Origin of the sequence: Burkholderia stagnalis (genome assembly GCF_902830275.1) — a bacterium.
GTDB lineage: Bacteria > Pseudomonadota > Gammaproteobacteria > Burkholderiales > Burkholderiaceae > Burkholderia > Burkholderia stagnalis.
In genome coordinates, this window is record NZ_CADESW010000006.1 from 1 (window position 1) to 55,453 (window position 55,453).

The window sequence follows — 55,453 nt, forward strand, 5'->3', positions numbered from 1 at the left end:
ATCCTCCGGTTGCCGGGAAATGCGTGCATTTTCCACCTGGGCACATCGATGCCGTTGGCCCGTGAGGATCCACCTCTTCCTCCGCACTCACATTCACGGGTGGGACGCGTTCATTTCAATTCTCCGTAACGAATTCGGGGCAACGGTCAGTCGACGCGGTTCAGGCTCGCGAAGGTCTCGCCGCGCTCGACCAGCGACACGATCAGCGGCGACGGCTTCCAGAACAGCGGATCCTCTTTCGCGAACGCGCGCAGGTCGGCGAGCACGTTCGCGAGGCCGACGGTATCCGCGTAGTGCATCGGGCCGCCGCGGTGGCGCGGGAAGCCGTAGCCGTGCAGGAACACCGCGTCGACGTCGAGCGGGCGCAGCGCGATCTTCTCGTGCACCACGTTCGCGCCTTCGTTGATCATCGCGGCGAGGTAGCGGCGCAGGATCTCGTCGTCGGTGAACGCGCGCGGCGCGATGCCCTTCTTCGCGCGTTCCTCCGCGACGATCGCATCGACCTCGGGGTCCGGCGTGCCGGTGCGCGCGCCGTCCGGATACAGGTAATAGCCGCGCCCCGTCTTCTGCCCGAACCAGCCGCGCTCGCACAGCCGGTCGGAAATCCCGACATAGCGCGCGCGCGGATCGCGCGTCGCCGCACGGCGCTTGCGGGTCGCCCAGCCGATGTCGCCGCCCGCGAGGTCGACGACCTGGAACGGCCCCATCGGGAAGCCGAACGCGCGCACCGCGCGGTCGATCTGGTACGGCGACGCGCCGTCTTCCATCAGGTAGTCGGCCGCGGTGCGATAGACCGCGAGGATCCGGTTGCCGATGAAGCCGTCGCAGACGCCCGCGTGCACCGGCGTCTTCTTCAGCAGCTTCGCCAGCGCGAACGCGGTCGCGACGACCTCCGGGCTCACGCGCGCGGGCACGACGATCTCGAGCAGCTTCATGATGTTGGCCGGCGAGAAGAAATGCAGGCCGATCACGTCGCCGGGCCGCTCGATGCTCGCGGCCAGCCGGTCGATGTCGAGATACGACGTGTTGGTCGCGAGCACCGCGCCCGGCTTGCACGCGCGCGCAAGCGCCGCGAACACGGCCTGCTTGACGTCCATGTCCTCGAACACGGCCTCGATCACGACGTCGACCTGCGCGAGCGCGTCGTACGACGTGCTGCCCTTCAGCCGCGCCAGCCGCGCCGCATGCGCGGCGGGCGTCATGCGGCCCTTCGCGACGAGCCCGTCGTAGACCTTCTCGACGTGCGCGCGGCCGCGCGCGAGCGACGCGTCGTCGCGCTCGATCATCGTCACCGGCAGCCCGGCGTCGAGCGCGGCCACCGCGATGCCCGCGCCCATCGTGCCGCCGCCCACCACGCCGATCCGCTCGACCGGCCGCGCGCTCGCGTGGCGCGCCTCGGGCGCCTTCGCGGCCTCGCGCTCCGCGAAGAACGCATGCACGAGGCCCGCGCGCTGCGGGCTGTCGATGCACTGCAGGAACAGGCTGCGTTCGAGCGCCATCCCCGCATCGAACGACTGCGTGAGCGCGGCCTCGACCGCGTCGACGATCTTCGCCGGCGAGAACAGCCCGCGCGACTTCTTCGCGAGTTCGTCGCGCGCCGCGTCGATCGCCGCTTGCGCGGCCGCGCGGTCCGCCAGCCCCTGCGCGTCGCGGCTGCGCCGCGCGGGCGCGCCGAGCGACAGCAATTCCTGCACGTATGCGAGCCCTTCGGCGAGCGTGTCGTCGCTGTGCGCGAGACGGTCGACGAGGCCGAGCGCGAGCGCCTCGTCCGCGCTCGCGTGGCGGCCGGACAGCATCAGGTCGAGCGCGGCCTTCGCGCCGATCAGGCGCGGCGCGCGCTGCGTGCCGCCCGCGCCGGGCAGCAGGCCGAGCGTCACTTCGGGCAGGCCGAGCTTCGCGCCCGGCACCGCGAGCCGGTAATGCGCGGCCAGCGCGACCTCGAGGCCTCCGCCGAGCGTCGCGCCGTGCAGCGCGACCACGACCGGCTTCGCGCTCGACTCGATCCGCTCGCACACGTCCGGCAGCGACGGCGGCACGGGCGGCTTGCCGAACTCGCGGATGTCGGCGCCCGCGATGAAGTTGCGCCCCGCGCCGACGATCAGCACCGCGTGGATCGCGGCGTCGGACTGCGCGGCGTCGAGCGCATCGGCGAGGCCGCGCCGGACGTCGGCGGACAGCGCGTTGACGGGCGGATGGTCTAGTGTGACGACCAGCACCTTGTCGCGCCGTTCGCGCGTGACCGGGCCGGTGTCGGGGGAGGGGGAGAGGTTCATCGGGGCACCTGCGATGCGGGAGAGGTCACCGGCCGGACGCCGGGCGTGACTCGATTCTCGATTGATCGAGATTCATTGACAATTCCCTCGCTCTTTTACAAGCTGTCAAATCCGGCTTGACTCTGAATGCGTGCAAACCGTTAAACGGGACAGATGAGGAGACCTCGGGCATGGACCTGAACGCGCTGACGCTGCTCGTCGAGATTCTCGACGCGGGCAATCTCAGCAAGGCTGCGCAGCGGCTCAAGATGAGCCGCGCGAACGTCAGCTACCGGCTGAACCAGCTCGAGCGCTCGATCGGCCAGCAGCTGGTGCGGCGCACGACGCGCCGCATCGAGCCGACCGAGATCGGGCTGAAGCTGTACGAGCATGGCCGGCGCATCCGCAACGAGCTGCTCGCCGCGCAGGAATCGGTGACGACGCTCGGCCAGGACCTGCAGGGCCGCGTGCGGCTGTCGGTGCCGAGCGGCTACGGGCAGCTCGTGATGTCGGACTGGCTGCTCGCGTTCAAGCGGCTGTATCCGGGCATCGTGCTCGACGTCGTGTTCGAGAACCGCGTCGAGGATCTCGTGCGCGACGAGGTCGACATCGCGATCCGCGTGATGTCCGAGCCGCCGCAGAACCTCGTCGCGCGCGACATGGGCGCGGTGCGCTACGTCGCGTGCGCGTCGCCGGCGTTCGCGGCCGCGCACGGGATGCCGGCCGGGCTCGACGCGCTGTCGGACGCGCCCGTGATCACCGCGACGGTGATGGGCCGCCAGTTGCGGATCGCCGCGTATCTCGGCGACGAGCGCCACGAGGTGCTGCTCGAGCCGACGCTGATCTCGGAGAACTTCCTGTTCCTGCGCCAGGCGATCCTCGCTGGGCTCGGCGTCGGCATCGTGCCGGACTACGTCGTGCACGACGACGTGCGGCGCGGCGCGGTCGTCACGTCGCTCGACGCATACCGGCTGTCGATCTTCGGCACGCACATGTACATGCTCTACATGCCGAACCGCCACCACACGCGTGCGACCGCAACGTTCATAGAGTTCATCCTCGAACAGGCCGGAAAGACCGGCCGGGGCGGGCCGAACGCGCTGCGTCAGGGTTTCCGGTCGGATGACAATGCGCTCGCGGCGCGGCGACAATAGCGCGCGCCGGAGCGCGTCGGCCGATACCGGCGCGCCGCCGCTTCGTTTCAGGTTCCCGCATTCACACCTGCCGAGGGTTCAATGTCCGACCGGATCCGCCTGCGCCCGCGTTCGTGGGCGATGCTCGCCGCCGCTGCCGCGCTCGTCGCGTTCAATGCCGCGTGCACGTCCCCCGCGCCGCCCGCCGGCGCGGCAGCCGCGCCCGCCACGGCCTCCGCCGCATCGGCCGCCGTCGCGCCGGTCGCGCATGCGCCCGAGCTGTCGTCCGGCTGGATCGACAAGCCGGGCTGGACCGCGCAGCGCTACATGGTGGCCGCCGCGAATCCGCTCGCGGCGCAGGCCGGCTACGAGATGCTGAAGGCGGGCGGCACCGCGATCGACGCGGCCATCGCAACGCAGATGGTGCTGGCGCTCGTCGAGCCGCAATCGTCGGGCATCGGCGGCGGCGCGTTCATGCTGTATTTCGACGGCAAGGCCGCGCAGGCGTACGACGGCCGCGAAACCGCGCCGGCCGCCGCGACCGAGCGCCTGTTCTACGGGCCGACCGGCCAGCCGATGAGCTTCTACGAGGGCGTCGTCGGCGGGCGCTCGGTCGGCACGCCCGGCGTGCTGCGCATGCTCGACGCCGCCCACCGCGCGCACGGCAGGCTGCCGTGGCGGCGCCTGTTCCAGCCGGCGATCCGGCTCGCCGAGCACGGCTTCACGATCAGCCCGCGGCTCGCGACGCTGATCGCGAGCGACAGGTACCTGATGAAGGACCCGGCCGCGCGCGCGTATTTCTACAACCCGGACGGCACGCCGAAACCGGCCGGCACGATCCTGAAGAACCCGCCGCTCGCGGCCGTGCTGCGCCAGGTCGCGGACCACGGCGCGAACGCGTTCTACTCGGGCGCGATCGCGCGCGACATCGTCGCGAAGGTGCGCCGGCACCCGACCAACCCGGGCCTGCTGTCGCTGCAGGATCTCGCGCGCTACAAGGCGAAGGTGCGCGAGCCGCTGTGCACCGACTACCGCCGCTCGGTGGTGTGCGGGATGCCGCCGCCGTCGTCGGGCGGCCTCGCGATCGCGCAGATGCTCGGCATCCTCGAGGCGATGCCCGACTGGCAGCAGATCGGCGCGCAGAAGCCGGTGCGCAACGACGTCGGCTTCGAGCCGACGCCGTTCGCCGCGCACCTGTTCAGCGAGGCCGGCCGCCTCGCGTACGCGGACCGCGCGCGCTACGTCGCGGATCCGGATTTCGCGCCGCTGCCGGGCGGCGGCTGGGCGAGCCTCGTCGACAAGCGCTATCTCGCGCAGCGCGCGCGCCTGATCGGCGACGGCAGCATGGGCGCCGCGCAGGCCGGCACGCCGCAGGGCGCGACGCTCGCGCTCGCCGACGACCGCAGCCCCGAGCTGCCGTCGACGTCCGACCTCGCGATCGTCGACCGTTACGGCCAGGCGCTGTCGATGACGACGAGCGTCGAGGACGCGTTCGGCTCACGGATGATGGTGCGCGGCTTCATGCTGAACAACCAGCTCACCGATTTCTCGTTCGTGTCGAGCGAGAACGGCCGGCCGGTCGCGAACCGCGTGCAGCCCGGCAAGCGGCCGCGCTCGGCGATGTCGCCGGAACTCGTGTTCGACAAGAAGACGAAGCAGGTCACGCTGGCGGTCGGCTCCGCGGGCGGGCCGGCGATCATCAATCACGTTTCGAAGGCGCTGGTCGGCGTGCTCGACTGGGGGATGACGATGCAGCAGGCGATCGCGCTGCCGAACTTCGGGTCGATGAACGGGCCGACGCAGCTCGAGCGCGGCCGCGTGTCGGACGCGCTCGTCGACGGGCTGAAGGGGCGCGGGCACGACGTGCAGGTCGTCCAGATGAATTCGGGGCTGCAGGGCATCCAGCGGCTGAACGTCGAGGGGCGCACGGTCTGGTTCGGCGGCGCGGACCCACGGCGCGAAGGGATCGCGATGGGGGATTGAGAACCGGGCGATGCATTCATCGCTGCGTGCGGCGGCCTGCCGACGATCGTGCGCATGCGCATCCGAGCGGCCGCCGGCGCGATGGCGCGCGCGAGCCGCGCACGTCGCGTCGGGCCGCCAAGGTCACACGGCCTATCCCCTTCCCTTCCACGGCACGACCCGCCGCTCGACCCAGCGCATCGCGAGATCGAACAGCCACGCGATCGCGCCGATGATCAGGATTCCCATCACGACGAGATCCGTGCGCAGGAAGCTCGACGCGTTGAGCACCATCTGCCCGAGCCCGGCCGTCGCGGCGACCATCTCGGCCGCGACGAGCGTCGTCCAGCCGAAGCCGATCGCGATCCGCAGCCCGGTGAGGATTTCCGGCAGCGCGGCCGGCAGCACCACGTGCCGCACGATCTGCGCAAAGCTGCCGCCGAGCGAATACGCGGCGTTGATCTGCTCGACCGTCGCGGCCCGCACGCCCGCGCGCGCCGCCATCGCGATCGGCGCGAAGCACGCGAGGAAGATCACGACGAGCTTCGCGGTCTCGTCGATGCCGAACCAGATCACGACGAGCGGCAGGTAGGCAAGCGGCGGCAGTGGCCGGTAGAACTCCAGCAGCGGATCGAGCACGCCGCGCGCGACGCGGCTCACGCCCATCAGGATGCCGGCCGGCACGCCGAGCGCGGTTGCCAGCACGAACGCGCCGAACACGCGCGCGGCGCTCCACAGCAGGTGCTCGGACAGCGGCAGGCCGCCCTGGATGCGCCCGTGCCACGCGTCGACGAACGCGGCCCACACCGCTTCCGGCGCGGGCAGGAACAGCGGCGGCAGCCATTGACGGTGCGTCGCGACCCACCACAGCACGGCCAGCGCAGCCACCGTCGCCACGCTCAGCGCGCCCGTCTTCCCCTGCCCCGGCAACCGGTAGCGGCGCGACGCGCGCGCGGGCCGCGCGGCGGCGGCACGCTGCGGCGCGGCCGTGCGATCCTGCTCGAAACCTGCGGCCGCGCGATCGGCCGCCCACGAATCCTGCGTGCTCATGCTGTCCTGCCTGTGCAAAGTGCTGATCCGGCCGTGTCCGACGGCCGCGCCCTGCCGCGCGAGCTCGCTCGTCACGCAGCCTCTCCGACCGTCTCGTCGCGATGCAGATATGCGATCAGCCGCTCGCGCCACGCGATGAAATCGGGCGACGACTTCACCGCGCGCGCATCGCGCGATTCGACGTAGCGGCGCGCGAACGGCAGCTCGAAGGTCTCGGCGATGCGGCCCGGCCCCGGCGTCATCACGACGAGCCGCGTCGCGAGAAACAGCGCCTCCTCGACGTCGTGCGTGATGAAGAACACCGTCTTGCCGGTGCGTGCCCACACGTCGAGCACGAGCGCCTGCATCGTGCCGCGCGTCATCGCGTCGAGCGCGCCCATCGGCTCGTCCATCAGCAGCACGCGCGGATCGCTGGCCAGCGCGCGCGCGATGCCGACGCGCTGCTGCATGCCGCCCGACAATTCGTACACGCGTGCCTGCGCATGGCGCTCGAGCCCGACGAGCGCCAGCATCTCCTGCGCACGCCGCGTGCGCTCGGCCTTCGGCACGCGCGCGAAGCGCAGCCCGAGCGCGACGTTGTCGAGCACGTCGAGCCACGGCAGCAGCGCGTATTTCTGGAACACGACGCCGCGGTCCGCGCCGGGGCCCGTCACGGTCGCGCCGTCGACGCGGACTTCGCCGGTCGTCGGCGCGACGAAGCCGGCCATGCAGTTCAGCAACGTCGTCTTGCCGCAGCCCGACGCGCCGAGCGCGACGACGAACTCGCCCGACTCGAGCGTCAGGTCGACCTGCGCGAGCGCCTGCGTCGTCGGCCGCCCGCGCTCGCCCGGATAAGCCACCGACACCTGTCGGACTTCCAGCGTGCTCATGTCTGTCGCTCCGCGATGCGTCGCCGCGCGTTCAGCGCGCGGCCTTCTGCACGAACTGCGGATCGACGCCGACCGAGTAATCGGCGAGCACCGTCTGGATCGTGCCCTGCGTCTTCAGGAACGCGGCCGTCGCCGCGAGCGACTTCGCCGCGCCCGATTGCGCGCCGCCGCCGAGCCACGTCGGCGATGCCTGCTCGGCCGGCGTCGGGAACGCATAGAGCGCGAGGCTCGCGGGCACGTCCTGCGCGTTCGCGCCCGACACCTTCGCGACGGCCGCGACCTGCGGCGAGCCGAGCTTCCAGGCGGCGGCATGCGCGCGGTAATCGGCGTCGGCGGACGCGAGCACCTTCACGAAGCGCGCGACGAACTCGGGGTTGTCGCGCGCGAACTTGCGGCTCACGACGAAGCCGTCGAAGGTCGCCTTGCCGCTCTGCTTCGCGACCTGGCCGGACGTCGTCAGCACCGTGCCGGACTGCTTGACCTTCGCGAGCACCGGGTCCCAGATGTAGGTTGCGTCGATGTCGCCGCGCGTCCACGCCGCCGCGACTTCGGGCGGGCGCAGGTTGACGATCTTCACGTCGTTCGGGTTGACGCCCGCGGCCTGCAGCGCGACGAGCGTATGGAAGTGCGACGTCGACACGAACGGCACGCCGATCTTCCTGCCCTTGAGCGCGGCAACGTTGGTCACGCCCGAGCCGTTGCGCGCGACGAGCGCCTCGGCGTCGTTGATGTTGTCGAGGATCCAGAACAGCGAGATGTCGAGCCCCTGCGACAGGCCGGCCGCGATCGGGCTCGAGCCCGCCTCGCCGAGCTGCACCGAGCCCGACGCGAGCGCGCGGATCACGTCCGCGCCGCTGTCGAGCTTGCGGAACGTGACCTTGTAGCCGGTCGCCTTCTCGACTTCGCCGCTCGCCTGCGCGTAGCGCCACGGCACGACCATGTCTTGGTACGCGATCACGACCTCGCGCGATTCGGCGTGCGCCGCGCCGAGCGCGGCAAAGGCGGTCAGCGCGACGACGGCGCGGCGGACGAAGCTGAAACGGGACATGCGGCTCTCCTTCGGAATGCGGGCGTTGCTGCGGGAGAGCCGACTATAGGAGGTTTGCGCGGGGCCGGAGCGAACTTATCCTGCGAAGCTATCGACGCCGTTTCCGCTTTGCTTTCCACGCTGGATTGGATCGCGCGTCCGGTCGGGTGGCGATTGTCGTGCGCGGGCGCGGGCCGCTGCCGGGCGACACAGACAAAAAAGCCCGCATCGCTGCGGGCTTTTCCGGGTTCGCCGTGACGAAGCGAAGGCGCTTGTATCTTTAGACCACGCCCGCCCCATGCGCCTGCAGATCCGCGTGATAGCTCGACCGCACCATCGCGCCGACCGCCGCGTGCGTGAAGCCCATCTTGTACGCCTCTTCCTCGTACATCTTGAAGGTGTCCGGATGCACGTATGCGCGCACCGGCAGGTGGTGCTCGGACGGCTGCAGGTACTGGCCGATCGTCAGCATGTCGACGTCGTGCGCGCGCAGGTCGCGCATCACCTGCAGGATTTCCTCTTCGGTCTCGCCGAGGCCGACCATCAGGCCCGACTTCGTCGCGACGTCCGGATGCAGCGCCTTGAAGTCCTTCAGCAGCTTCAGCGAGTGCGCGTAGTCCGAACCGGGGCGCGCTTCCTTGTACAGGCGCGGCACCGTCTCGAGGTTGTGGTTCATCACGTCAGGCGGCGCGGCGTTCAGGATCGAGATCGCGCGGTCGAGACGGCCGCGGAAATCCGGCGTGAGAATTTCGATGCGCGTGTCCGGCGACTGCGCGCGCGTTTCGCGGATGCACTCGACGAAGTGGGCGGCGCCGCCGTCGCGCAGGTCGTCGCGGTCGACGCTCGTGATCACCACGTACTTGAGCTTCAGCGCGGCGATCGTGCGGGCGAGGTTCTTCGGTTCGTCCGCGTCGAGCGGATCGGGGCGGCCGTGGCCGACGTCGCAGAACGGGCAGCGGCGCGTGCACTTGTCGCCCATGATCATGAACGTCGCGGTGCCCTTGCCGAAGCATTCGCCGATGTTCGGGCAGCTCGCTTCCTCGCACACGGTGTGCAGGTTGTGCTCGCGCAGGATCGTCTTGATCTCGTTGAAGCGCGAGCTGCCGGTGGCCGCCTTCACGCGGATCCACTCGGGCTTCTTCAGCTTCTCGATCGGAATGACCTTGATCGGGATGCGCGCCGTCTTCGCCTGCGCCTTCTGCTTGGCGGTCGGATCGTAGGCAGGGGTCGTCGCGGCCGAATCAGCCGGTGCGGGGGAAGCGGTAACGTCAGTCATTCGAATGTTCCAGTGCCTGCGGCTTGTCGGCGGCCGCGAGTTCGCCGTCGAGGTTGGCGATCAGACGGCGCACCAGCGTGTGCGCGACGTCGTTCCAGTCGGCGGCAACCTCGAGGCTCGCCATGTCGACGGTTTCCAGTCCGGCATAGCCGCACGGGTTGATCGCAAGAAACGGGCGCAGATCCATCTTCACGTTCAGGCACAGCCCGTGATAGCTGCAGCCGTTGCGGATCTTCAGGCCGAGGGCCGCGATCTTCGCGCCTTCGTGCACGCCGGATGCCACGTAGATGCCCGGCGCGCCCGCCTTGCGGACCGAAGCGAGATTATACGCCGCGAGGGTTTCGATCACGGCCTCCTCGATCTTCGTCACGAGCGTGCGCACCATCAGCTTGCGCCGGCGCAGGTCGAGCAGCAGGTAGACGACGATCTGGCCGGGGCCGTGGTAGGTGATCTGCCCGCCGCGGTCGACCTTGACGAGCGGCACGCCGCTGTCGGCCACCAGCAGGTGGGCCGGGTCGCCCGCCTGCCCGAGCGTGTAGACGGGCGGATGCTCGACGACCCAGATCTCGTCGCCGGTGTCGGCCGTGCGCGAATCGGTGAACGCGCGCATCGCGTCGAAGCTCGCCTCGTACGACTCGACGCCGCGCCAGCGAACCGTGACGGCCGGTTGGACGACCGGCTGGGCAGCCGGTAGAACGACCGGCTGGTCCGGCTGATCCGGCTGGGCCGCAGCGGCGGCGGGTGAATCGGAAGCGGCGACAGGCGTGGACACGATGAAAACCGGCGAGACGGACATGGGCGGTAGTTTACCGAAAACCCATGGGTCTCGCCGGCAATGGAAAGGGACGGATCGTCGGCATCCGCCCCGGCAGGAAGGCTGCGCGTCAGACGGTGCGCCAGCCGTCGTTGAGCAGCGCGGCGACGCGCTCGCGCAGCTTTTCGAGGCCCTTGCGCGCGATCTCCTTCGGCGGCCGCGCGACGGAGAACGCGACATGGGCGCTCTGCCCACCCTCGGCGCTCAGCCACAGCCGCTCGCCGCGGCGCAGCTTCAGCGTTTCGCCGTCCGCGAGGAAGTAGTCGTCGACGTCGTTGCTGCGCGTCGCCCACACCGGCCCGCACTGAATCGTCAGCCGCGTGCTGCGCTGCACCTTCAGCGGGACGGTTTCGCCAGGGGGGATTTCGAACGTGATGCTTGAAGAGATTTCTTGCATGATCGGCTCCACCAAAAAATGCTTCGATGGCTACAATCGTAGTCATCTACAGGCGTCCGACCAAACGACCAATTTTCACGTCAATGTGAGGAAAATTATCAAATGGACCTGCGCCAGCTCCCCCCGCTGAACGCGATTCGCGCGTTCGAGGCGGCCGCCCGCCACGAAAACTTCTCGCGCGCCGCCGACGAGCTGTTCGTCACGCACGGCGCGGTCAGCCACCAGGTGCGCGCGCTCGAGGAGGAACTCGGCGTGCAGCTGTTCACCCGCAACGGCAAGCGCCTGTGCCTGACCGACGCGGGCAACCGCTATGCGCAACAGATCCGCACCGCGCTGATGATGCTCGCCGACGCCACCCGCGAAGTGCGCGCGAGCGACCGCGACCGGCGGCTCGTGATCTCGATGCTGTCGTCGTTCGCGGCGCGCTTCGTGACGCCGCGTATCGGCTCGTTCATCGAGCGGCATCCGGAAATCGACGTGGAGTTGCAGTCGACCAACGCCATCACCGATTTCGCGCGCGACGACGTCGATCTCGCGATCCGCTTCGGGTTCGGCAACTATCCGGGGCTGTACGTGGAGCCGCTGCTCGAGGAAGCGTTCTTCCCGGCCTGCGCGCCGACGCTGAACGGCGGCGTGCTGCCGAAGACGCCGGCCGATCTCGTGCGCTACAACCTGCTGCGCTCGGACGACGAGCTGTGGCGGCCGTGGTTCGACGCGGCGGGCCTCGACACGCTGACCGAGCCGAAGCGCGGGATCCTGTACCAGGATTCGTCGAACCTGCTGCAGGCGGCGATCGACGGCCAGGGCATCGCGCTCGTGCGGCGCTCGCTCGCGGTGCACGAACTGCTGCACGGGCGCCTCGTGCGGCTGTTCGACATCGACGGGCCGAGCCCGTGGCATTACTACTTCGTGTGCCCGCCGCCGCTGTTGAGCACGCCGCGCGTGCAGGCGTTCCGGACGTGGATACTGCAGGAAGTCGCCAGCTTCAAGCTGCTGAGCGACGAACTGGACGCGCGTCGCGCGGCGGCGAAATCCGCCGCCGCGTGAGCGCAAGAGGGAGGGTCAGAGCACGACCTTGACCATCGGATGGCCGGTCAGCGCGCGGTAGATGTTGTCGAGCTGCTCCTGGCTCGTCGCGCGCACGGTGATCGTCAGGCCCGTGTAGTTGCCGCCGCTCGACGCGCGCTCCTCGATCTTCTCGAGGTCGATTTCGTTGTCGTGGACACTCACGACCTTGAAGATCGTGTCCTTGAACTCCGGGTGCGCCTTGCCCATGATCTTGATCGGGAAATCGCACGGGAACTCCAGCAGCGATTCCTTCCGGGTATCGATCGCGCCGGTCAGCTCGACGGTTTTGGACGGTTCGCTCATCACTTTCTCCGGGTTAGGTCAAACTGTTCAAACTCGCGCGCCTTCGCGCGCTGGTACGCGTCGTACAACGCCGCGAATACCGGGCCGGGCTTGCCGCCCTGCACCGGCAGATCGTCGAGCGACGTGACGGGCAGCACCTCCTTCGTCGCCGACGTGATCATGATCTCGTCGGCCGCGCGCAGCTCCACTTCGCTGATCTCGCGCGCAACGAACCGGATCCCGCATTCGTCGGCCAATTCCTCGAGCAGCGCGTAGCGGATCCCCTCAAGGATCCTGTTGCTGCGCGGCGGCGCGATCAGCTCGCCGTTCTTCACGATCCACACGTTCGACGACGAGCCTTCGGTCAGGTTGCCGTCGCGCAGCTGCAGCGTCTCGAACGCGTCGTGCTCGGCCGCATGCTGCGCCATCAGCACGTTGCCGAGCAGCGAGGTCGACTTGATGTCGCAATGCAGCCAGCGGCGATCCTCGGCGGTCACGCAGCGCACGCCCTTCTCGCGCTCCGCCGCGGACGGCACGCGCAGCGGGCTCGTCATCACGAACACGGTCGGCACCGCATTCGCCGGGAACGCATGGCCGCGCTTCGCGACGCCGCGCGTCACCTGAATATAGACGAGCGCGTCGCCGGCGCCGAGGCCGTCGGCGTTCGCCGCGACGACGCGTTCGATCAGCGCGCGCCAGCCCGCCTCGTCGTGCGGGTTGTCGATGCCGATCTTCTTCAGGCTGCGTTCGAGCCGCGCGAGATGATGCGCGATCCGGAACGGTACGTGCGCGCCGTCGTGCGCGTAGACGGGCACGACTTCATACACGCCATCGCCGAAGATGAACCCGCGATCGAGCACCGGCACGCGGGCTTGCGACAGCGGCACCAGCTCTTCCTGCGACGAGACGCTCAGGTAGACGATCGATTCGAATTCGGTTTGGCTCATGGCAATACCAGATGGGGATGAAGTCGTCGAAACAAAGGCCGCGATCCGCTTACTTCTTCTTGCTGAACATCAGCAGGATCGAATCCCAGATACGACCGAAGATACCCGCTTCCGGCACCGCCTGCAGCGCCACGACCGGGAACTGCGACAGCGTCTTGCCGTCGGCGACGATCTTCACGGTGCCGACCGGCTGGCCTTCCGCGAGCGGCGCGATCAGCGGCGCGTTCACCTCGACTTCGGTCTTGACCTTGTCGCCGAGGCCGCGCGGCACCGTCACCCACTGGTCGCCCTTCACGCCGACCTGCACGGTATTCTCCTTGCCCTTGTAGAGGCGCGGCGTCGAGATCGCCTGGCCGCCCTTGAACAGGCGCACCGCGTCGAACGCGCTGTAGCCGTAGCTCAGCATCTTCATGCTGTCCTGCGTGCGGTCGCTTTCCTTGCTCTCGCCCATCATCACCGCGACCAGGCGGCGCGACGCATCGGCCGCGCCCGGCATCGGGCGCTTCGCCGACGAGATCAGGCAGAAGCCCGCCGCCTGCGTGTGGCCGGTCTTCAGGCCATCGACCGTCGGGTCGAGCCACAGCAGCCGGTTGCGGTTGCCCTGGCGGATGTTGTTGTACTTGAATTCCTTCTCCGAGAAGATGCCGTAGTACTGCGGAAAATCACGGATCAGGTGGGCGGACAGCGTCGCGAGGTCGCCGGCCGTCGTGTAGTGGTTCGGGTCGGGCATGCCGTTCACGTCGGCGAAGTGCGTGCCCTTCATGCCGAGGCGCTTGACCTCGTCGTTCATCATGTTGATGAACTGCGCCTCGCTGCCGCCGACCAGCTCGGCCAGCGCGATCGCCGCATCGTTGCCGGACTGGATGATCATCCCGTACACGAGATCGTGCACCGACACCGGCTTGTTCGCCTCGATGAACATCCGCGACTCGTCGCGGCCGACGCGGCGCACGGCCTCGCTCGGCGTGACGATCTGCTCCATCGAGATCTTCTTCTTGTCGAGCGCCTCGAACACGAGGTACGCGGTCATCAGCTTCGTCAGCGACGCCGGCTCGACGCGCTCGTCCGCATTGCCCGATGCGAGCACGGTGTTGCTGGTCGCGTCGACGAGCACCCACGAGCGCGCGTTCACGCCCGGCGGCGGCACCGCGCCCGGCATGTAGGTCGCGGGTGCGCCGGTGGCTTCGGGCGCGGCGGCCGGCGCGGCATGCGCAGCCTTGGCCTTGGCGGCCGGCTTTGCCTCGGCGGCGACGATCGTCGACGCGAGCGCGACGGGCAGCATCACGCCGAGCGCGACGTTGCGCACGGCCACGCTGAGGGTGGTGGAGGAAGCGAGGGACTTGAGGCCTTGGGAAGACAAACGCATGATCGATTCAGGCTGATGGCAGAAAGTGCGGCGCGCAACGCGCGCCGGTTGAATGGCATGGCGGCGGGCGTTTCGGCCTGCGCCTGAATCGTCAGGCGATGCGAAACGCGCCGGTTGGACTCGTGCGGGCGCATTCGGTTCGCGGCCGTCGGCGAGCGGGCGCGACGGCGGCGAAACGAGCGCCGCATGGGCCCGGCCGGGCCGCGGGCGACGCGAAATCCGGCCATTATACGTGGCTGCGGCAAGCGTTTTCGCGATTGCGGCGCGGTTCCAACGCATGCCGGCCGCACGGCGAGCACGCCGCCGGGATGCGCAGGACATCTATCGAAGGGAGATGAAAGGCACGCGCAGGCGGCGTGCAAGTCGCCACCGAGCGCGACTGGGAAGCGACTGGGAAGCGACTGGGAAGCGACTGGGAGACGACTGGGAGACGACTGGGAGACGACTGGGAGGCGACCGGGAGACGACCGGAGGACGACCGGGGGACGACCGGGGGACGACCGGGGGACGACCGGGGGACGACCGGAGGACGACCGGGGGACGACCAGGAAGCGAGCGGGAAGCGACCGGGGGACGACCGGGAAGCGACGAGGACCGCGCCCCGAGCCGCCCGCCCCCGTGCCGCGGCGAAGCGCCGCTCAGCGCCACGCGTCGACGACGACGCGCTTCAGCACATGCAGCTTGCGATGGAAGAAATGCTCGGCGCCGGGAATCACGACGACCGGCAGCTCCTGCGGCCGCGCCCAGTCGTAGACGGACGCGATCGGCACCGTGTCGTCGGTCTCGCCGTGGATCACGAGCGTGTTCTCCGGCACGTCGGCGACCTGCCAGCGGCTCGCGGCCGTGCCGACGAACACCATCCGCTCGATCGCCTGGCCCGCGTCGCGCAGCCGCTGTGCGACGTGCGACAGCACGAAGGTGCCGAACGAGAAACCGGCCAGCACCAGCGGCAGCTCCGCGAGGCCCGGCTGCGCACGCATGTGCGCGAGCACCGCGAGCAGGTCGTCGGCTTCGCCCGCGCCGTTGTCGTGCACGCCCTCGGTCGCGCCGACGCCGCGGAAATTCGACCGGTAGACGATGTAGTTGAGCTGGACGAGCGTGCGCGCGAGCGTCTGCGCGACCTTGTTGTCCATCGTGCCGCCGAACAGCGGATGCGGATGCGCGACGAGCGCGATGCCGCGCGGCGCGGCGCTGCCGTCGCGCACCGCGTCCGGCAGGTCGACGGCGATCTCGATCCGGCCGACCGGGCCGGCGATCAGCGATTTCTGCGTATGTACGTTCATGCGTCGGGCCGGCTCGCTCAGATCTTCAGGCGTTCGACGACCTGGCCGTCGCGCAGGTGCGATTCGACGATCTCGTCGATGTCGGCCTGGTCCACGTACGTGTACCAGGTGCCTTCCGGGTAGACGACCATCACGGGCCCCTCCTCGCAGCGGTCGAGGCAGCCCGCCTTGTTGATGCGGACCTTGCCGGGCCCCGCGAGGCCGAGCTCCTTCACGCGCTTTTTCGCGTATTCCTGCATGGCCTGCGCGTCGCACCGCGCGCAGCTCGGACGTTCGGCGCCGGGTTCGCGCTGGTTCAGGCAGAAGAAGACGTGGTGCTGGTAGTAGGAATCCATGATGGGTGAGGGCAAGCGGCCCGACGGCGAGGCCGGGCCGGCGGTGGCGGGTGAATGGTGCGGACGATTATAGCGAGCGGCGCGCGCGGCTGCCCGGCCCGTCAGCGGCGCCGCGCGGCCGGCAGCCACGCGCGCTCGACGCGCTGCCCGAGCCAGATCAGCGCCGCATAGGGCCAGATCCACGCGAGCCAGCGCGCGATGCTGTTGAAGTGCACGTAGCGGCCCTGGCGCCAGCCCGACAGCGTGTAGTCGAAGAACGGGTTGACGGGCAGCAGGTTCACGAGCGCGACGCCCGCGCACAGCGCGGCGGCCGCGAGCGCGGCCCGCCACGCGCCGGGCACGTACAGCGCGACGAGCGCCGCCGCGAAGCCGAGCTCGATGCCGAGCCGCGCGCCCGGCGTCGCCCACACCACGACGAGCCCGGTGGCCGACTGCATGTACGTCGCGGCGGACTTCAGCGCGAGCGTCGCGACGACGAACGCGATCAGCAGCCGCACGCGCGGCGCGCGCGGCCGCATCGCGAGCGACGCGACCGCGAGCGCCGGAAACAGCATCAGCCCGCCGAGCACGGCTTCCCACGCGGAATCGGACAGCCAGCCGTCGACGCGCTGCGGCCAGTCCGTCACCTGCCATGCGGCCGGCAGCCACGCGAGCAGCGCGTCCTGCATCGACACGTCGGCGCGCTCCCACAGCGCGGCCGGCCAGTCGCCGATGCCGAACAGGAACGGCGACGGAAAGAGGATCGCGAACGGCCACAGCGCGGCCAGCAGCAGCGGCGTCGCGCTGTCCGCCTCGAACCACGCGAAGCGCAGCCGCCTGAGCACGCCGCGCTCGAGCAGCGCGCCGGTGGCCGGCGCGACGAGCGCCGCGCCGAGCAGGGCGCCGAGCGCATTGGCCGCGAGATCGAGATTCGACGCGATGCGCGTCGGCAGGTAGGTCTGCAGCGCCTCCATCGACGCCGACAGCAGCGCGCCGAGCGCCGCGGCGATCAGCGTCGCGCTGCACCCGCGCCAGCGCGGGTGCAGCGCGAGCACCGCGAGCGCGCCGAACGGCAGGTAGCCGAGCACGTTCGTGACGACGTCGAACGCGGTCACATAGCGCTGCATCGGCGCGAACAGATAGTCGAACGGCCCGATGCCGAGCGCGAGCCAGCCGTCGAACGGATACAGCGACGCGTAGACGATGAGCACCGCATACGCGGCGCAGGCCTGCCGCGCCAGCGTCGACGCGCGATGCGAGCCGGACACGCTCATCGCGAACGCGGCCCGCGCGTCACGGCGTGCCCGCGTAGGCCCGCATGCCGACCCACGCGGCGATCTGCGCCACCAGGTCGTCGCTCGCCGTCGCGAGCGCCCGCGCGCCGCCGGCGGCGTCGGGCGTGCTCGACGGCGCGCGCGCGACGAACGTGCGCTGGCCGAGCACCTTGCCGTCCAGCGTGAGCGTCGCGCGCGCGGTGACCGCGCCGTGGCTCTGCGACTCGCCGTCGAACACCTGCTCGAACTCGTTCAGGTCGATCTTGAGGGTCGGCGCGCGCACGCCGTCGGAGCCTTCGAGCACCGCGCCGCGCGACGACAGCGCGCTGCGCAGCCGCTGCGTGAGCAGTTGCGCGGGCGGCGCGGTCCAGCGGCTGTCGCGGTACACGGCGGTGCGCTGCGCATCCGCGTACGCGAGCCGGTACACGAACTTGTCGGAATCGAGCGCGTCGGGCGCGGCGACGTCGAGCACCTTCAGCGCGGGGCCCGTGCCTGCGGTCGCGGTCGATGCGGCCGGGCCGAGGTCGTAGCGGATGTTCGACTGCGCCGCGCGTTCGCTCGCGCAGCCGGCGGCAAGCGTGAGCGCCAGCGCCGCCAGCGCGGCCGCGGCCGGGCGCAGCGCGCGGGCAAGGGTTCGGGACATGGCGTGTTCCTGCATGAAGGTTCTCGGTTCGATGTCAGTGGCCGGCCGTGGCGCCCGGCCAGGCGAAGCCCGCCTCGCCCGGCCCGGGCGCGGCGCCCGGGGCGCCGAACAGCAGGCTGCGCGGATTGCGGCCGAGCTCGCCCGCGACGTCCTTCAGCTGCCGCGACGCATCGCCGACGCTCGCCGCCAGCGCGTTGAAGCGCGGCAGCGTGTCGTACTGCACGCGCGCGTTCAGCTCGTTCAGCGCGACGCCGATCTGCTCGGCCGCCGTGCCGGCCTTGTTCAGGTTCGCGACGAGCGGGCCGTTCGGCTGCAGCATCGTGCTCGCCGACGCCATCGCGCGGTTCACCTCGCGCATCGTCGCCGGCAGCTCGGCCACCGCCGGCGCGAGCTGCTTCGACAGCGTCGTCGCGCCGTCCGCCGCGTGCTGCAGGCTTTCCGCCGTCGCGCGCAGCTGCTCGCGCATCTCGGGCGACATCAGCTCGTTCGCGCTCTGCGCCGCCAGTTCGAGCTGCCGCAGCAGCACGTCGCCGCGCTGCTGGATCTGGTCGAACAGGCTCGGGTGCATCGGGATCTGCGCGACCGCCTTCGACGACGACGGCAGCGGCGACAGGTCGCTGCCCGTGTCGTCGAGCTGCACGAACGCGATGCCCGTCACGCCCTGGAAGCCGAGGCTGCCGAACGTCGACTGCGTGATCGGCGCGGTCTTGTCGACCAGGATGCGGATCCGGATCTGCCCCGGATGCGTGCGGTCGAAGCCGATCGACTGCACCTTGCCGACGTCGAGGCCGCGAAAGCGCACCGCCGCGTCCGGGAACAGCCCGGTGACGTTGGTGCGCGCGATCAGGTCGTACGGGATGCGCACGGTGCGGTCGACGTTGAACCAGAACACGGCGCCCGCGATCGCGAGCGTCAGCGCGATCGTGAACAGGCCGGCCCAGAACGCATGTGATTTGTTTTCCATTCGCGGGTTCCGTTAGGGTCTGTTTACATATGGAACGCACATGCGTTGCCACGAGAACGGCCGCTCGCGAGGCGCGCGACGCAGCGAATACCGGGCGTATTCGCAAGGAGCGCAACGCGGCGTGCGGCCGTTCTCGTGGCAACCCCAAATCTGAAAATTATTCCACGGGAATGCCCGAAATCGCCCGCATGGCGGCGTCGCTCGTCGCTTGTCTGGCTCGGCCAAACGGCGCTCCTCCCTTCTTGCCCTGCGCGCGATTTCGGGCATTCGCATGTGCGTTCCATATGTCAACAGACCCTAAAGCTCGACGCTCGACGGCGCCGGTTCGAGGGCCGCCTTCGGCAGCTTCGCGCGCCGCTCGGGCGGCAGCGCCTGCAGCGCGCGGCGGCCGCGCAGCCCCAGAAAATATTCGTGGATGAACGGGTGATCGACGTTCGCGGCCTCCTCGACCGGCGCGGCGACCAGCACCTTGCGATCGGCGAGCACCGCGACGCGCGTCGACAACGCGACCATCGTGTCGAGATCGTGCGTGACCATCACGACCGTCAGCCCGAGCGTGCGGTGCAGCGTCGCGATCAGCTCGACGAATTCCTCCGACGCCTGCGGGTCGAGCCCGGCCGTCGGCTCGTCGAGGAACAGCAGCTCCGGCTCGAGCGCGATCGCGCGCGCGATGCCGACCCGCTTCACCATCCCGCCCGACAGCGCGGCCGGCATCTTCGACGCGTGCTTGCACGGCAGCCCGACCATCTCCAGCTTCAGCATCACGATGTCGTTCAGCAGGTCGGGCGGCACGCGGCCCAGCTCGCGCAGCGGCTGCGCGACGTTGTCGAACACCGTCATCGACGAGAACAGCGCGCCCTGCTGGAACAGCATCCCCGAGCGGGTGCGCATCGTGCGCGCGGTGGCCGCGTCGATCGTCGAGGTATCCGCGCCGAACACCTTGATCGTGCCGGACGTCGGCCGCTCGAGGCCGAGGATCTGCCGCACCAGCGTGGTCTTGCCCGAGCCCGAGCCGCCGACGATCGACACGATCTCGCCGCGCTTCACGTCGAAATCGAGCTTCTGGTGAACGATGTTGCGCCCGTAGCGCTTGGTCAGGTTGCGCACCTCGATCACGAACTCGTCGGAGGGCTGCGCGCCGGCCGTCGCGGCGCCGGCTGCCGGTTCGATCGGCGTGTTCATCCCAACCCCACGTTCTGGAACAGCATCGCGAACACCGCGTCGGCGAGGATCACGACCGTGATCGACGTGACGACCGACGTCGTCGTGCCTTCGCCGAGGCTCTGCGAGTTCGCCTTGATGCGGAAGCCGAAATGGCACGCGACGAGCGCGATCAGCATCCCGAACACCACGCCCTTGCCGAGGCCGATGTACAGGTTCGCGATCGGCACGACGCCCGGCAGCGAACGCACGAAATAGTTGAAGTCGATGCCGAGCGCGAGCTTCGCGGCGAGCGCGCCGCCCGTGAGCGCGACGATGTTGGTCCACATCACGAGCAGCGGCATCGCGACGCCGAGCGCGAGCACCCGCGGCAGGATCAGCCGCAGCCCGTGCGGGATGCCCATCACGCGCATCGCGTCGAGCTCCTCCGTCACGCGCATCACGCCGATCTGCGCGGTGATCGCCGAGCCCGAGCGCCCGGCGACGAGGATCGCCGACAGTACCGGCCCGAGCTCGCGGATCACCGACAGGCCGAGGATGTTTACGATGTAGCGGTTCGCGCCGAACATCTGCAGTTGCTGCGCGGACAGGTAGCTCAGCACGATGCCGATCAGGAACGCGACCAGCGCGGTGATCGGCAGCGCCTGCGCGCCCGCGCTGTAGACGTTCGCCGAGGTTTCCTTCCACGGCATCGTCTTCGGCCGGCGCAGCACCGACAGCGCGTCGAGGATCACGCGGCCGAACATCGCGATGCCGCCCTGCAGGTGCTCGGCGAACGTGAAGAGCGCCTGGCCGAGGCGCGTGACGGGATCGAAGCGCACGACGCGCTCGGGCGACTCGCGCTGGCTGTCGAGCCGCTCGATGCGCTCGAAGATCGTGCGCTGCGTGTCGGTGAGCGCGATGCCGGACGGCAGGCGGCGGCCCCAGACGCGCCACAGCGCCTGGCCGCCGACGTGGTCGAGCCGTTCGATCGCGGACAGGTCCCATTCGCGCACGCGCTCGCTCGCCAGGCCGGCGACGCGGCGCGCGACGCCGCGATTGCGCGCCAGCGCCAGCGCGGTCCACTGCCCGGACAGGCGCACGGTCGGGCCCTGCCCGCCGGCATCGACCGACAGGCCGGGAGGGGTTTCGAAATCCAAGGCGGCTTGTTTGCAATAGGATGACAGCGGCCATTGTAGCGAACCGCCCGGCGCCGCGACGTGAGGATTTCCGCCGGGGCGCGCCGGCCGCCGGACGGCGCCCGCGGCGCCCCGCCACGGGGCCGCGGCCCGCCGCCTTCCGGCAGGCCATCGCGCCCTTTCATTCCTTCGTCACGAATCCTTTCGATACTCTCACGCGCCGCACCGCAGGCCGTCGGTGCACGCGTCGCTTTCCGCGGCGGACCACGACAACACAGAACATCAACCAGGACAACCGATGCGACTCCCCTCGCTTCTCCGCCATCGCGCGCCGGCAGCCGCCGCGCTCGCGAGCCTCGCCTTTCTTGCCGCCTGCAACGGCGACGACGTCACCGCCCCGCCCGCCTCGCAGGCGCCCGCCGGCACGAAGGCGACGCTGGCGCTGCTCGAGACGACCGACCTGCACACCAACGTGCTGTCGTATGACTATTTCAAGCTCGCGGCCGACAACTCGCTCGGTTTCGAGCGCGTCGCGACGCTGATCGCGCAGGCGCGCGCGCAGTATCCCAACACGCTGCTGCTCGACAACGGCGACACGATCCAGGGCACCGCGCTCGCCGACTACCAGGCGCTCGTGAACCCGGTCGGCTGCGACCAGACGCTCGCGATCTACAAGGTGATGAACGCCGCGAAGTTCGACGGCGGCGGGATCGGCAACCACGAATTCAACTACGGGCTGCCGTACCTGTCGCAGGTGACCGGCAACACGTTCGACGTCGACGGGCTGCCCGCGCCCGCGCAGCAGAAGAAGTGCGCGGGCCCGGCGTTCCCGCAGGTGCTCGCGAACGTGATCAGCGCGCGCACCAACGCGCCGCTGTTCACGCCGTACACGATCCTCACCCGCACGGTGAGCGCGACCGCGCCGGACGGCACGACGGTCAGCGCGCCGGTGAAGATCGGCATCATCGGCTTCACGCCGCCCGCGATCATGAACTGGGATAAGCGCTGGCTCGACGGCAAGGTCTACACGACCGGCCTGAAGGAAGCGGCCGAGAAATACGTGCCGGAGATGCGCGCGAAGGGCGCCGACCTCGTCGTCGCGATCTCGCACGGCGGGCTCGACAACTCGGCGTACTCGCCGACGATGGAGAACGGCAGCTGGTGGCTGTCGACCGTGCCGGGCATCGACGCGATGCTGATCGGCCACTCGCACCAGGTGTTCCCGGATGCCAACAGCGCCGTGCCGCAGTTCAACCTGCCGGGCGTCGACAAGGTCAAGGGCACCGTCAACGGCGTGCCGACCGTGATGGCGAACTTCTGGGGCAAGCACCTCGGCGTGATCAAGCTCGGCCTCGCGTTCGACGGCAAGACCTGGAGCGTCGACAAGTCGCAGACCACCGTCGAGGCGCGCCCCATCCAGAACGCCGACAAGAGCTACGTCGCCGCCGATCCGTCGGTCGCGGCCGCGATCGCCGCCGAGCATCAGGCGACCATCAACTACGTGAAGACGCCGATCGGCACGACCGACTACCGGATGACCTCGTATTTCGCCGACGTCGGCGATCCGGGCGCGATCCAGATCGTCAACGAGGCGCAGGCCGACTACGTGAAGACCTACGTGCAGGCGAACCTGCCGCAATACGCGTCGCTGCCGGTGCTGTCGGTCAGCGCGCCGTTCAAGAGCGGCTTCGGCGGCGGCAACGACTTCACCGACGTCGCGCCGGGCTCAGTCGCGATCAACAACGCGGCCGACCTTTACCTGTACCCGAACACCGTGTATGCGGTGAAGGTGAGCGGCGCGGACGTGAAGAACTGGCTCGAGACGGCCGCGAAGCGCTTCAACCGGATCGATCCGACGCAGGCGAGCGTGCAGAAGCTCGTCAGCAGCTTCCCCGGCTACAACTTCGACATGTTCACGTCGCCCGACCTGACCTACGAGATCGACGTCACGCAGCCGGTCGGCAGCCGGATCAGAAACCTCGCGTACAAGGGCGCGCCGATCGACCCGAACGCGCAGCTGATCGTCGCGACCAACAACTATCGCGCGAGCGGCGGCGGCAACTTCCCGGGCCTCGACGGCAGCAAGACGATCTTCGCGTCGCCGGACGCGAACCGCGACGTGCTGATCGCGTTCATCAAGAAGCGCGGCGCGATCACCCGCGCGGCGGACGGCGCGCAGCGCAGCTGGCGCTTCACCAGGCTCGCGAGCTCGGTCGCGCACGTGCAGTTCGCGTCCGCGCCGAACCGCCTCGCCGACGCGGCGGCAGCCGGCCTCGTCGGCATCACGCAGGTCGCGGCCGACGACGGCTCGGGCAAGAACCTCGCCACCTACGAGATCGACCTGACGCAATGAGGCACGCGATGCAACCGATCCGCACGATGCGGCCCACCGAGGCCGGCGTGGCCGGCGCCGCGCGGCGCCTGCTGCGCGTGAAACTGCCGCCGGCCGCGCTGCTCGCGGCGATGGCGGCGCTCGTGGCCGCCGCCCTCGCGGCCGGCGGCTGGCGCGGCGCCGGCCCCGCGCCGAGCGCCGCGCAGCTCGACGAATGGCAGGCGATGGTCACGCAGGCCGCCGAGCCGCATGCGCTCGCCCGGCTGCGCGACCTCGCGCGCGCGGGGTCGGGCGGCGCGCAGGCGGCGCTTGGCGTCGCGCTCGCCGAGGCCCGCGAGCCGGGCCTGCGCGACGAAGGGCGCGGCTGGCTCGAAACCGCCGCGCAAGGCGGCGACGCGGCGGCCGCGCGGCGCGCGCAATTCGCGCTCGGCAAGGCGCTGCTGCTCGGCAGCGGCGGCCAGCCGAAGGACTATGCGCGCGCCCGCGCGCTGCTCGGCGAGGCGGCCGCGCACGGCGATCCGGCGGCGGCCTACTACCTCGGCCTGATCTACCGCAGCGGCTACGGCACGGCCGCCGATCCGGCGCAGGCGGCGCGCTGGTTCGAGCAGGCGTCGCGCGCGGACATCCCGGCCGCCGACTTCATGCTCGCGAACGCGTATCGCGACGGCAGCGGCGTGCCGCGCGACGAGTCGCGCGCGCTCGCGCTGTACCGGCGCGCGGCCGAGCACGAGCTGCCGGAAGCGGTGCAGACGCTCGCGATGGCGTACCGCAACGGCGAACTCGGGCTCAAGCCCGATGCGGACGAATTCCATGCGCAGTGGATCGAGACCGCGCATGCATTGAAGCATCCGGTGATTGCGCCTTGAGGGTTCTCGTGCACGCACGAACGCGAACCGAGGCAAGGTCGGTGGCCTGACGCGCTTGACCGGACGCCCCGCGCGTCGATCGTCCGGAAGCGGAATCGATCGCGGGGCGCGGGCGCGCGTGCCGGCCACGGTGCCGCCCTCCGATCGAGCGGCGCCGGTCGAGCGGCGCGCGGCGTTGCCTTAACATACCGCCTCACAATAAAACCTGAGAGGACCGTATCCATGCCGCATCGCCTGTCCGGGCTTCGCGCCGCCCTCGGCGCCGTCGCCGCCGCCCCGTTCGTTGCGCTCGCCGCGCCGCCCGCCCATCCCGACATCTTCAACGCCGCGATCTGCAAGCCGCCGCTTACGTCGGACCTCATGAGCACGATCTACGACACCGTCAAGGCAACCGATCCGAAGCCGGACGAGTCGATGCTGGGCGCCGCGGTCTTCCGCCTGCCGGAGCCGATCCGCCGGGACGGCTTCACCACGCAGAACGTCGTGTTCACCAGCACCGGGATCGGCGTGCTCGTGGAAGGCGAAGTGGCCGACCGGCTCGCGCAGCGCTACCAGCTCGCCCCCGAGAAGGGCCACCTGCTGGGCGCGTCGTCCGTCGGCTATTCGCGCCGGCTGACGGTCCGCGGCCCGGGCGGCGCGCTGATCCTCGTCTCGGCCCGCCAGGGCCCGGCGCTCAAGGGCAAGACGCTGCTTGCGTGTGAAATGACGTCCGAGGAAGACATCAAGGCGCTGGAGCGGATGGAAAAGCATTGAGCCAGCCAAGCGCCGCCGTGACATCCCGTCAGGCGGCGCTGCTACGCGCGGGCCGTTCCAGACGCATGTACGCGTCGGACACGATCAGCCCGAAGACGACGTGATCGAGCGCGCTCACCCAGCCTCGCGCGTCGGCGAACCACGGGAACAATTGCGTCATGCCGTAGTAATTGACGACGTACAGCAGCACGCCGAATATGGCCCCTGCCGCGCTGGCCATCCCAACGCTCGAATCCAGGCTGAAACACGCGATGATCACAGCCAGGATCAGCGCGAATACGATCGACAACGCGAAGTGCACGCCGAGCGCCGCCAGCAGGGTTCCCACTTCGACCGTGGTCGACGGCACGAGCGCGTCGTCGCCGAAGTAGATGGCCGCGATCATGCGCAACGGCGCCCACGCGTCCCGTACGATGATTGCCGCCGCAACGACCTGAGTGACGAGGAAAACCGCGCCGGCCACGCAGCCGCCGATCACGGCGGCACGCCATACCGGAACGCGGCGCACGTAATGGTGCGAATGCATGTGGAGTTGCATCGCCATCTCCTTGAAAGCAGTCCGCCGCCGCGTCAATGCTGGTGCGTATGCGACGTACCCGAGCGCACGGCCGACCGTGCCGACACGAGCGACTCTGACAGCCGGTGACAGGCACGCGACATCGGCGGCCCGACGGCGTCGGAGATCCGGTTCGTCTTGCGGTGGAAGCGCTCGAACAGGCTGGACAGGCTCGAACACGAATGAAGCTTGCTCATCACCATTTCCCTCGACGGGCAGTGACGAGAACCGGTCGGCACTCGCCACATACGCCGCGAAAGCGGATATATCGAACGTAGTCTCGCCGGTCGGGAAGATCAAGATGACGACGGCCGCCGTCACGTCACGACGGCGGGTTCCGCAAACGAAGACCGTGACGCGGCAGTGGTAAATGCAGGACGCGGAACTGCAAGCGCTTGCGTGACCGCGCTAGCTGAGTCGTGGAAAAAATGGCCGCGCCTGATGCGCGGCCCTTGCCAAACCGACAAGTCCAAGCGCTGTGAAAATCGTGGCAAGCCTCTCCGCCTCACCGAACTTTTCGATCTGATACAAGGCAGCCGCAAAGGTGGCATGAATTGTCATGCTTTCCGCTTTTTTCTCACCCGGCTTCGTTCCCATACATACCCACGCCAGCCGCCGATCACCGAGCCCACAACCACGGACACAAACCAACCGGCAAAAAACAGGTTCGCAACTTGCGGGCTCGTATCGAACAGGCTTCCCTTCCCGTGAAGAATCAAAACTCCAAACAGATATAAGCCCCCCCAACAAGCAAGCGTCACTATGACCGAGCCGGCAATTGCGCCGATGGCGGTTCTCAGTAATTTCATTTTATCGGGAAGAATATGATTGCTTTCGACTTACGAAAATCAGACCACAATCCAGGAATCACGACATTCCACCGGATTCGGAGTCCAGTACCGAATCCCGTGAGCTTTTCGCCGTTCCATAAATCAATGTGCCCGCCGCTGGCATTCCCCTCTGTTTCCCCTTCGCGAGTCCAGTAGCCATCGAACATGATAATCCCGGTTCGCCCCTCGACCCTATCCCTCCAATCGTCTCCAGTGACGTTTTCCGCCCTCCCCAAGCCAGCAAACGGCTGCAACCTCAGCCACTCCCCAAGTTCGTTGGCGCGCGTGGCGGTTGCCTTTCCGTTCAGCAGGATTCGCCCGATGCTCGACTGACCACCAAGGGGTTTGACCAGTTTCGACGAAAAAGACTTCATTTCAATGCCGACGCGATGAAAGGCGACGCTCATGCGAATGGCGCATTGATTGGTATAAGCCGGATTGTCATAGGGATTGCCCGACGGGTAGGCGTCCCATAGCTCCGCGAATGTTACCGCCCGCAATTGCACAACCTTGATGGAATCGGGCGTGGTGTTCGTTCTTACCGTTGTCGGGCTGTTTGGCATCACGTCCAGTCCTTGTGTACAAGAGCGTCTTCGCCCCAATAGATCATATAACTGTCGGCGATCTCGGAATGGATCCGCGGCAACTGGCCATTACTGTTGACATGTCCTGCGAAAGTCCGTCCGTCGCTCAGTTCGATCAGATATGGATAATTCTGCGGTAGCGTGGTGCGTATGCTGGCGCGCACCTGTTCGTCATACGTAGCGGAAACATCCGTCTGCACTACCATCGCGACCTCGGCCCCCCTGATGTTTGCGGCCGAGGCGCTGCTTCCTCCCGCCAGCGTCGCGGCTTCCTGCGACGTGACGATCATTTTCATGCCGCGCTCGGCATGGAAAATGGGTGGCGGATTGCATCCACAGACATTGATATCGCCACTCAACGCCCACGGCTTGTCATTTGGGCCTGTACCGGGCAGGCGTGGCCCCTTCGGCGCGATGAACCCGTCCTGTTTGCAGGCCGTGCAGTAGGTTCTCATGTAGAGCGTTGCAATTTGCACGGGCGGCGGCGGATTAGAACAAGTGACGTGTTCCAATCCTTCTGTAATCGTGGCGCTGCCACCTCGGTCGCCTCTGGCAAGAAAATAACGGATCATGTGGCCTCGCCTCAGCATGGCGCTGCCGAACGTTTCACTACCGTGAATGTGTCGGCGGAGATGAGACCTTCACGCTCGGGACTGTCCGTAATGGTGTCGCCGTTATCCAGTTCGCTACCGACGAAAGCCAGTGGTTCGAAGTTGCGGTTATCCGACAGCCCGAGCCCGCTGATGATTCGTGCAGTCGAGCCATCCGCATAGTGGATCAGATCGCCTACGATGCCGGCCTTGCCGAGCCGAATACCTGTATCCCACGTGCCGGTTGTTTCGCGCAACACGCCACCTCGTGCTGTCGTCGCGCCTCGCACCGCCAGCCGATAGCGCAGCGGCGCGGGCGGCGGCACATAGGTGGGGTCGAACAGTCCGTCGGCGGTTGTCCCGGCTGGCACATGAATTCCCCACGACCGCTGGGGCGTTTCGACAATATGGTCGCCGTTGCTCAAGCGACTACCCACGAGTGCAAACGGCTTGTCACCGCCAATCGCATACCTGCCTGCGCCGTCCGTAATGACGGCCTCGCTGCCGTCCTCGTAGGTCACGATATCGCCGACGCGGGCAACGGCAAGCCCGACGACCGTCAACTTGCTGCTGGCCTTGGTCACGCGACCGCCGCGCTGCGTGAGTGCTCCGATAGTGGCGAAAAGATGGGTCGGGGTCTTCTGCTCGTTGCTCATCCGGATCTCCCTTCTCGACAAATGGCTGAGGATTGCTACGCACAAAATTTGCGCGAACGAGAAAGGGGAATCAATCTGACAAATTCGAAATCCTCGCCAATAGGATTCGTTGAAGTTTGTTTGCGCAATGGATGAGCCAACGCAATCGCCATCCAACTTGGCAAGGTGTTGGCACTCATGTTCGTGCTTGACCAGACCAAGCGTCTGCACGACCAGAACGAGAAATCCATGTCTCAGCCCCACACACGCCGCGTCTCCGCTGCCGCCATACTTCCCGGCGCGATCTAGCCCCCTGTCGCTACAATAGGCGCCATGAACGCCCCCACCTCCTCCGACACGCCCGATTCCGGCGACGCGCACATCGCGCGCGGCCGCCTCGAGGCGCATCTGGACGCCACGCCGCGCGCGTGGCCGCTCGACATCGTCGCCGCGACCGGCTCGACCAACGCCGACCTCGCCGCGCGCCTGAAGGCGCTGCCGCGCGCCGCGAATGCACTGCCCGCGCCGCTCGTGCGCGTCGCGTTCGAGCAGACGGCCGGCCGCGGACGGCAGGGCCGCCCGTGGTTCGCGCAGCCCGGCAACGCGCTGCTCTGCTCGGTCGGCTGCATCGTGCCGCGCCCGGTCGACGCGCTCGGCGGGCTGAGCATCGCGATCGGCGTCGCGCTCGCCGAAGGGCTCGCCGCGCTGCCGCTCGACGGCCGCAGCGGCGTCGCGCTCAAATGGCCGAACGACCTGCTGCTCACCGCCACCGACGCCGGCACGCAGCGCATCGTCGGCAAGCTCGCCGGGATCCTGATCGAAACGGTGTGGACGACGGCCGATGCGACCGCCGTCGTGATCGGCTTCGGCGTCAACGTGCGCGGCGCGGAAACCGTCGCCGCGCAGGTCGATGCGCAGCGCGCGCGCGAAGCGTCGCTCGCGGGCGCGCTGCCGCCGGCCGCGCTGTCGTCCGCGTGGTCGTCCGCGAACCTCACCGATGCGCTCGCCGCGGCGCTGAACGCGCTCACGCCCGCGCTCGCGCAGTTCGCGACCGACGGGCTCGCGCCGTTCCTGCCGCGCTGGCATGCGCGGCACGCGTACGCGGGCCGCGAAGTGGTGCTGCTCGAGCAAGGCGTCGAGCGCGCGCGCGGCATCGCGACCGGCATCGACGCGGCCGGCCAGCTGCTGCTCGACACGCCGGCCGGCGTGCAGGCGATCGCGGCCGGCGACGTGTCGCTGCGCGAGGCGCAATGAGCGAACCGGTCCTGCTGATCGACGCCGGCAACAGCCGGATCAAGTGGGCGCTCGCCGACGCCCGGCGCGCGCTGGCCGAGACCGGCGCGTTCAGCCATGCGCGCGACGGCGGCGGCAATCCGGACTGGTCGCGCCTGCCGCGCCCGCGCGGCGCGTGGATCTCGAACGTCGCCGGCGCGGACGTGGCCGCGCGGCTCGACGCGCTGCTCGACGCGCGCTGGCCGGGCCTGCCGCGCACGACGATCCGCGCGTGCGCCGCGCAGTGCGGCGTGACGAACGGCTATACGACGCCCGACCAGCTCGGCAGCGACCGCTGGGCCGGGATGATCGGCGCGCACGCGGCATTTCCGGGCGAACATCTGCTGATCGCGACGTTCGGCACCGCGACGACGCTCGAGGCGCTGCGCGCGGACGGCCGCTTCACGGGCGGGCTGATCGCGCCGGGCTGGGCGCTGATGATGCGCGCGCTCGGCACGCACACGGCGCAGCTGCCGACGCTGACGACCGACATCGCGAGCGGCCTGCTGGCCGGCGCGCAGGCGGCGCCGTTCCAGGTCGACACGCCGCGTTCGCTGTCGGCCGGCTGCCTGTATGCGCAGGCGGGCCTGATCGAGCGCGCGTGGCGCGACCTGAACGACGCGTGGCAGGCGCCGGTGCGGCTCGTGCTGGCGGGCGGCGCGGCGGACGAGGTCGCGCGCGCGCTGACGGTGCCGCATACGCGGCACGACACGCTGATTCTGTCCGGCCTCGCGCTGATTGCCGCGGAATCCGCCGCGAACGGTTGATGCCGGCCCTGCGCGCGTGCCGCGCGCCGACCGGCCGAACCCGCTGAATGGCCTGCCGAATGTGCCGAATGACGGCCCCCGGATGGCCAGCCCAATGGAATGACGAAAGGAGTGTCGACGATGCTGCGCTGGCTGATCGCTGTTCTCTTTCTCGCCAACATGCTCGCGCTCGTGGTGATGCGCGGAGTGTTCGGGCCGCTGCCCGCGGCCGGCCCGCGCGAGCCGGAGATGCTGCTGCGGCAGGTGCGGCCCGACGCGCTGCGCGTCACGCCGCTCGCGCAAGCGTCCGACCAGGCCGTCGTCGGCGGCCCGATCGCGCCGCCGGCCGTGGCCGCAGAACCGCTCGCGGCATCGACATCGGCATCGGCATCGGCGCCGTAACGCCGGCCCGGCGCGGCCTGCTTACGGCTGCTGCGCGCGCACCTTCTTCAACAGCGCGGTGGTCGAGCGATCATGCTCGAACGGGATCGCGAGCGCGCGGCCGCCCCAGCCGCGCACCAGCGCGGATTCCGGCAGCACGTCCATGTCGTAGTCGCCGCCCTTCACGAGGATGTCCGGACGGACGGCCTCGATCAGCGAAACGGGCGTCTGTTCCTCGAACTTCACGACCCAGTCGACGCTTTCGAGCGCCGCGAGCAGCGCCATCCGGTCTTCCTCGCGGTTGATCGGCCGATCGTCGCCCTTGCCGAGCATGCGCACCGACGCGTCGCTGTTGACGCCGACGATCAGGCACGCGCCGAGCGCCTTCGCGTCGGCGAGATAGGTGACATGGCCGCGATGCAGGATGTCGAACACCCCGTTCGTGAACACGACGGGCGACGGCAGCGATGCGCGCAGCGCGACGAGGGCGTCGCGGGTGATCAGCTTGCGTTCGAAAGTGGCGGGCATGATGGTGACGGGCGGTAGTGAACGGCGTGCGCGGCGCGCACGCCCAAGAAAAAGCCCGCCGGACGGGCCGGGCGGGCTTCGTGTCGCAGGCGCCGCCAGCCGGGCCGGCAGGCGCGGCGGCGTCAGGCCGGCTGGGCGGCCGACGAACCGTTCTCGGCCTGCAGGCGGCCGGTGACTTCCTTGCGATACCGGTTGAGCTCCTGCGCGGTGGCGAACGTGCGCTCGAACAGGATCGACAGGTTGTGCAGGATACGCTCGACGACCTTCTTTTCCCACTCGCCGTCGAAGCGGATCTGCTCGTCGAGCCAGCGCTCGAGCCACTCCGGATCGGGCAGGCGCGACTGCACGGTGTCGCGCGGGAACAGCGCCTGGTTCACGTGCAGGTTGGTCGGGTGCAGCGGCTTCTCGGTGCGGCGCGCCGACGCCATCAGCACGCCGATCTTCGCGAACGCCGCGCGCGCGACGTCGCCGCAGTTCGACAGCGCCTTCTTCATGTAGCGCAGGTACGCGCCGCCGTGGCGGGCTTCGTCGCGCGAGATCGTTTCGTAGATGTGCTTGATGACCGGCTCGGTGTGCCAGTCGGCCGCGCAGCGGTACCAGTGGTTCAGGCGGATCTCGCCGCAGAAGTGCAGCATCAGCGTCTCGAGCGGCGGCGCCGGGTCGAACTGGAAGCGCACCGCGTGCAGCTCTTCCTCGGTCGGCACCATTTCCGGCTTGAAGCGGCGCAGGTATTCCATCAGCACGAGCGAGTGCTTCTGCTCCTCGAAGAACCACACGCTCATGAACGCGGAAAAGTCGCTGTCGTGCTGGTTGTCGCGCAGGAACATTTCGGTCGCGGGCAGCGCCGACCATTCCGTGATCGCGTTCATCTTGATCGTCTTCGCCTGCTCGTCGGTGAGCAGCGAGGCGTCGAACTTGTCCCACGGGATGTCCTTCTCCATGTCCCAGCGGACGGCTTCGAGCGACCTGTAAAGTTCCGGATAAAGCATGGTGTTCATGATGGTCCCACCCCTGTTCTGCGCAATGCGACTTCCCTAAACATGACCGGTGCAGCAAATGCGCATGGCGATGCGCTTTTCGCAACCAAGACTCTAATTTTACGCGCGAAACCGGCCCCCGGACGCATGTTGCGCACCGGCAGCCGCGCGGCCGCGTCAGCCGCACGTGGGCCAAGCTGCGTGCCGCGCTCCGCTCGAACGGAACCGGCCGCGCTTGCCTGAGTGGGGGCCGGCGCTGGCCGGCTTCGCTGGCGAGCCTGTCCGCGGCGCCCTTGCGGGGCGCCCGAGCGGCAGGCTGCTCGATATGGTTTATTCGGCGGCGGCCATGATATCACGCGTGCATGACGCTTCCGCGACGCGATTCCGGTCGATTCCCGTCAGCCGACATGCGGCAATCCGTCGCGCCTTTGCGGCGCAAATGCGGCGCAAAAAAACGCTGCGAAACACATCAGACCCGCATTTCCCCGGCCGCCTGCCCGTCGGGCGACGGCGCGCCCGCGCCGTCCGCGCGCGCGATCCAGCCGGCCAGCGTGTCGCGCTGCGCGCAGCCGTCGCGATAGCCGAGCTCGATCAGCTCGCGCGCGAACGCCTCCTCGAACAGCAGGTAGCTCGCGAACGACGCGCCGGCGGGCTGGCTGCCGCCGACCGCGCCGAGCAGCCCGCGCACGCTGAGCGGCAGCTGCTTCAGGTGCTTCGCGGCGATCAGCTCGATGCGCTCGGACGGTGCGATCGCGAGCACGTCGACGTGCCGCCAGCCGCTGTCCACTTCGACCTGGTGCGGCAGGTGCGTGATCATCCGGTTGATGTGCTCGATGCGCTCGATGTCCGAGCCGATCGAGTCGAGGAACACGCTCGCGAGCACCTGCTGGCCGATCTGCGCGAGCGACGGGTAGCCGCGCACGAAGCCGCCGCCGTTCACCGGAATCTCCGGCCGCGGGTCGGCCGCGCCGACCACCACGATCCGGTCCGCGCCGAAGTGGATCGCCGGCGACAGCGGCGCGATCTGGCGGATCGAGCCGTCGCCGAAGTACTCGATCTGGCCGTCGAGCACGAGCGGCACGGCCGGAAACACGAACGGAATCGCCGACGACGCGAGCAGGTGCGATGCCGACAGGTCGACGAGCCGCGCGGTGCGCTGCGCGCGCCGCCACGCCTGGATCGGTTCGGCGGCCTGGTAGAAGGTCAGGTGGCGGCCGCTCGAATAGCTGAGCGCCGTGATCGCGAGCGCGTGCAGCGTGCGCGCTTCGAGCATCTGTTCGATCCGGTGGAAGCTCAGCTCGCGCTGCAGCAGGTGCGCGAGCGGCGCATTGTCGAGCAGGCCGCGCGGCGAGCGGCGGGCCGCCCAGCCGAAACTCATCGCCGCGAGCCAGCGCGCGCCCGCGGCGGCGATGCCGAGCCAGTCGGTGCGGTACACGTAGTCGGCGCGCAGGTGCTCCCAGAACTCGAGCAGGCGCCGCACGCCGTGCGGGAAATCGTCCGCGTGGCTCGCGACCGACGTCGCGTTGATCGCGCCGGCCGACGAGCCGCACACGACCGCGAACGGCAGCGTGCGCCGCTGCGGATCGGCGTCGAGCGCGATCTCGGCCAGCGCCTTCAATACGCCGACCTGATACGCGGCGCGCGCGCCGCCTCCCATCAGTACGAGCGCGAGCCGCATCGTTCGACCTGCTACACGGGCCGCCGCGCCGCTATGCCGAGCGCTTCGGCGGACGGCTCGCCGGCGTCGACGTGGCCGCCGCGCGCGCCGCCGCCGAGCCGGCGGGCTTCGCGCGCTTCGCGGCGGGCTTGCGCGGCGCAGGCGGCGGCTCGGCCGCATCGGGCGCCGCCGCGGCCGGCGGCTCGCCCGGCTGCGGTGCCATCGCGAGATTCGCGAGCTGGCTGAACTGCGCCTGCAGCAGGTTCCACCAGCCGGCCGGATCGAATGCCGGGTTCTGCGCGGCGGCGTCGCCGTCGGACGGCGCCGCCGCCGCGGCTTGCGCCCCGGCTGCCGGCGCATCGTCGGGCGACGCGGCGGCCGCCTTCGCCGCCGCGACCGCAGCCTCCTCGGCGGCCGACATCGAGCTTTGCGCGAACGCGCCGAACGCGCGCAGCGTCGCGAGCGTCGCGCGCTGCACCTCGAGCGCCTGGATCGCGGACTGCAGCATCCCGAGGTTCAGCTTCAGCCATTGCTCGACCGCGCGCAGGTCGGTGATGCGCTTGTCGAGCTCCTCGACGTTCGTGAGCGGCGCCATCATGTCGGACATGCTCGCGAGCGACGGCGGCAGCCCGGGCGTCGCGCCGGGGAATGCGGCCATGCCGCCGAACGGCGACAGGCGGACCATTTCCCACATCCGGTCGAGCATGTCGGCGGGCTGGAAGCCGGCAAAGCCGGAGAAAGGATTGGAGCCGGTGTTATCGGTCGTCATGCGGGCGTCCTGGTTGACTGGGGGGAGCGCGGCGGCCGCCTCGCGCGGCCGCCTGGATCGATCATAGCGCGCGTCAGAACGGCGCGTCGCCGGGGAATGCGGGCGGGCGCCGTTCGCGCAGCGAGCGGATCCCCTCCTGCACGTCGGGCCCCGAGAAGCCCATGAATTCGAGCGCGAGCGACGCGTCGAAAGTCGGCCCGGCCGAGCGCAGCCAGTTGTTGAGCGCGTACTTGGTCCAGCGGATCGCCGTCTGCGAGCCGTGCGCGAGCCGCTCCGCGACCTCGTACGCCTTCGGCAGCAGGTCCGCGTCGTCGACCGCGAGCGACACGAGGCCGATCCGCTCGGCCTCCTCGCCGCTCACCGGCTCGCACAGCAGCAGGTAGTACTTGGCCTTCGCCATCCCGCACAGCAGCGGCCACACGATCGCCGCGTGGTCGCCGGCCGCGACGCCGAGCCGCGTATGGCCGTCGATGATGCGCGCGCTCTTCGACGCGATCGAGATGTCGGCGAGCAGCCCGGCGACGAGCCCCGCGCCCACCGCCGGGCCGTGCATCGCGGACACGATCGGCTTGCTGCAGTTGATCACGTTGTAGACGAGGTCGCGCGCTTCGCGCCACACCCGCGCGCGCACGTCGAAGTCGTTCGCCATCTGCTCGACGAGCGCGAGGTCGCCGCCCGCCGAGAAGCCCTTGCCCTCGCCGCGGATCACCGCGACGCGCGTGTCGGGATCGCGCTCGACGTCGCGCCAGATGTCGGCCAGCTCGCGATGCATGCGTTCGTTCGCGGTCGCGAGGCCGCTCTTGTTCGCGCCCTCGCCGCTCATCACGATTTCGAGGATGCCGTGCGGCTGGCGCCGCACCTTCAGTGCTTCGTAACCGCCATACGCGGCAAGATCCGACATGCGCAGCTCCTTGCGGAAGACCATGAATCGAGTGTAGCGAAGCCCGTGCGGGCAAACATCGGGCGAAACCCGGCGCGCGGGACGCAACCGGGTTGCGCCCGCGCCCACGCACGCCCCGTCGCGTCAGGCGGCGCCGTCGGGCGGTGCGACCGACTGCTCGATCGCGCCGAACACCGACTTGCCGGCGTCGTCGAGCATCTCGATCTTCACGGTGTCGCCGTAGCGCATGAATTCGGTCTGCGGCTTGCCGTGCTCGATCGTCTCGAGGCAGCGCTTCTCGGCGATGCAGCAGTAGCCGCGCTTCGGATCCTTGTTCGACACGGTGCCCGAGCCGACGATCGAGCCCGCGCGCAGGTTGCGCGTCTTCGCCGCGTGCGCGATCAGTTGGCCGAAGTGGAACACCATGTCGGTGCCCGCGTCGGGCTGGCCGACCTTCCTGCCGTTCCAATGAACGATCATCGGCCGGTGCACGCGGCCGTCGCGCCAGTGCTCGCCGAGTTCGTCCGGCGTCACCGCGACGGGCGCGAACGCGGTCGCCGGCTTGCTCTGGAAGAAGCCGAAGCCCTTCGCGAGCTCGGCCGGGATCAGGTTGCGCAGCGACACGTCGTTCGCGAGCGTGACGAGCCGCACGGCCTTCAGCGCGTCATCGGGCGGCACGCCCATCGGCACGTCGCCGGTGATCACCGCGACTTCCGCCTCGAAATCGATGCCCCATTCCTCGGAACGGCAGACCACGTCGTCGCGCGGCCCGAGGAAATCGTCGCTGCCGCCCTGGTACATCAGCGGATCGGTCCAGAACTCCGGCGGCATCTCGGCGCCGCGCGCGCGGCGCACGAGCTCGACGTGGTTCACGTACGCGGAGCCGTCCGCCCACTGGAACGCGCGCGGCAGCGGCGCCATGCAGTTGGCCGGATCGAACGGGAACGCATGGCGCGCGCGGCCGTGGTTCACCGCGTCGTACAGGTCGCGCAGCTGCGGCGCGTAGAACGCCCAGTCGTCGATCGCGCGCTGCAGCGTCGGCGCGATCGCGTCGGCGATCGCCGCGGTATGCAGGTCGCGCGACACGACGATCAGCTGGCCGTCGCGCGTGCCGTCCTTCAGCGAAGCAAGTTTCATAAGGGGAATCTGCCGGTGTAGTGACGATGGAAGGAATCTATTTTACGATGGTGAATCCGTGCGGCGCGCCGGCCTTGCGCGCGCCGTTGCCGAATCGACCGTTGCCTCCTCATCGCGCGCCGCGCGCCGTTGCCCCATGCCCGCCAGCCAGCTCCCAGACGACGATCTCGCCGAACCCGACACCGCCGACGACGCCGCCGGCGAGAACGGCGAGAAGGTCCGTTCCGGCATCCAGTCGATCGAGGTCGGTTTCCGCCTGCTCGACGTGCTGACGAGCGAGCCGCGCGCGATGATGCTGCGCGATCTCGCGCAGCGCGCGGGCATGAGCCCCGCGAAGGCGCACCGCTACCTGGTCAGCTTCTCGCGGCTCGGCGTGGTGTCTCAGGATCCGGTGTCGGGCCGCTACGAGCTCGGCGGCTTCGCGCTGCAGATGGGCCTCGCGCGCCTCGCGCGGGTCGACGGCGTGAAGCTCGCGCGGATCGCGCTGACCGAGCTGCGCGACCGGCTCGACCAGACCGTCGGCATCGCGGTGTGGGGCAATCAGGGGCCGACGATCGTGCACTGGATGGAATCGAGCCATCCGGCGAAGGCGTCGCTGAAGCTCGGCGACGTGATGCCGCTGCTCGGCTCCGCGACGGGCCTGCTGTTCGCCGCGTACCTGCCGCCCGGCAAGACGGCCGCGATGATCGAACGCGAGCTCGCCGACACGCGCCGTTCGCCGCATCACGGCGGGCCGCGCTCGCGCGCCGAGGTCGACGCGGTGCTCGCCGACGTGCGCGCGCACGAGGCCGCGCGCGTCGAAGGGATGCTGCTGCCGACGATCCACGCGTTCTGCATGCCGGTGTTCGATGCCGTGGGCGAGCTTGCGCTCGCGATCATCGCGCTCGGCCACGAAGGCGCGTTCGACATCGCGTGGGGCGGCGAGATCGACACCGCGCTGCGCGCCTGCGCGCAGAAATTGTCGTACGAACTCGGCTATAGTCCGGACGCGCGCGACGCGTGACGCGCGCACGCCGTGCGAACGCGCGGCGCCTCCGACGGTCGGAATCCTGACGAGACCCGAAACCCGGCACGCACGTTGCGCGCCGGACGACCCACGACCGCCCCGACTTCTTCGCCGCCCGCCGATGCCGCACGCCGACGCCCGTCCCCGCCATGCCCCGCCCCGCCACTGGCTGCGCGCGTGCGTTGCGCTCGTCGTCGTGCTGGTGCTGCACGCGCTGGCCGCGCTGTGGTTCACGCGCCACCGCGAGCCGTTCACGCCGCCCGCGGCCGACGCGGTGCCGGTGCAGATCGAATTGCTGAAGCCGCAGCCGATCGAGCGGCAGCCCGAGCCGAGGCCCGTCGAGAAACCGGCTGCGAAGCCAGTTGCGCCATCCCCCGCGAAACCCGCCACCTCGCCCCGCCCGGCGCAGCAGGAACCGGTGCTGACGTCGACGCAGAGCGCCGCGCAGGGCGAGCCGCCGGCCGCGGCCGCGCCTGCGGCGTCCGGTGCAACCGGCGCGTCGGCAGCGGCAGCGGCGGCTGGCGGCGCAAGTGGCGCGATGACGCCGGGCCCCGCGTCGAGCGGCGTGAAATTCGCCGCGCCGCCGTCGGGCGACCTCCAGTACGACAGCTTCTTCAACGGCGTGCAGAACTCGACCGGCACGATCCACTGGCGTACCGACGGTCAAACGTATGAATTGTCGGTATCGATGCCCGTGCCGTTCGTCGGCCCGTTCCGCTACCGGAGCCAGGGGCGCATCGACGCGTTCGGCATCGCGCCCGGCCGCTACGTCGAACAGCGCGGCACGCGCCCCGAGGACATCGCGATCTTCAACCGCGACATCCGGCAGGTGGTGTTTACGCGCACGCCGAACAACGTGCCGCTGCCCGACGGCACGCAGGACCGCTTCAGCATGCTGATGCAGCTCGCGGGCCTCCTGCGCGGCAATCCGGACGCGTACAAGCCGGGCGTCACGCAGCAGTTCTTCGTCGTCGACAACAACAGCGGCGAGACCTGGCCGATCACGGTGATCGGCGACGAACAGGTGCGGACCGCCACGGGCTTCGTCGCGACGCGGCACTTCATGCGCCTGCCGCGCCGCGAAGGCGACACGCGGCGCATCGACATGTGGCTCGCGCCGTCGCTCGGCTGGCTGCCCGCGCGGCTCGTGCAGACCGAACCGAACGGCTCGCAGATCGAGCTGCTGTGGCACGGGCAGCTCGCCGCGCCCGACCTGCCCGCGTCGACGGCGCACGATGCGGGCAACGCACCGCCCGCTGCGCCGGCACCGGCCGAACCGGCTGCATCGCCCGCGCCCGCATCGCCCGCATCGCCCGCGACGCCCTGACGCGCCGCCCCGCGAATCGGCAATTTCGACCGATGCCCCTATGGCCAAAGTCCCTATGCCTAAAGAGTCGCGGTCACGCGCCGTAAAATAGACATGACACTCTTTAACAACTATTTCGGTGCACCGCCCCACAATAGGAAACGTTTCTGAGGTATCGGCTTCTAACCGAGACATCCCGGGCAATGGGAACGGGGTGTGCAGCGCAAGCCCCTTGAAACCGGCGCAGCCTGCCCCACGTATGGGGACAACAAGGCCAGATGCCACTGCGAAGAGGAGTGCCGCCATGCAAATGATCTACAACAGCCCCAACTACTGCGTCGTCGAGTTCCCGCCGCAGGCCGGCCACCACGCAATGAATTCGGGTGGTTACGAAATCGTCGACAAGAACGCGCAGCGCGAGATCTTCATCGACGGCGAGCTCGCCGCCCGGTTTCGCGAGCATGTGAAGCAGCTGATCGAGGATGAACCGTCGCTCGACGAGGTCGACGAATTCCTCGGACAGTTCGACAGCCTGATGACGCAACCGGTCGTCCTGCACTGACGGCACCTGCCCGGCGCCGCACGCCGGGCTCACCGCACGCGGCACGCGGTTCACCAGCGCCGCCCCGAGCACTCCGATCCTGCCCCCGCCCGGCCCGCCGCGCGGGGGTTTTCATTGGGCGCGCGGGCGCGCCGCGCCGTGCCGGGCGATGCGCGGCCGCACCGGCTACAATGGCGCTTTTCCCGATTCGCCGGTCACCCGCCATGTCTGCGACCCCATCCGTTCTCACCGCTTCGTACACGCGCGGCGCCCAGCTGCCGGCGCTGCTCAAGCAGCGCATCCTGATCCTCGACGGCGCGATGGGCACGATGATCCAGCGCTACAAGCTCGACGAGGCCGCGTATCGCGGCGAGCGCTTCAAGGATTTCGCGCGCGACGTGAAGGGCAACAACGAGCTGCTGTCGATCACGCAGCCGCAGATCATCCGGGAAATCCACGACCAGTACTTCGCGGCCGGCGCGGACATCGTCGAAACCAACACGTTCGGCGCGACGACCGTCGCGCAGGCCGACTACGGGATGGAGCACCTCGTCGTCGAGATGAACATCGAATCGGCGCGGCTCGCGCGCGAATCGGCCGCGCAATACGCAACGCCGGACAAGCCGCGCTTCGTCGCGGGCGCGATCGGGCCGACGCCGAAGACGGCGAGCATCTCGCCGGACGTCAACGATCCGGGCGCGCGCAACGTCACGTTCGACGAGCTGCGCGATGCGTACTACCAACAGGCGAAGGCGCTGCTCGACGGCGGCGTCGACCTGTTCCTCGTCGAGACGATCTTCGACACGCTGAACGCGAAGGCCGCGCTGTTCGCGCTCGACCAGCTGTTCGAGGACACCGGCGAACGTCTGCCGATCATGATCTCGGGCACCGTCACCGACGCGTCGGGCCGCATCCTGTCCGGCCAGACGGTCGAGGCGTTCTGGAATTCGCTGCGCCATGCGAAGCCGCTCACGTTCGGCCTGAACTGCGCGCTCGGCGCGGCGCTGATGCGCCCGTACATCGCCGAGCTCGCGAAGCTGTGCGACACCTACGTGTCGTGCTACCCGAACGCGGGCCTGCCGAACCCGATGAGCGACACCGGCTTCGACGAGACACCCGACGTCACGTCGGGCCTGCTGAAGGAATTCGCGCAGGCCGGGCTCGTGAACCTCGCGGGCGGCTGCTGCGGCACGACGCCCGAGCACATCGCCGAGATCGCGAAGGCGCTCGCCGAAGTGAAGCCGCGCCGCTGGCCGAGCCAGTACAGCGACGCCGCGTAAATCCGCCCCGCATCCGCACGCACCCCGCAACCTGCTAAGCACCGCACCGCCATGACCGATCACATGATGCGCCTTGCCGGCCTCGAGCCGTTCAACGTCACGCCCGGAACGCTCTTCATCAACGTCGGCGAACGCACCAACGTCACCGGCTCGAAGGCGTTCGCGCGCATGATCCTCAACGGCCAGTTCGACGAGGCGCTCGCCGTCGCGCGCCAGCAGGTCGAGAACGGCGCGCAGGTGATCGACATCAACATGGACGAGGCGATGCTCGATTCGAAGGCGGCGATGGTGCGCTTCCTGAACCTGATCGCGTCGGAGCCGGACATCGCGCGCGTGCCGATCATGATCGACTCGTCGAAGTGGGACGTGATCGAGGCGGGCCTCAAGTGCGTGCAGGGCAAGGCGATCGTCAACTCGATCTCGCTGAAGGAAGGCGAGGACGCGTTCCGCCATCACGCGAACCTGATCCGCCGCTACGGCGCGGCGGCCGTCGTGATGGCGTTCGACGAGCAGGGCCAGGCCGACACGTTCGCGCGCAAGACCGAGATCTGCAAGCGCTCGTACGACTTCCTCGTGAACGAAGTCGGCTTCCCGCCGGAAGACATCATCTTCGACCCGAACATCTTCGCGGTCGCGACGGGCATCGAGGAGCACAACAACTACGCGGTCGACTTCATCGAGGCGACCCGCTGGATCAAGCAGCACCTGCCGTACGCGAAGGTGAGCGGCGGCGTGTCGAACGTGTCGTTCTCGTTCCGCGGCAACGACCCCGTGCGCGAGGCGATCCACACCGTGTTCCTGTACCACGCGATCCAGGCGGGGATGGACATGGGCATCGTCAACGCGGGCCAGCTCGGCGTGTATGCCGATCTCGACGCGGAGCTGCGCGAGCGCGTCGAGGACGTGATCCTGAACCGCCGCGCGGATTCCACCGACCGCCTGCTCGAGATCGCCGACAAGTTCAAGGCCGGCGGCGCGAAGAAGGAAGAGAACCTCGAGTGGCGCAACCAGCCGGTCGAGAAACGGCTCTCGCATGCGCTCGTGCACGGCATCACGACCTTCATCGTCGAGGATACCGAAGAAGTGCGCGCGAAGATCGACGCGGCGGGCGGCCGCCCGATCAACGTGATCGAAGGCCCGCTGATGGACGGCATGAACATCGTCGGCGACCTGTTCGGCCAGGGCAAGATGTTCCTGCCGCAGGTCGTGAAATCCGCGCGCGTGATGAAGCAGGCCGTCGCGCACCTGATCCCGTTCATCGAGGAAGAGAAGCGCCGGCTCGCGGAAGCGGGCGGCGACGTGCGCGCGAAGGGCAAGATCGTGATCGCGACCGTGAAGGGCGACGTGCACGACATCGGCAAGAACATCGTGTCGGTCGTGCTCCAGTGCAACAACTTCGAAGTGGTCAACATGGGCGTGATGGTCCCGTGCAACGAGATCCTCGCGAAGGCGAAGGTCGAGGGCGCGGACATCATCGGGCTGTCGGGCCTCATCACGCCGAGCCTCGAGGAAATGGCGTACGTCGCGTCGGAAATGCAGCGCGACGACTACTTCCGCGTGAAGAAGATCCCGCTGCTGATCGGCGGCGCGACCACGTCGCGCGTGCACACGGCCGTGAAGATCGCGCCGAACTACGAAGGCCCGGTGGTCTACGTGCCGGACGCGTCGCGCTCGGTGTCGGTCGCGTCGAGCCTGCTGTCCGACGAAGGCGCGGCGAAGTACCTCGACGAGCTGAAATCCGACTACGAGCGCATTCGCGACCAGCACGCGAACCGGAAGGCGCAGCCGATGGTCACGCTCGCCGAGGCGCGCGCGAACAAGACCAGGGTCGACTGGGCGAGCTACCAGCCGGTCAAGCCGAAGTTCATCGGCCGCCGCGTGTTCAAGAACTACGACCTGAACGAGCTCGCGAACTACATCGACTGGGGCCCGTTCTTCCAGACCTGGGACCTCGCGGGCCCGTACCCGGCGATCCTGAACGACGAGATCGTCGGCGAATCGGCGCGTCGCGTGTTCTCCGACGCGAAATCGATGCTCGCGCGCCTGATCCAGGGCCGCTGGCTGACCGCGAGCGGCGTGATCTCGCTGCTGCCGGCGAACACGGTCAACGACGACGACATCGAGATCTACACCGACGAATCGCGCAGCGAGGTGCTGCTCACGTGGCGCAACCTGCGCCAGCAGAGCGTGCGGCCGGTGGTCGACGGCGTGATGCGCCCGAACCGCTCGCTCGCCGATTTCATCGCGCCGAAGGAATCGGGCGTCGCCGACTACATCGGCATGTTCGCGGTGACGGCCGGCCTCGGCGTCGACGTGAAGGAAAAGCAGTTCGAAGCCGACCACGACGACTACAGCGCGATCATGCTGAAGGCGCTCGCCGACCGCTTCGCGGAAGCGTTCGCCGAGGCGATGCACGCGCGCGTGCGCCGCGAGCTGTGGGGCTATGCGAGCGGCGAGGCGCTCGACAACGACGCGCTGATCGCGGAAAAGTACGCCGGCATCCGGCCGGCGCCCGGCTATCCGGCGTGCCCCGATCACCTCGTGAAGCGCGATATGTTCGAAGCGCTTCATGCGGACGAGATCGGCATGAGCGTCACCGAGTCGCTGGCGATGCTGCCGGCGGCGAGCGTGTCGGGCTTCTACCTCGCGCACCCGGACAGCACCTACTTCTCGGTCGGGAAAATCGGGCAGGACCAGCTCGAGGACTACGCGAAGCGCATGGCGCTGCCGCTCGACGACGCGCGCCGCGCGCTCGCGCCGCAGCTCTGATCCGCGTCGGCGGGCGGCGCACGCCGCCCTTTCACCCGACGAATGGCCAGCAAAAAGCCCGCTCGAGAGCGGGCTTTTTGTCGTGCCGGTGGCAGGCGGAGGTCAGAAACCCCAGTGCACGTCGGCCTGGCCGGCCTTCGCTTCGCGCAGCATCGACAGGAACGGCGCGACGCGCTGCGCGAGGCTCGGCGGCACTTCGTGATGCGCGTGGTCGTCCTCGTCCTCGTGGAAATGGCCCGCATGCTCGGCGCGCTCCTGCTTCGCCTGCGAGACGGCGTCTTCCAGCTTCGCGATCGCGTGATCCAGCTCGTCGTGCGTAATCACGCCGCGCTCGCCCAGCTGCTTGCCGACGAGACCCAGCACATATACGGCGAAATCCTTCAGCACGTCGAGATCCTGTGCCGCCTTGCTCTTGAACGTAATCATGACAATTCCCTTATATCTTGTTCTGCCCGCCGCGCGAGATCGGGGAACGCCGGCCGGCCGGCGCCCGGCCTCGCGGACACGGACCGCCTGAGCGGCATATTAGCACCTGTTAAAATTCCGCGATCCCTGAAACGCGCGCTCGAAAAGCGCGCCGGCGCGCCGCGGTTCCCGGCCGCCACCAACGAAGCCTTCTACCAGCATGCTGCCAGCTCAAAAACAGACCCTCGAAGCCCTGCTCGCGGATAGCGTCAAGCAGGTCGCACACGCCCTGAAAGGCGACGACGCCGCGTCCGTCGCGCCCGCGATCACGCTCGAGCGCCCGAAGGTCGCGGCGCACGGCGACGTCGCGTGCAACGTCGCGATGCAGCTCGCGAAGCCGCTCGGCGCGAACCCGCGCCAGCTCGCCGAGCAGATCGTCGCGGCGCTCACCGCCCAGCCGGGCGCGCAGGGCCTCGTCGAGGCCGCCGAGATCGCCGGCCCGGGCTTCATCAACCTGCGCCTGACGGCGGCCGCCAAGCAGGCCGTGATCGCCGCGGTGCTCGCCGAAGGCGGCCGGTTCGGCACGTCCGGGCGCGAGACGGGCAAGCGCGTGCTGCTCGAGTTCGTGTCGGCGAACCCGACCGGCCCGCTGCACGTCGGCCACGGCCGCCAGGCCGCACTCGGCGACGCGCTCGCGAACGTGATCGCGAGCCAGGGCTACGCGGTGCACCGCGAGTTCTACTACAACGACGCCGGCGTGCAGATCGGCAACCTCGCGATCTCGACGCAGGCGCGCGCGCGCGGCCTGAAGCCGGGCGACGCGGGCTGGCCGGAAGCCGCGTACAACGGCGAGTACATCGCCGACATCGCGCGCGACTACCTGAACGGCGAGACGGTGGCCGCGAAGGACGGCGAGCCGGTCAAGGGCGCGGGCGACATCGAGGATCTCGAGGCGATCCGCAAGTTCGCGGTCGCGTACCTGCGCCACGAGCAGGACATGGACCTGCAGGCGTTCGGCGTGAAGTTCGACCAGTACTACCTCGAATCGTCGCTGTACAGCGAAGGCCGGGTCGAGAAAACGGTCGACGCGCTGATCAAGGCCGGCATGACCTACGAGCAGGAAGGCGCGCTGTGGCTGCGCACGACCGACGAGGGCGACGACAAGGATCGCGTGATGCGCAAGTCGGACGGCACCTACACGTATTTCGTGCCGGACGTCGCGTACCACGTGACGAAGTGGGAGCGCGGCTTCACGAAGGTGATCAACATCCAGGGCTCCGACCACCACGGCACGATCGCGCGCGTGCGCGCCGGCCTGCAGGGGCTGCACATCGGCATCCCGAAGGGCTATCCCGACTACGTGCTGCACAAGATGGTCACCGTGATGCGCGACGGCCAGGAAGTGAAGATCTCGAAGCGCGCGGGCAGCTACGTGACGGTGCGCGACCTGATCGAATGGTCGGGCGGCGCGGCGCCGGGCCAGGAGCAGGCGCCCGACCTGCTCGACGAGGCGACCATCACGCGCGGCCGCGATGCGGTGCGCTTCTTCCTGATCTCGCGCAAGGCCGACACCGAATTCGTGTTCGACATCGACCTCGCGCTGAAGCAGAACGACGAGAACCCGGTCTACTACGTGCAGTACGCGCATGCGCGGATCTGCTCGGTGCTCAACGAATGGAAGTCGCGCTACAACGGCGACGCCGCGCAACTGCCGGGCGCCGACCTGTCGCAGCTGTCGAGCAAGCAGGCCGCCGCGCTGATGCAGAAGCTCGCCGAGTATCCGGACATGCTCACGCACGCGGCCAACGAGCTGGCGCCGCACGCGGTCGCGTTCTACCTGCGCGACCTCGCTGGTGAATTCCACTCGTTCTACAATGCGGAGCGCGTGCTGGTCGACGACGAGGCGCCGCGCACCGCGCGCATCGCGCTGCTCGCCGCGACCCGGCAGGTGCTCGAGAACGGCCTGGCGATGCTCGGCGTGTCGGCTCCCGCCAAGATGTAAGCCCCGCCCGAGCGGGGCAAACAGGCCGCGGCCGCGCCCGCCGCAGGCGCGCCTGCCGCGGCCTTTTCACGATTCTTTTTGCAGGTGACTCAAGCAATGGCACAACCACGCCGCACTTCGAAACAATCGAAACAAGCCGGAGGGACATTTCTTGGAATCGTGCTGGGCCTGATCGTCGGCCTCGCGATCGCCGTGGTGGTGGCGCTCTACATCACGCGTTCGCCGTCGCCGTTCGTGTCGAAGGTCGCGCCGCCGCCTGCCGACACCGGCGCGAGCCAGCCGCAGCAGTTCGACCCGAACCGCGCGCTGCAGGGCAAGACGCCCGGCCAGCCGGTGCCGCAGGCCGCGCAGCCGGCGCCGCCGAACACCGCGCCCGGCCAGGCCGCGAACCAGACCCAGGGCGGCCTGCTGCCCGAACCGCAGATCGTCGAGGTGCCGCCGTCGGCCAACGGGTCGACTGCATCGAACGGGTCGGCGAGCTCGAATGCGTCGAACGGCGCGTCGAATGGCGCGTCGAATGGCGCATCGAACAACGGCGTCGCCGTCGCACCGAAGCCGGCCGACGTGACCCCGCCGCCGAAGAAGCCGCAGCCGGTCGAGAAACCGCAGTCGAACGCGAATTCGAACTCGAATTCGAACGACGACGACCTCGGCCGCTTCGCCGCGCAGAAGCAGGCGCAGCAGGCCCAGAAGGCGCAGCAGCAGATGGCCGCGAACACGCCGAAGCCCACGTCGTCGGCCGCCGCCGCGAACAACGGCTCCGCCGCGAAGCCGCCGGCCGCGAACGACGCGAATACCGGCTACTTCCTGCAGGTCGGCGCCTACAAGACGGAAACGGACGCCGAGCAGCAGCGCGCGCGCCTCGGCTTCCAGGGTTTCGAGTCGAAGGTGTCGAAGCGCGACGTCAGCGGCGTCACGTATTTCCGCGTGCGCGTCGGCCCGTTCTCGAAATTCGAGGATATGAACTCGGCACGCCAGCGCCTGTCCGATGCAGGAGTCGATACGGCGGTGATTCGCTTCACCAAGCAGTAAGACCGGCCGGGCGGCGTAACGCCGCCCCGTTTCGTTTCGCTACCCGAGCAACTGATTCGACGTTCACAACATGAAAAAACTGCTAAGCACGCTTCTCCTGTCCCTCGGCCTCGTGGCCGGTTTCGCGCAGGCCGCGCCGGGTGCGCCGGTCGCGGGCAAGGATTACGAGGTCATGAAGTCGCCGCAGCCGGTGTCCGCGCCGGCCGGCAAGGTCGAGGTGATCGAGTTCTTCTGGTACGGCTGCCCGCACTGCTACGAGTTCGAGCCGACGGTCGAGGCCTGGGTGAAGAAACAGGGCGACAAGATCGAATTCAAGCGCATCCCGGTCGCGTTCCGCGACGATTTCGTCCCGCACTCGAAGCTGTTCTACACGGTGTCCGCGCTCGGCATCTCCGAGAAGGTCACGCCGGCGATCTTCAACGCGATCCACAAGCAGAAGAACTACCTGCTGACGCCGCAGGCGCAGGCCGACTTCCTCGCGACGCAGGGCGTCGACAAGAAGAAGTTCATGGACGCGTACAACTCGTTCAGCGTGCAGGGCCAGGTGAAGCAATCGGCCGAGCTGCTGAAGAGCTACAACATCGACGGCGTGCCGACGATCGTCGTGCAGGGCAAGTACAAGACGGGCCCGGCCTACACGAACAGCCTCGAAGGCACCGCGCAGGTGCTCGACTATCTCGTGAAGCAGGTTCAGGACAAGAAGCTCTGATCCCCGCCACGGCGCCGGCATGACTACTCCGCTGAAGGTCTTCATCACCGGCGCGTCGAGCGGCCTCGGCCTCGCGCTGGCCGAGGAATACGCCCGCCAGGGCGCGACGCTCGCGCTCGTCGCGCGGCGCACCGACCTGCTCGATGCGTTCGCGCGACGCTTCCCGTCGCTGTCCATCACCGTCTATTCGGCCGACGTGCGCGATGCCGACTCGCTCGCGGCCGCCGCCGCGGCGTTCATCGCCGCGCACGGCTGCCCGGACGTCGTCATCGCGAACGCGGGCATCAGCCAGGGCGCGGTGACGGGCCAGGGCGACCTCGACACGTTCCGCAACGTGATGGACATCAACTATTTCGGCATGGTCGCGACGTTCGAGCCGTTCGTCGGCCCGATGACGAACGCGCGGCACGGCACGCTGGTCGGCGTCGCGAGCGTCGCCGGCGTGCGCGGCCTGCCCGGCTCCGGCGCGTACAGCGCGTCGAAGTCGGCCGCGATCAAGTATCTCGAATCGCTGCGCGTCGAGCTGCGCCCCGCGGGCGTCGGCGTCGTGACGATCGCGCCCGGCTACATCCGCACGCCGATGACCGCGCACAATCCGTACCGGATGCCGTTCCTGATGGACGCCGACCGCTTCGCCGCGCGCGCGGCCGAAACGATCGCGCAGCAGCGCCCGTTCCGGGTGATTCCGTGGCAGATGGGCGTCGTCGCGAAGGTGCTGCACGTGATGCCGCGCTGGCTCTACGACCGCCTGTTCGAAAAGGCGCCGCGCAAGCCCAAGGCGAGCGCGCACTGAGCAAACGGTCCGGCCCCGGCCGGACCGTGCTCGATCGCAGCGGCCGCAAACCCGCTGCCCTCCCCGTCCCCGCCATTTGGCGCACAAACGGCTATTCCGCCGTCATCGCAGCCGTTTTTCGCTCAACTCGCCGCGTTCCGGCGCCTTTTTCCACGCGGCGCGCGCTTTGACGGTATGCTATCCGCCGGCCGCGCCGCCTTCGGGCGGCGCATGCGCATTCCGTCATCCAGCAAAAAACACACGCCACGTGGGAGAACCTATGCACGTCAAGCTGTTCGCCGCGGTCGCCCTGGCCGCGGCTCCCGTCCTCGTCGCCGCCAAGCCGCTCACCGTCTGCACGGAATCGAGCCCGGACGGCTTCGACGTCGTGCAGTACAACTCGCTCGTCACCACCAATGCATCGGCCGACGTGATCTTCAACACGCTGGTGTCGTACGACGAAGCCGCGAAGAAGGTCGCGCCCGCGCTCGCGGACAAATGGGAAGCGAGCGCCGACGGCCTCACCTACACGTTCCACCTGCGCCCGAACGTCGCGTTCCAGACCACCGACACTTTCAAGCCGACCCGCCCGCTCGACGCGGACGACGTCGTGTTCACGTTCAGCCGGATGCTCGACGACAGCAACCCGTGGCACAAGGTCGCGGGCGCGAGCGGCTTCCCGCATGCGCAGTCGATGGGCCTCACCAAGCTCGTGAAGTCGGTGTCGAAGGTCGACGACAGCACCGTGAAGTTCGTGCTGAACGAGCCGAACGCGACCTTCGTGCCGATCCTGACGATGGGATTCGCGTCGATCTACTCGGCCGAATACGCGGACCAGCTGCTCAAGGCCGGCAAGCAGGCGGACCTGAACGCGAAGCCGGTCGGCACCGGCCCGTTCGTGCTGAAGAGCTACACGAAGGACGCGCTGATCCGCTACGACGCGAACCCGACCTACTGGGGCGCGAAGCCGAAGGTCGACCGGCTGATCTACGCGATCACGCCCGACCCGTCGGTGCGCCTGCAGAAGGTGAAGGCCGGCGAATGCCAGATCGCGCTGTCGCCGAAGCCGCAGGACGTGCTCGCCGCGAAGAGCGAAAGCGCGCTGAAGATCGTGCAGACGCCCGCGTTCATGACGGCGTTCGTCGCGCTGAACACGCAGAAGAAGCCGCTCGACAACGACAAGGTGCGCCAGGCGCTGAACCTCGCGTTCGATCGCGCGAGCTACCTGAAGGTCGTGTTCGACAACACCGCGACGCCCGCGAACAACCCGTATCCGCCGAACACGTGGAGCTACGCGAAGGACGTCGCGCCGTATGCGTACGATCCGGCGAAGGCGAAGCAGCTGCTCGCCGCGGCAGGCTTCCCGAACGGCTTCTCGACGACGATCTGGGTGCGGCCGACCGGCAGCGTGCTGAACCCGAACCCGAAGGCCGGCGCGGAACTGCTGCAGGCCGACCTTGCGAAGATCGGCGTGAAGGCCGAGGTCAAGGTGATCGAATGGGGCGAGCTGATCAAGCAGGCGAAGCTCGGCCAGCATGACCTGCTGTTCATGGGCTGGGCCGGCGACAACGGCGACCCGGACAACTATCTGACGCCGCAGTTCAGCTGCAACGCGGTGAAGTCCGGCATCAACTTCGCGCGCTACTGCGACCCGCAGCTCGACAAGCTGATCGCCGACGGCAAGGAAACCGCCGACCAGGCGAAACGCACCAAGCTGTACGAAGCCGCGCAGAAGCTGATCCACGACCAGGCGCTGTGGATCCCGCTCGGCTATCCGACCGCGGCGGCGCTCACGCGCGCGAACGTGAGCGGCTATCGCGTGAGTCCGTTCGGACGGCAGAATTTCGCGGCGGTGTCGGTGCAATAAGCGCGCGTGGCACGCAAGCGACGGCGACGACGTCCGTCGCTTGCGGCCCGCGCACCCCGCTTGCTACACTCCGCGCCTATTCCTCATACCGGACGCCAGCCAAAGTGAACAACTAAGCCTTCCCAAAATGTTTTCGCCGCCGTGCCACGCACGCCGCGCGAAGTTTTTCACGCATTTTCGGAGGTGCTTATGGCTGCAGCCACGCCCACCGGCGCGCTCGTCGCGCTTCATCACGTTTCCTTCCGCTTCGACGACGGCTTCACGCTGTTCGATTCGCTCGACCTCACCATCGATCGCACGCCGACCGGCATCGTCGGCCGCAACGGCATCGGCAAAAGCCTGCTCGCGCAACTGATCGCGGGCCGCCGCGCGCCGAACGCGGGCACGATCGACCGTCGCACGCACGTCGTCTACGTCGCGCAGCAGCACGACGATGCGCGCGGCGGCATGCAGACCGTCGCGCAACTCGCCGCGCTCGACGCGCCGCTCGCGGCACTCGCGCGTCTCGCGGACGGCCATGCGGAGCCGGACGACTTCGACCTGATCGGCGAGCGCTGGGATCTTGCCGACAGGCTGCGCGCGGCGCTCGACGCGGCGGGCCTGCACGACGTGCAGCCCGCGATGCCGGCGCAGGCGCTGAGCGGCGGCCAGCTCGCGCGCGTGGCGCTGATCGGCGCGCTGCTGTCGGACGCCGGCCTGCTCGTGCTCGACGAACCGACCAACCATCTCGACGCGCCGGGCCGCGCGTGGCTGCGCACGGCACTCGACGGCTGGCGCGGCGGCCTCGTCGTCGTCAGCCACGACCGCGCGCTGCTCGCCGGCGTCGGGCGGATCGTCGAACTGTCGCCGCACGGCGTGCGCGCATACGGCGGCAACTACGCGTTCTATCGCGCGCAGCGCGACGCGGAGCACGACGCGGCGCAGGCCGCGCTCGATCATGCGCGCACCGAGCGCGGGCGCGTCAGGCGCCGCCTCGAACAGGAACACGACACGATCCAGCGCCACGCGGCCGGCTCGCTGCGCGAGGCGAAGACGGCCAACCTGTCGTCGATGGCGCGCCAGAGCCGCAAGGGTGCGGCGCGCAGCATCATGGGAACGGTCCGGCGTCATCAGAGCGAGTTCAAGGCGACGCTCGACGAACGCGTACAGGAAGCGGCCGCGCGCGTCGAAGCCGATGCGCCGGTGCTCGTATCGCTGCCCGGCACCGAAGTCAGCGCGCGCCGCCAGTTGTTCACGTTCGATCGCGCGCAATTGCCGTGGCGAGCCGCCGGGCACATGGACGCGATCACGTGGTCGGCGAGCGGCCCCGTGCGCATCGCGCTGACCGGCCCGAACGGCTGCGGAAAATCGACGCTGCTGCGAATGCTCGCGGGCGAACTCGCGCCGCGTTCAGGCGAGTGCGCGACGCACGTGAGCGCCGCCTATCTCGACCAGCGGCTCGCGCTGCTCGCCCCCGACCGCTCGATCGTCGACCAGCTCGGGCTGCTCGATACGCCGCTCGCCGAAGGCGACCTGCGCAGCCGGCTCGCGCTGCTGCAGCTCGATGCGGTGCGCGCGACGCAGCCGGCGCGGCAGCTGAGCGGCGGCGAACGGCTGAAGGCCGCGCTCGCGTGCGCGCTGTGGCGCGGCACGCCCGCGCAGCTGCTGCTGCTCGACGAGCCGACCAATCATCTGGATCTCGAATCGGTGCGCGCGGTGGAAGCGGCGCTGGCCGGCTTCCCGGGCGCGCTCGTGGTCGCGTCGCACGATGCCGCGTTTCTCGCGGCGCTCGCGCCGACGCACACGATGCAATGGCATCGCGACGGGTGGCGTTACGAGCCCGTCGCGTGACGAAGACGAAGCCGCGTCAGCGTGCGGTGCGGAACCGCAGCACGCCGTCGTCGCCCTGCTCGCGCACGAGCTCGCCCGCAAGCCACAGCAGGTTCAAATGCGCGATCGCCTCGCCGAGCGCGAACGTCATCTGGTGGATGTCGAGCTCGCGGCGGCGGAACATGATCGGCACGATGTCGGCCGCGCTCGCCGGCCGCTCCGCGCACGCCGTGCGCACCTCGTCGAGGCGCGCATCGTGGTGCGCGCGCAGCTGCGCGATGCGCGTGCGCACGCCGCGGAACGGCTTGCCGTGCGACGGCAGCACGAGCGTGTCGGCGGCCATCGTCTCGTAGCGGCCGAGCGATTCGAGGTACAGCGCGAGCGGGTTCGCCTCCGGTTCGAGATCGAACACCGACACGTTCGTCGAGATGCGCGGCAGCACCATGTCGCCGGAAATCAGCAGCCCGTCGGCCTCGCTGTGGAGCGCGCAATGTTCAGGCGAATGGCCGTAGCCCGTGACGACGCGCCACGTGCGGCCGCCGATCGTCACCGGATTGCCTTCGCGCAGGCGGCGATAGCGCGGCGGCACCGACGGCACGAGATCCGAGTAGTAGCTGCGGCGGTTGCGCAGCTTGTCGAGCGAGGCCGGATCGTTCAGGCCATGGCGCGCGAAGTGATCGGCCGCCGCCGCGCCGCCCGCGTTCGAGCCGTTGCCGGCCGCCATCAGGCAGCCGAACATGTATTCGCCGAGCGTCATCCACAGCCGCACGTTCCAGCGGCGCTGGTCGCCGCCTTCGCACAGCCAGTTCGCGAGGCCGAAGTGGTCGGGGTGGCAATGCGTGACGATCACGCGCAGCACGGGCAGCCCGTCGAGGTGCGTGTCGAAGATCTGCTCCCAGTGTGCGCGGATCGCGTCCGACGCAATCCCGCAATCGACGATCGTCCAGCCGGCCTGCCCGTCGATCTCGTCGCGCAGCAGCCACAGGTTGATGTGGTCGAGCGAGAACGGCAGCGGCATGCGCAGCCAGCGCACGCCGGGCGCGACCTCGAACGTGTCGCCCGCGGCGGGCAGGGTATCGGCGAAGGGGTAGTCGAGTTGGTGTTCCAGTGCGTTCATCGGTGGGGGCGTCTCGTCGTTATCGGTGCAGGCCGGCGGGTGCGGCCGGCGTGCGGCAGGGGGCCGCCGCGGGCGTCCGGTCGATTCTATCGCTCAATCGCGGCAGGCGTGATCCCGCGGCCCCGCCCGTCAAAAAAAGTTCGTGCCACAATCCGTTCCGTACCCGTATCTTTACGCGAAGATGCCCCGAACGGCGCCGAACGCCGCGCAACACGCGGCCCGACGCGCTGCCCGCGCCCGGCCGCGGATGCGCTGGACACGCGTTCCGGACGCTAAAATGTCGGGTGCTTACAGCCCCCTGAGCGAGCCTGCACGCCATGAATCACTTCCCCAAACTGCTGTCGTCGCAGATCGGTTTCGACGTCGCGCAGACGATGCTCGAAAACTTCGACCGCCACTACCGGATCTTCCGCGAAGCGGCCGTCGGGGCGAAGACGCTGTTCGAGCACGCCGACTGGCACGCGCTGCAGCGGCTCGCGCGCGAGCGGATCACGTCGTACGACGATCGCGTGCAGGAGTGCGTCGAGGTGCTGGAAGACGAATACGACGCGGAGAACATCGACGACGAGGTGTGGCAGCAGATCAAGCTGCACTACATCGGTCTCCTGACGTCGCACCGCCAGCCGGAATGCGCGGAAACCTTCTTCAACTCGGTGTGCTGCAAGATCCTGCACCGCTCGTACTTCAACAACGATTTCATCTTCGTGCGCCCGGCGATCTCGACCGAATACCTCGAGAACGACGAGCCGGCCGCCAAGCCGACCTATCGCGCGTACTACCCGGGCACCGACGGCCTCGCGGTCACGCTCGAGCGCATCGTCACGAACTTCCAGCTCGAGCCGCCGTTCGAGGATCTCACGCGCGACATCGGCTGCGTGATGCAGGCGATCCACGACGAATTCGGCCGCTTCGACGAAGCGACGAATTTCCAGATCCACGCGCTGTCGTCGCTGTTCTTCCGCAACAAGACCGCGTACGTGATCGGCCGCATCATCAACGGCGACCGCATGCTGCCGTTCGCGCTGCCGATCCGCCACGTGCGCCCGGGCCTGCTCGCGCTCGACACGGTGCTGCTGCGCCGCTCGCAGCTGCAGATCATCTTCAGCTTCTCGCACTCGTACTTCCTCGTCGACATGAACGTGCCGTCCGCGTACGTCGACTTCCTGTGCACGATCATGCCGGGCAAGCCGAAGGCGGAGATCTACACGTCGGTCGGCCTGCAGAAGCAGGGCAAGAACCTGTTCTACCGCGACCTGCTGCATCACCTGTCGCATTCGAGCGACCGCTTCATCATCGCGCCGGGGATCAAGGGCCTCGTGATGCTCGTGTTCACGCTGCCGTCGTTCCCGTACGTGTTCAAGCTGATCCGCGACCAGTTCCCGCCGCCGAAGGAAACGACGCGCGCGCAGATCATGGAGAAGTACCAGCTCGTGAAGCGCCACGACCGCCTCGGGCGGATGGCCGACACGCTCGAGTATTCGAGCGTCGCGCTGCCGCTCGCGCGGCTCGACCACGCGCTGTTGCGCGAGCTGGAGAAGGAGGTGCCGTCGCTGCTCGAATACGAGGGCGACAACCTCGTGATCCGGCACCTGTACATCGAGCGCCGGATGGTCCCGCTCAACCTGTATCTGCAGAACGGCAGCGACGCCGAGGTCGAGCACGGCGTGAAGGAGTACGGCAACGCGGTGAAGGAGCTGATGAAGGCCAACATCTTCCCCGGCGACATGCTGTACAAGAACTTCGGCGTCACGCGCCACGGCCGCGTCGTGTTCTACGACTACGACGAGATCGAGTACCTGACCGACTGCAACGTGCGCCGCGTGCCGCCGCCGCGCAACGAGGAGGACGAGCTGTCCGGCGAGCCGTGGTATTCGGTCGGCCCGCACGACATCTTTCCCGAAACCTACGGGCCGTTCCTGCTCGGCGATCCGCGCGTGCGCGACGTATTCTTGAAGCATCACGCCGATTTCTTCGAGCCCGCGCTGTGGCAGGCGAGCAAGGACAAGCTGCTGCAGGGCGAATTGCCCGATTTCTTTCCGTACGACGCGTCGCTGCGCTTCTGCGTACGCTACCCCGAACGCTTCGACGCGACGGACGACGCCGAGGGCGACGCGCAGCGCGCCGCCTGAAGCGCCCCATGACCGA

52 protein-coding genes are annotated in these 55,453 nt (G+C 68.9%); 21 read left to right on the forward strand and 31 right to left on the reverse strand.

Annotation, left to right across the window (positions count from 1 at the left end):
• Positions 1-146: 146 nt before the first annotated feature.
• Positions 147-2,273 (reverse strand): 3-hydroxyacyl-CoA dehydrogenase NAD-binding domain-containing protein, encoded by a 2,127-nt coding sequence (locus HWY45_RS12610; protein WP_059883258.1) that lies wholly within the window; start codon positions 2,271-2,273, stop codon positions 147-149.
• A 170-nt stretch (positions 2,274-2,443) separates the two neighbouring features.
• Between HWY45_RS12610 and HWY45_RS12615 the strand changes: the two genes are divergently transcribed.
• Positions 2,444-3,406, forward strand: coding sequence for a LysR family transcriptional regulator (locus tag HWY45_RS12615; protein ID WP_059883257.1), 963 nt, complete (start codon positions 2,444-2,446; stop codon positions 3,404-3,406).
• A gap of 81 nt (positions 3,407-3,487) precedes the next feature.
• Positions 3,488-5,368, forward strand: coding sequence for a gamma-glutamyltransferase (gene ggt / locus HWY45_RS12620; RefSeq protein ID WP_059883255.1), 1,881 nt, complete (start codon positions 3,488-3,490; stop codon positions 5,366-5,368).
• A gap of 132 nt (positions 5,369-5,500) precedes the next feature.
• Here the strand turns inward: ggt and HWY45_RS12625 are convergent, their stop codons facing one another.
• From HWY45_RS12625 to HWY45_RS12650, 6 genes are all read right to left on the reverse strand, one after another.
• On the reverse strand, positions 5,501-6,397 hold the full coding sequence (locus HWY45_RS12625; RefSeq protein WP_462138256.1) for an ABC transporter permease subunit: 897 nt from the start codon (positions 6,395-6,397) through the stop codon (positions 5,501-5,503).
• Between the two features lie 71 nt (positions 6,398-6,468).
• Positions 6,469-7,266 (reverse strand): taurine ABC transporter ATP-binding protein, encoded by a 798-nt coding sequence (locus HWY45_RS12630; RefSeq protein ID WP_059566477.1) that lies wholly within the window; start codon positions 7,264-7,266, stop codon positions 6,469-6,471.
• A gap of 31 nt (positions 7,267-7,297) precedes the next feature.
• Entirely contained in the window at positions 7,298-8,314 is a 1,017-nt protein-coding gene (tauA, locus tag HWY45_RS12635; protein WP_059883251.1) for a taurine ABC transporter substrate-binding protein, read from the reverse strand.
• A gap of 259 nt (positions 8,315-8,573) precedes the next feature.
• Positions 8,574-9,569, reverse strand: a complete 996-nt coding sequence (gene lipA, locus HWY45_RS12640) for a lipoyl synthase (protein ID WP_059566475.1) — start codon at positions 9,567-9,569, stop codon at positions 8,574-8,576.
• Complete coding sequence (lipB, locus tag HWY45_RS12645) at positions 9,562-10,365, reverse strand: lipoyl(octanoyl) transferase LipB (RefSeq protein WP_059566474.1); 804 nt, start codon at positions 10,363-10,365, stop codon at positions 9,562-9,564. Before lipB ends, lipA begins: the two co-directional genes overlap by 8 nt.
• An 88-nt stretch (positions 10,366-10,453) precedes the next feature.
• The gene (locus tag HWY45_RS12650) at positions 10,454-10,780 is read right to left on the reverse strand and encodes a DUF2917 domain-containing protein (RefSeq protein ID WP_059883269.1); all 327 of its coding nucleotides are present in this window, start codon (positions 10,778-10,780) and stop codon (positions 10,454-10,456) included.
• A gap of 102 nt (positions 10,781-10,882) precedes the next feature.
• Between HWY45_RS12650 and HWY45_RS12655 the strand changes: the two genes are divergently transcribed.
• Positions 10,883-11,827 carry a transcriptional regulator GcvA gene (locus HWY45_RS12655; protein ID WP_059803235.1) on the forward strand — a complete coding sequence of 315 codons (945 nt, stop codon included), beginning with the start codon at positions 10,883-10,885 and terminating at the stop codon, positions 11,825-11,827.
• 15 nt (positions 11,828-11,842) lie between these two features.
• On the opposite strand, the gene HWY45_RS12660 is transcribed toward HWY45_RS12655, so the two are convergent.
• The 10 genes from HWY45_RS12660 to HWY45_RS12705 all read right to left on the reverse strand — a co-directional run bounded on the left by HWY45_RS12660 (position 11,843) and on the right by HWY45_RS12705 (position 21,221).
• Complete coding sequence (locus HWY45_RS12660) at positions 11,843-12,151, reverse strand: HP0495 family protein (RefSeq protein WP_010090550.1); 309 nt, start codon at positions 12,149-12,151, stop codon at positions 11,843-11,845.
• On the reverse strand, positions 12,151-13,077 hold the full coding sequence (locus HWY45_RS12665) for a D-amino acid aminotransferase (RefSeq protein ID WP_059883249.1): 927 nt from the start codon (positions 13,075-13,077) through the stop codon (positions 12,151-12,153). The genes HWY45_RS12660 and HWY45_RS12665 overlap by 1 nt, the downstream gene beginning before the upstream one ends.
• A 49-nt stretch (positions 13,078-13,126) precedes the next feature.
• Positions 13,127-14,443, reverse strand: coding sequence for a D-alanyl-D-alanine carboxypeptidase family protein (locus HWY45_RS12670; protein WP_059803237.1), 1,317 nt, complete (start codon positions 14,441-14,443; stop codon positions 13,127-13,129).
• 638 nt (positions 14,444-15,081) lie between these two features.
• Complete coding sequence (locus HWY45_RS12675; RefSeq protein WP_059803239.1) at positions 15,082-15,726, reverse strand: alpha/beta hydrolase; 645 nt, start codon at positions 15,724-15,726, stop codon at positions 15,082-15,084.
• A gap of 17 nt (positions 15,727-15,743) precedes the next feature.
• Entirely contained in the window at positions 15,744-16,061 is a 318-nt protein-coding gene (locus tag HWY45_RS12680; RefSeq protein WP_059566469.1) for a (2Fe-2S) ferredoxin domain-containing protein, read from the reverse strand.
• 101 nt (positions 16,062-16,162) lie between these two features.
• Entirely contained in the window at positions 16,163-17,314 is a 1,152-nt protein-coding gene (locus HWY45_RS12685) for a VanZ family protein (RefSeq protein ID WP_059883246.1), read from the reverse strand.
• Between the two features lie 19 nt (positions 17,315-17,333).
• Entirely contained in the window at positions 17,334-17,972 is a 639-nt protein-coding gene (locus HWY45_RS12690; protein WP_414143468.1) for an ABC-type transport auxiliary lipoprotein family protein, read from the reverse strand.
• A 19-nt stretch (positions 17,973-17,991) separates the two neighbouring features.
• Entirely contained in the window at positions 17,992-18,921 is a 930-nt protein-coding gene (locus HWY45_RS12695; RefSeq protein WP_059803243.1) for an MlaD family protein, read from the reverse strand.
• Positions 18,922-19,218: 297 nt separating this feature from the next.
• Positions 19,219-20,103, reverse strand: coding sequence for an ABC transporter ATP-binding protein (locus HWY45_RS12700; RefSeq protein ID WP_059566466.1), 885 nt, complete (start codon positions 20,101-20,103; stop codon positions 19,219-19,221).
• Entirely contained in the window at positions 20,100-21,221 is a 1,122-nt protein-coding gene (locus tag HWY45_RS12705) for an MlaE family ABC transporter permease (protein ID WP_059566465.1), read from the reverse strand. The genes HWY45_RS12700 and HWY45_RS12705 overlap by 4 nt, the downstream gene beginning before the upstream one ends.
• 277 nt (positions 21,222-21,498) lie before the next feature.
• Here HWY45_RS12705 and HWY45_RS12710 point away from each other — a divergent pair, with 277 nt between their 5' ends.
• The 3 genes from HWY45_RS12710 (at position 21,499) to HWY45_RS12720 (ending at position 25,151) form a co-directional block, all read left to right on the forward strand.
• Positions 21,499-23,553, forward strand: a complete 2,055-nt coding sequence (locus HWY45_RS12710; RefSeq protein WP_059883244.1) for a bifunctional 2',3'-cyclic-nucleotide 2'-phosphodiesterase/3'-nucleotidase — start codon at positions 21,499-21,501, stop codon at positions 23,551-23,553.
• Between the two features lie 8 nt (positions 23,554-23,561).
• Positions 23,562-24,398 (forward strand): tetratricopeptide repeat protein, encoded by an 837-nt coding sequence (locus HWY45_RS12715; RefSeq protein WP_059883243.1) that lies wholly within the window; start codon positions 23,562-23,564, stop codon positions 24,396-24,398.
• A 222-nt stretch (positions 24,399-24,620) separates the two neighbouring features.
• Positions 24,621-25,151, forward strand: a complete 531-nt coding sequence (locus HWY45_RS12720) for a hypothetical protein (protein ID WP_059883242.1) — start codon at positions 24,621-24,623, stop codon at positions 25,149-25,151.
• A 28-nt stretch (positions 25,152-25,179) separates the two neighbouring features.
• Here HWY45_RS12720 and HWY45_RS12725 read toward each other — a convergent pair whose 3' ends face one another.
• The 6 genes from HWY45_RS12725 to HWY45_RS12750 all read right to left on the reverse strand — a co-directional run bounded on the left by HWY45_RS12725 (position 25,180) and on the right by HWY45_RS12750 (position 28,610).
• Positions 25,180-25,689, reverse strand: a complete 510-nt coding sequence (locus tag HWY45_RS12725; RefSeq protein WP_059566587.1) for a hypothetical protein — start codon at positions 25,687-25,689, stop codon at positions 25,180-25,182.
• A gap of 32 nt (positions 25,690-25,721) precedes the next feature.
• A complete protein-coding gene (locus HWY45_RS12730) occupies positions 25,722-25,904 on the reverse strand; it encodes a hypothetical protein (protein ID WP_124516562.1) in 183 nt (60 codons plus the stop codon).
• Positions 25,905-26,115: 211 nt separating this feature from the next.
• Complete coding sequence (locus HWY45_RS12735; protein WP_124480946.1) at positions 26,116-26,304, reverse strand: hypothetical protein; 189 nt, start codon at positions 26,302-26,304, stop codon at positions 26,116-26,118.
• Between the two features lie 208 nt (positions 26,305-26,512).
• Complete coding sequence (locus tag HWY45_RS12740) at positions 26,513-27,100, reverse strand: type VI secretion system amidase effector protein Tae4 (protein ID WP_059883265.1); 588 nt, start codon at positions 27,098-27,100, stop codon at positions 26,513-26,515.
• Complete coding sequence (locus tag HWY45_RS36820; RefSeq protein WP_230942256.1) at positions 27,100-27,693, reverse strand: PAAR domain-containing protein; 594 nt, start codon at positions 27,691-27,693, stop codon at positions 27,100-27,102. Before HWY45_RS36820 ends, HWY45_RS12740 begins: the two co-directional genes overlap by 1 nt.
• An 11-nt stretch (positions 27,694-27,704) precedes the next feature.
• A complete protein-coding gene (locus HWY45_RS12750) occupies positions 27,705-28,610 on the reverse strand; it encodes a PAAR domain-containing protein (RefSeq protein ID WP_230942255.1) in 906 nt (301 codons plus the stop codon).
• A gap of 69 nt (positions 28,611-28,679) precedes the next feature.
• On the opposite strand from HWY45_RS12750, the gene HWY45_RS12755 reads away from it, so the two are divergent.
• The 3 genes from HWY45_RS12755 to HWY45_RS12765 all read left to right on the forward strand — a co-directional run bounded on the left by HWY45_RS12755 (position 28,680) and on the right by HWY45_RS12765 (position 30,766).
• A complete protein-coding gene (locus HWY45_RS12755) occupies positions 28,680-29,600 on the forward strand; it encodes a biotin--[acetyl-CoA-carboxylase] ligase (protein WP_059883239.1) in 921 nt (306 codons plus the stop codon).
• Positions 29,597-30,385 (forward strand): type III pantothenate kinase, encoded by a 789-nt coding sequence (locus HWY45_RS12760; protein ID WP_059883236.1) that lies wholly within the window; start codon positions 29,597-29,599, stop codon positions 30,383-30,385. Before HWY45_RS12755 ends, HWY45_RS12760 begins: the two co-directional genes overlap by 4 nt.
• 120 nt (positions 30,386-30,505) lie before the next feature.
• The gene (locus HWY45_RS12765) at positions 30,506-30,766 is read left to right on the forward strand and encodes a hypothetical protein (protein WP_059883263.1); all 261 of its coding nucleotides are present in this window, start codon (positions 30,506-30,508) and stop codon (positions 30,764-30,766) included.
• Between the two features lie 21 nt (positions 30,767-30,787).
• Here the strand turns inward: HWY45_RS12765 and rfaE2 are convergent, their stop codons facing one another.
• From rfaE2 to HWY45_RS12795, 6 genes are all read right to left on the reverse strand, one after another.
• Positions 30,788-31,273: a D-glycero-beta-D-manno-heptose 1-phosphate adenylyltransferase gene (gene rfaE2 / locus HWY45_RS12770; protein ID WP_059883234.1), complete on the reverse strand. Its 486-nt coding sequence runs from the start codon at positions 31,271-31,273 to the stop codon at positions 30,788-30,790.
• 122 nt (positions 31,274-31,395) lie between these two features.
• Positions 31,396-32,271, reverse strand: a complete 876-nt coding sequence (locus tag HWY45_RS12775; RefSeq protein WP_059566455.1) for a ferritin — start codon at positions 32,269-32,271, stop codon at positions 31,396-31,398.
• A gap of 448 nt (positions 32,272-32,719) precedes the next feature.
• Positions 32,720-33,928, reverse strand: a complete 1,209-nt coding sequence (locus HWY45_RS12780; protein WP_059566454.1) for a patatin-like phospholipase family protein — start codon at positions 33,926-33,928, stop codon at positions 32,720-32,722.
• A 31-nt stretch (positions 33,929-33,959) separates the two neighbouring features.
• Positions 33,960-34,676 (reverse strand): PhaM family polyhydroxyalkanoate granule multifunctional regulatory protein, encoded by a 717-nt coding sequence (locus HWY45_RS12785; RefSeq protein ID WP_059883233.1) that lies wholly within the window; start codon positions 34,674-34,676, stop codon positions 33,960-33,962.
• Between the two features lie 73 nt (positions 34,677-34,749).
• Complete coding sequence (locus tag HWY45_RS12790) at positions 34,750-35,577, reverse strand: enoyl-CoA hydratase/isomerase family protein (RefSeq protein ID WP_059566584.1); 828 nt, start codon at positions 35,575-35,577, stop codon at positions 34,750-34,752.
• 123 nt (positions 35,578-35,700) lie between these two features.
• The gene (locus HWY45_RS12795; RefSeq protein ID WP_059883231.1) at positions 35,701-36,693 is read right to left on the reverse strand and encodes a fumarylacetoacetate hydrolase family protein; all 993 of its coding nucleotides are present in this window, start codon (positions 36,691-36,693) and stop codon (positions 35,701-35,703) included.
• 136 nt (positions 36,694-36,829) lie between these two features.
• Between HWY45_RS12795 and HWY45_RS12800 the strand changes: the two genes are divergently transcribed.
• From HWY45_RS12800 to metH, 5 genes are all read left to right on the forward strand, one after another.
• Positions 36,830-37,696, forward strand: coding sequence for an IclR family transcriptional regulator (locus tag HWY45_RS12800; RefSeq protein WP_059883229.1), 867 nt, complete (start codon positions 36,830-36,832; stop codon positions 37,694-37,696).
• 124 nt (positions 37,697-37,820) lie between these two features.
• Positions 37,821-39,026: a DUF3108 domain-containing protein gene (locus HWY45_RS12805; protein WP_059883227.1), complete on the forward strand. Its 1,206-nt coding sequence runs from the start codon at positions 37,821-37,823 to the stop codon at positions 39,024-39,026.
• Between the two features lie 283 nt (positions 39,027-39,309).
• On the forward strand, positions 39,310-39,567 hold the full coding sequence (locus HWY45_RS12810; protein WP_059566449.1) for a BTH_I0359 family protein: 258 nt from the start codon (positions 39,310-39,312) through the stop codon (positions 39,565-39,567).
• Between the two features lie 203 nt (positions 39,568-39,770).
• Positions 39,771-40,826 (forward strand): homocysteine S-methyltransferase family protein, encoded by a 1,056-nt coding sequence (locus HWY45_RS12815; protein WP_059803258.1) that lies wholly within the window; start codon positions 39,771-39,773, stop codon positions 40,824-40,826.
• Positions 40,827-40,877: 51 nt separating this feature from the next.
• A complete protein-coding gene (gene metH / locus HWY45_RS12820) occupies positions 40,878-43,595 on the forward strand; it encodes a methionine synthase (RefSeq protein ID WP_060046124.1) in 2,718 nt (905 codons plus the stop codon).
• 102 nt (positions 43,596-43,697) lie between these two features.
• On the opposite strand, the gene HWY45_RS12825 is transcribed toward metH, so the two are convergent.
• Positions 43,698-44,021: a DUF1840 domain-containing protein gene (locus tag HWY45_RS12825; RefSeq protein ID WP_059803260.1), complete on the reverse strand. Its 324-nt coding sequence runs from the start codon at positions 44,019-44,021 to the stop codon at positions 43,698-43,700.
• Positions 44,022-44,220: 199 nt separating this feature from the next.
• Between HWY45_RS12825 and argS the strand changes: the two genes are divergently transcribed.
• The 6 genes from argS (at position 44,221) to HWY45_RS12855 (ending at position 52,212) form a co-directional block, all read left to right on the forward strand.
• Complete coding sequence (gene argS / locus HWY45_RS12830; protein ID WP_059566446.1) at positions 44,221-46,002, forward strand: arginine--tRNA ligase; 1,782 nt, start codon at positions 44,221-44,223, stop codon at positions 46,000-46,002.
• A 96-nt stretch (positions 46,003-46,098) separates the two neighbouring features.
• On the forward strand, positions 46,099-47,034 hold the full coding sequence (locus HWY45_RS12835; RefSeq protein WP_059883222.1) for an SPOR domain-containing protein: 936 nt from the start codon (positions 46,099-46,101) through the stop codon (positions 47,032-47,034).
• Positions 47,035-47,104: 70 nt separating this feature from the next.
• Positions 47,105-47,743, forward strand: a complete 639-nt coding sequence (locus HWY45_RS12840; protein ID WP_059566444.1) for a thiol:disulfide interchange protein DsbA/DsbL — start codon at positions 47,105-47,107, stop codon at positions 47,741-47,743.
• A 19-nt stretch (positions 47,744-47,762) separates the two neighbouring features.
• Positions 47,763-48,536, forward strand: coding sequence for an SDR family oxidoreductase (locus HWY45_RS12845; protein ID WP_059883220.1), 774 nt, complete (start codon positions 47,763-47,765; stop codon positions 48,534-48,536).
• Between the two features lie 259 nt (positions 48,537-48,795).
• Complete coding sequence (locus tag HWY45_RS12850; protein WP_059566442.1) at positions 48,796-50,382, forward strand: ABC transporter substrate-binding protein; 1,587 nt, start codon at positions 48,796-48,798, stop codon at positions 50,380-50,382.
• A 189-nt stretch (positions 50,383-50,571) separates the two neighbouring features.
• The gene (locus HWY45_RS12855) at positions 50,572-52,212 is read left to right on the forward strand and encodes an ABC-F family ATP-binding cassette domain-containing protein (protein ID WP_059883218.1); all 1,641 of its coding nucleotides are present in this window, start codon (positions 50,572-50,574) and stop codon (positions 52,210-52,212) included.
• Positions 52,213-52,228: 16 nt separating this feature from the next.
• Here HWY45_RS12855 and HWY45_RS12860 read toward each other — a convergent pair whose 3' ends face one another.
• The gene (locus HWY45_RS12860) at positions 52,229-53,308 is read right to left on the reverse strand and encodes an MBL fold metallo-hydrolase (RefSeq protein WP_059883216.1); all 1,080 of its coding nucleotides are present in this window, start codon (positions 53,306-53,308) and stop codon (positions 52,229-52,231) included.
• Positions 53,309-53,625: 317 nt separating this feature from the next.
• Here HWY45_RS12860 and aceK point away from each other — a divergent pair, with 317 nt between their 5' ends.
• The gene (gene aceK / locus HWY45_RS12865; RefSeq protein ID WP_059566438.1) at positions 53,626-55,437 is read left to right on the forward strand and encodes a bifunctional isocitrate dehydrogenase kinase/phosphatase; all 1,812 of its coding nucleotides are present in this window, start codon (positions 53,626-53,628) and stop codon (positions 55,435-55,437) included.
• Positions 55,438-55,453: the final 16 nt, after the last annotated feature.

Excerpts from the sequence above, each read along its gene's own strand:
- HWY45_RS12655 (WP_059803235.1), top strand. The coding sequence starts at position 10,883 with ATGGACCTGCGCCAGCTCCCCCCGCTGAACGCGATTCGCGCGTTCGAG.
- HWY45_RS12840 (WP_059566444.1), top strand. The coding sequence starts at position 47,105 with ATGAAAAAACTGCTAAGCACGCTTCTCCTGTCCCTCGGCCTCGTGGCC.
- HWY45_RS12685 (WP_059883246.1), bottom strand. The coding sequence starts at position 17,314 with ATGAGCGTGTCCGGCTCGCATCGCGCGTCGACGCTGGCGCGGCAGGCC.
- HWY45_RS12675 (WP_059803239.1), bottom strand. The coding sequence starts at position 15,726 with ATGAACGTACATACGCAGAAATCGCTGATCGCCGGCCCGGTCGGCCGG.
- HWY45_RS12780 (WP_059566454.1), bottom strand. The coding sequence starts at position 33,928 with ATGCGGCTCGCGCTCGTACTGATGGGAGGCGGCGCGCGCGCCGCGTAT.
- ggt (WP_059883255.1), top strand. The coding sequence starts at position 3,488 with ATGTCCGACCGGATCCGCCTGCGCCCGCGTTCGTGGGCGATGCTCGCC.
- HWY45_RS12785 (WP_059883233.1), bottom strand. The coding sequence starts at position 34,676 with ATGACGACCGATAACACCGGCTCCAATCCTTTCTCCGGCTTTGCCGGC.
- HWY45_RS12660 (WP_010090550.1), bottom strand. The coding sequence starts at position 12,151 with ATGAGCGAACCGTCCAAAACCGTCGAGCTGACCGGCGCGATCGATACC.
- lipA (WP_059566475.1), bottom strand. The coding sequence starts at position 9,569 with ATGACTGACGTTACCGCTTCCCCCGCACCGGCTGATTCGGCCGCGACG.
- HWY45_RS12625 (WP_462138256.1), bottom strand. The coding sequence starts at position 6,397 with ATGAGCACGCAGGATTCGTGGGCGGCCGATCGCGCGGCCGCAGGTTTC.
- HWY45_RS12765 (WP_059883263.1), top strand. The coding sequence starts at position 30,506 with ATGCTGCGCTGGCTGATCGCTGTTCTCTTTCTCGCCAACATGCTCGCG.
- argS (WP_059566446.1), top strand. The coding sequence starts at position 44,221 with ATGCTGCCAGCTCAAAAACAGACCCTCGAAGCCCTGCTCGCGGATAGC.
- lipB (WP_059566474.1), bottom strand. The coding sequence starts at position 10,365 with ATGTCCGTCTCGCCGGTTTTCATCGTGTCCACGCCTGTCGCCGCTTCC.
- HWY45_RS12825 (WP_059803260.1), bottom strand. The coding sequence starts at position 44,021 with ATGATTACGTTCAAGAGCAAGGCGGCACAGGATCTCGACGTGCTGAAG.
- HWY45_RS12610 (WP_059883258.1), bottom strand. The coding sequence starts at position 2,273 with ATGAACCTCTCCCCCTCCCCCGACACCGGCCCGGTCACGCGCGAACGG.
- HWY45_RS12715 (WP_059883243.1), top strand. The coding sequence starts at position 23,562 with ATGCAACCGATCCGCACGATGCGGCCCACCGAGGCCGGCGTGGCCGGC.
- HWY45_RS12730 (WP_124516562.1), bottom strand. The coding sequence starts at position 25,904 with ATGAGCAAGCTTCATTCGTGTTCGAGCCTGTCCAGCCTGTTCGAGCGC.
- HWY45_RS12800 (WP_059883229.1), top strand. The coding sequence starts at position 36,830 with ATGCCCGCCAGCCAGCTCCCAGACGACGATCTCGCCGAACCCGACACC.
- HWY45_RS12815 (WP_059803258.1), top strand. The coding sequence starts at position 39,771 with ATGTCTGCGACCCCATCCGTTCTCACCGCTTCGTACACGCGCGGCGCC.
- HWY45_RS12665 (WP_059883249.1), bottom strand. The coding sequence starts at position 13,077 with ATGAGCCAAACCGAATTCGAATCGATCGTCTACCTGAGCGTCTCGTCG.
- HWY45_RS12720 (WP_059883242.1), top strand. The coding sequence starts at position 24,621 with ATGCCGCATCGCCTGTCCGGGCTTCGCGCCGCCCTCGGCGCCGTCGCC.
- tauA (WP_059883251.1), bottom strand. The coding sequence starts at position 8,314 with ATGTCCCGTTTCAGCTTCGTCCGCCGCGCCGTCGTCGCGCTGACCGCC.
- HWY45_RS36820 (WP_230942256.1), bottom strand. The coding sequence starts at position 27,693 with ATGATCCGTTATTTTCTTGCCAGAGGCGACCGAGGTGGCAGCGCCACG.
- HWY45_RS12760 (WP_059883236.1), top strand. The coding sequence starts at position 29,597 with ATGAGCGAACCGGTCCTGCTGATCGACGCCGGCAACAGCCGGATCAAG.
- aceK (WP_059566438.1), top strand. The coding sequence starts at position 53,626 with ATGAATCACTTCCCCAAACTGCTGTCGTCGCAGATCGGTTTCGACGTC.
- HWY45_RS12845 (WP_059883220.1), top strand. The coding sequence starts at position 47,763 with ATGACTACTCCGCTGAAGGTCTTCATCACCGGCGCGTCGAGCGGCCTC.
- HWY45_RS12755 (WP_059883239.1), top strand. The coding sequence starts at position 28,680 with ATGAACGCCCCCACCTCCTCCGACACGCCCGATTCCGGCGACGCGCAC.
- HWY45_RS12810 (WP_059566449.1), top strand. The coding sequence starts at position 39,310 with ATGCAAATGATCTACAACAGCCCCAACTACTGCGTCGTCGAGTTCCCG.
- HWY45_RS12790 (WP_059566584.1), bottom strand. The coding sequence starts at position 35,577 with ATGTCGGATCTTGCCGCGTATGGCGGTTACGAAGCACTGAAGGTGCGG.
- HWY45_RS12615 (WP_059883257.1), top strand. The coding sequence starts at position 2,444 with ATGGACCTGAACGCGCTGACGCTGCTCGTCGAGATTCTCGACGCGGGC.
- HWY45_RS12805 (WP_059883227.1), top strand. The coding sequence starts at position 37,821 with ATGCCGCACGCCGACGCCCGTCCCCGCCATGCCCCGCCCCGCCACTGG.
- HWY45_RS12850 (WP_059566442.1), top strand. The coding sequence starts at position 48,796 with ATGCACGTCAAGCTGTTCGCCGCGGTCGCCCTGGCCGCGGCTCCCGTC.
- metH (WP_060046124.1), top strand. The coding sequence starts at position 40,878 with ATGACCGATCACATGATGCGCCTTGCCGGCCTCGAGCCGTTCAACGTC.
- HWY45_RS12690 (WP_414143468.1), bottom strand. The coding sequence starts at position 17,972 with ATGCAGGAACACGCCATGTCCCGAACCCTTGCCCGCGCGCTGCGCCCG.
- rfaE2 (WP_059883234.1), bottom strand. The coding sequence starts at position 31,273 with ATGCCCGCCACTTTCGAACGCAAGCTGATCACCCGCGACGCCCTCGTC.
- HWY45_RS12650 (WP_059883269.1), bottom strand. The coding sequence starts at position 10,780 with ATGCAAGAAATCTCTTCAAGCATCACGTTCGAAATCCCCCCTGGCGAA.
- HWY45_RS12700 (WP_059566466.1), bottom strand. The coding sequence starts at position 20,103 with ATGAACACGCCGATCGAACCGGCAGCCGGCGCCGCGACGGCCGGCGCG.
- HWY45_RS12775 (WP_059566455.1), bottom strand. The coding sequence starts at position 32,271 with ATGAACACCATGCTTTATCCGGAACTTTACAGGTCGCTCGAAGCCGTC.
- HWY45_RS12795 (WP_059883231.1), bottom strand. The coding sequence starts at position 36,693 with ATGAAACTTGCTTCGCTGAAGGACGGCACGCGCGACGGCCAGCTGATC.
- HWY45_RS12740 (WP_059883265.1), bottom strand. The coding sequence starts at position 27,100 with ATGCCAAACAGCCCGACAACGGTAAGAACGAACACCACGCCCGATTCC.
- HWY45_RS12855 (WP_059883218.1), top strand. The coding sequence starts at position 50,572 with ATGGCTGCAGCCACGCCCACCGGCGCGCTCGTCGCGCTTCATCACGTT.
- HWY45_RS12670 (WP_059803237.1), bottom strand. The coding sequence starts at position 14,443 with ATGCGTTTGTCTTCCCAAGGCCTCAAGTCCCTCGCTTCCTCCACCACC.
- HWY45_RS12735 (WP_124480946.1), bottom strand. The coding sequence starts at position 26,304 with ATGGGAACGAAGCCGGGTGAGAAAAAAGCGGAAAGCATGACAATTCAT.
- HWY45_RS12710 (WP_059883244.1), top strand. The coding sequence starts at position 21,499 with ATGCGACTCCCCTCGCTTCTCCGCCATCGCGCGCCGGCAGCCGCCGCG.
- HWY45_RS12860 (WP_059883216.1), bottom strand. The coding sequence starts at position 53,308 with ATGAACGCACTGGAACACCAACTCGACTACCCCTTCGCCGATACCCTG.
- HWY45_RS12835 (WP_059883222.1), top strand. The coding sequence starts at position 46,099 with ATGGCACAACCACGCCGCACTTCGAAACAATCGAAACAAGCCGGAGGG.
- HWY45_RS12680 (WP_059566469.1), bottom strand. The coding sequence starts at position 16,061 with ATGGATTCCTACTACCAGCACCACGTCTTCTTCTGCCTGAACCAGCGC.
- HWY45_RS12695 (WP_059803243.1), bottom strand. The coding sequence starts at position 18,921 with ATGGAAAACAAATCACATGCGTTCTGGGCCGGCCTGTTCACGATCGCG.
- HWY45_RS12630 (WP_059566477.1), bottom strand. The coding sequence starts at position 7,266 with ATGAGCACGCTGGAAGTCCGACAGGTGTCGGTGGCTTATCCGGGCGAG.
- HWY45_RS12725 (WP_059566587.1), bottom strand. The coding sequence starts at position 25,689 with ATGCAACTCCACATGCATTCGCACCATTACGTGCGCCGCGTTCCGGTA.